This is a genomic window from Nonomuraea sp. KM88 (assembly GCF_052245635.1).
Taxonomy (GTDB): Bacteria; Actinomycetota; Actinomycetes; order Streptosporangiales; family Streptosporangiaceae; genus Nonomuraea.
In genome coordinates, this window is sequence record NZ_JBQQCC010000003.1 from 731,453 (window position 1) to 775,036 (window position 43,584).

The 43,584-nt window shown below is 71.4% G+C and carries 48 protein-coding genes, 1 tRNA gene and 1 pseudogene (1 of these 50 running past the window's edge); 19 read left to right on the forward strand and 31 right to left on the reverse strand.

All coding sequences use genetic code 11. The features are described from left to right. Positions 1-355, forward strand: the 3' portion of a protein-coding gene (locus ACTWPV_RS13045; RefSeq protein ID WP_443151936.1) for an NCS2 family permease. Its footprint begins 1,025 nt before the window's first position; 355 of the gene's 1,380 nt are visible here — the last part of the coding sequence; the start codon falls outside the window, past its left edge; its stop codon occupies positions 353-355. Here the strand turns inward: ACTWPV_RS13045 and ACTWPV_RS13050 are convergent. Next, positions 352-1,287 carry an excalibur calcium-binding domain-containing protein gene (locus tag ACTWPV_RS13050; protein ID WP_443151937.1) on the reverse strand — a complete coding sequence of 312 codons (936 nt, stop codon included), beginning with the start codon at positions 1,285-1,287 and terminating at the stop codon, positions 352-354. The genes ACTWPV_RS13045 and ACTWPV_RS13050 overlap by 4 nt on opposite strands. A 149-nt stretch (positions 1,288-1,436) precedes the next feature. On the opposite strand from ACTWPV_RS13050, the gene ald reads away from it, so the two are divergent. After that, positions 1,437-2,552 carry an alanine dehydrogenase gene (gene ald / locus ACTWPV_RS13055; RefSeq protein ID WP_443151938.1) on the forward strand — a complete coding sequence of 372 codons (1,116 nt, stop codon included), beginning with the start codon at positions 1,437-1,439 and terminating at the stop codon, positions 2,550-2,552. A 6-nt stretch (positions 2,553-2,558) separates the two neighbouring features. Here ald and ACTWPV_RS13060 read toward each other — a convergent pair whose 3' ends face one another. Further along, a complete protein-coding gene (locus tag ACTWPV_RS13060; RefSeq protein ID WP_443151939.1) occupies positions 2,559-3,269 on the reverse strand; it encodes a DUF3105 domain-containing protein in 711 nt (236 codons plus the stop codon). A gap of 121 nt (positions 3,270-3,390) precedes the next feature. Here ACTWPV_RS13060 and ACTWPV_RS13065 point away from each other — a divergent pair, with 121 nt between their 5' ends. Both ACTWPV_RS13065 and ACTWPV_RS13070 read left to right on the forward strand, forming a co-directional pair. After that, complete coding sequence (locus tag ACTWPV_RS13065) at positions 3,391-4,032, forward strand: DUF305 domain-containing protein (protein WP_443151940.1); 642 nt, start codon at positions 3,391-3,393, stop codon at positions 4,030-4,032. Positions 4,033-4,036: 4 nt separating this feature from the next. Continuing rightward, positions 4,037-5,434, forward strand: a complete 1,398-nt coding sequence (locus tag ACTWPV_RS13070; RefSeq protein ID WP_443151941.1) for a phytoene desaturase family protein — start codon at positions 4,037-4,039, stop codon at positions 5,432-5,434. A 73-nt stretch (positions 5,435-5,507) separates the two neighbouring features. On the opposite strand, the gene ACTWPV_RS13075 is transcribed toward ACTWPV_RS13070, so the two are convergent. The 5 genes from ACTWPV_RS13075 to ACTWPV_RS13095 all read right to left on the reverse strand — a co-directional run bounded on the left by ACTWPV_RS13075 (position 5,508) and on the right by ACTWPV_RS13095 (position 12,651). Further along, entirely contained in the window at positions 5,508-6,596 is a 1,089-nt protein-coding gene (locus tag ACTWPV_RS13075; protein WP_443151942.1) for a threonine aldolase family protein, read from the reverse strand. After that, a complete protein-coding gene (locus ACTWPV_RS13080) occupies positions 6,578-7,207 on the reverse strand; it encodes an SDR family NAD(P)-dependent oxidoreductase (RefSeq protein WP_443151943.1) in 630 nt (209 codons plus the stop codon). Before ACTWPV_RS13080 ends, ACTWPV_RS13075 begins: the two co-directional genes overlap by 19 nt. Continuing rightward, the gene (locus ACTWPV_RS13085) at positions 7,204-9,294 is read right to left on the reverse strand and encodes a DUF6421 family protein (RefSeq protein ID WP_443151944.1); all 2,091 of its coding nucleotides are present in this window, start codon (positions 9,292-9,294) and stop codon (positions 7,204-7,206) included. The genes ACTWPV_RS13080 and ACTWPV_RS13085 overlap by 4 nt, the downstream gene beginning before the upstream one ends. Positions 9,295-9,391: 97 nt before the next feature. Continuing rightward, positions 9,392-11,188, reverse strand: coding sequence for a serine/threonine protein kinase (locus ACTWPV_RS13090; protein ID WP_443151945.1), 1,797 nt, complete (start codon positions 11,186-11,188; stop codon positions 9,392-9,394). After that, a complete protein-coding gene (locus ACTWPV_RS13095) occupies positions 11,188-12,651 on the reverse strand; it encodes a hypothetical protein (RefSeq protein ID WP_443151946.1) in 1,464 nt (487 codons plus the stop codon). Before ACTWPV_RS13095 ends, ACTWPV_RS13090 begins: the two co-directional genes overlap by 1 nt. 106 nt (positions 12,652-12,757) lie before the next feature. Here ACTWPV_RS13095 and ACTWPV_RS13100 point away from each other — a divergent pair, with 106 nt between their 5' ends. The 3 genes and pseudogenes from ACTWPV_RS13100 to ACTWPV_RS13110 all read left to right on the forward strand — a co-directional run. Continuing rightward, positions 12,758-13,642 carry a hydantoinase/oxoprolinase N-terminal domain-containing protein gene (locus tag ACTWPV_RS13100; RefSeq protein WP_443151947.1) on the forward strand — a complete coding sequence of 295 codons (885 nt, stop codon included), beginning with the start codon at positions 12,758-12,760 and terminating at the stop codon, positions 13,640-13,642. A 150-nt stretch (positions 13,643-13,792) separates the two neighbouring features. Continuing rightward, positions 13,793-14,977, forward strand: a complete 1,185-nt coding sequence (locus tag ACTWPV_RS13105; RefSeq protein ID WP_443151948.1) for an RNA-guided endonuclease InsQ/TnpB family protein — start codon at positions 13,793-13,795, stop codon at positions 14,975-14,977. A 45-nt stretch (positions 14,978-15,022) separates the two neighbouring features. Continuing rightward, positions 15,023-15,541 (forward strand): annotated as a pseudogene (locus tag ACTWPV_RS13110) (hydantoinase B/oxoprolinase family protein); the annotation flags it as partial. Here the strand turns inward: ACTWPV_RS13110 and ACTWPV_RS13115 are convergent. The 7 genes from ACTWPV_RS13115 to ACTWPV_RS13145 all read right to left on the reverse strand — a co-directional run bounded on the left by ACTWPV_RS13115 (position 15,531) and on the right by ACTWPV_RS13145 (position 20,682). After that, positions 15,531-16,142: a Uma2 family endonuclease gene (locus ACTWPV_RS13115; RefSeq protein WP_443151949.1), complete on the reverse strand. Its 612-nt coding sequence runs from the start codon at positions 16,140-16,142 to the stop codon at positions 15,531-15,533. The pseudogene ACTWPV_RS13110 and the gene ACTWPV_RS13115 overlap by 11 nt on opposite strands. A gap of 63 nt (positions 16,143-16,205) precedes the next feature. Beyond that, the gene (locus ACTWPV_RS13120) at positions 16,206-16,856 is read right to left on the reverse strand and encodes an adenosylcobinamide amidohydrolase (protein ID WP_443151950.1); all 651 of its coding nucleotides are present in this window, start codon (positions 16,854-16,856) and stop codon (positions 16,206-16,208) included. Beyond that, positions 16,853-17,626: an ABC transporter ATP-binding protein gene (locus ACTWPV_RS13125; RefSeq protein WP_443151951.1), complete on the reverse strand. Its 774-nt coding sequence runs from the start codon at positions 17,624-17,626 to the stop codon at positions 16,853-16,855. The genes ACTWPV_RS13120 and ACTWPV_RS13125 overlap by 4 nt, the downstream gene beginning before the upstream one ends. After that, entirely contained in the window at positions 17,623-18,657 is a 1,035-nt protein-coding gene (locus ACTWPV_RS13130; protein WP_347642492.1) for a FecCD family ABC transporter permease, read from the reverse strand. Before ACTWPV_RS13130 ends, ACTWPV_RS13125 begins: the two co-directional genes overlap by 4 nt. Positions 18,658-18,659: 2 nt before the next feature. Beyond that, complete coding sequence (locus ACTWPV_RS13135; RefSeq protein ID WP_443151980.1) at positions 18,660-19,388, reverse strand: ABC transporter substrate-binding protein; 729 nt, start codon at positions 19,386-19,388, stop codon at positions 18,660-18,662. A 12-nt stretch (positions 19,389-19,400) separates the two neighbouring features. After that, on the reverse strand, positions 19,401-19,625 hold the full coding sequence (locus ACTWPV_RS13140; protein WP_443151952.1) for a hypothetical protein: 225 nt from the start codon (positions 19,623-19,625) through the stop codon (positions 19,401-19,403). A 199-nt stretch (positions 19,626-19,824) separates the two neighbouring features. After that, a complete protein-coding gene (locus ACTWPV_RS13145) occupies positions 19,825-20,682 on the reverse strand; it encodes a Gfo/Idh/MocA family protein (protein WP_347642490.1) in 858 nt (285 codons plus the stop codon). 183 nt (positions 20,683-20,865) lie between these two features. Here ACTWPV_RS13145 and ACTWPV_RS13150 point away from each other — a divergent pair, with 183 nt between their 5' ends. After that, on the forward strand, positions 20,866-21,465 hold the full coding sequence (locus tag ACTWPV_RS13150) for a histidine phosphatase family protein (protein ID WP_443151981.1): 600 nt from the start codon (positions 20,866-20,868) through the stop codon (positions 21,463-21,465). Here ACTWPV_RS13150 and ACTWPV_RS13155 read toward each other — a convergent pair. From ACTWPV_RS13155 to ACTWPV_RS13165, 3 genes are all read right to left on the reverse strand, one after another. Beyond that, positions 21,422-21,739 (reverse strand): hypothetical protein, encoded by a 318-nt coding sequence (locus ACTWPV_RS13155; RefSeq protein ID WP_443151953.1) that lies wholly within the window; start codon positions 21,737-21,739, stop codon positions 21,422-21,424. The two genes, ACTWPV_RS13150 and ACTWPV_RS13155, sit on opposite strands and share 44 nt — an antisense overlap. Positions 21,740-21,827: 88 nt before the next feature. Then, positions 21,828-22,064 carry a DUF397 domain-containing protein gene (locus tag ACTWPV_RS13160; RefSeq protein ID WP_347776197.1) on the reverse strand — a complete coding sequence of 79 codons (237 nt, stop codon included), beginning with the start codon at positions 22,062-22,064 and terminating at the stop codon, positions 21,828-21,830. Beyond that, entirely contained in the window at positions 22,065-22,886 is an 822-nt protein-coding gene (locus ACTWPV_RS13165; RefSeq protein WP_443151982.1) for a helix-turn-helix domain-containing protein, read from the reverse strand. A gap of 220 nt (positions 22,887-23,106) precedes the next feature. Here ACTWPV_RS13165 and ACTWPV_RS13170 point away from each other — a divergent pair, with 220 nt between their 5' ends. Further along, positions 23,107-23,610 (forward strand): ATP-binding protein, encoded by a 504-nt coding sequence (locus ACTWPV_RS13170; protein ID WP_132605034.1) that lies wholly within the window; start codon positions 23,107-23,109, stop codon positions 23,608-23,610. 80 nt (positions 23,611-23,690) lie between these two features. Further along, positions 23,691-26,120 (forward strand): helicase-associated domain-containing protein, encoded by a 2,430-nt coding sequence (locus ACTWPV_RS13175; protein WP_443151954.1) that lies wholly within the window; start codon positions 23,691-23,693, stop codon positions 26,118-26,120. A gap of 100 nt (positions 26,121-26,220) precedes the next feature. Here ACTWPV_RS13175 and ACTWPV_RS13180 read toward each other — a convergent pair whose 3' ends face one another. From ACTWPV_RS13180 to ACTWPV_RS13190, 3 genes are read right to left on the reverse strand one after another with little or no spacing between them, the layout of a single operon-like run. Next, a complete protein-coding gene (locus ACTWPV_RS13180; protein WP_443151955.1) occupies positions 26,221-27,021 on the reverse strand; it encodes an ABC transporter ATP-binding protein in 801 nt (266 codons plus the stop codon). Positions 27,022-27,053: 32 nt separating this feature from the next. Beyond that, positions 27,054-28,061 (reverse strand): FecCD family ABC transporter permease, encoded by a 1,008-nt coding sequence (locus ACTWPV_RS13185; protein WP_443151956.1) that lies wholly within the window; start codon positions 28,059-28,061, stop codon positions 27,054-27,056. Beyond that, a complete protein-coding gene (locus ACTWPV_RS13190) occupies positions 28,058-29,131 on the reverse strand; it encodes a FecCD family ABC transporter permease (protein ID WP_443151957.1) in 1,074 nt (357 codons plus the stop codon). Before ACTWPV_RS13190 ends, ACTWPV_RS13185 begins: the two co-directional genes overlap by 4 nt. 87 nt (positions 29,132-29,218) lie before the next feature. Here ACTWPV_RS13190 and ACTWPV_RS13195 point away from each other — a divergent pair, with 87 nt between their 5' ends. Continuing rightward, a complete protein-coding gene (locus tag ACTWPV_RS13195; RefSeq protein WP_443151958.1) occupies positions 29,219-30,226 on the forward strand; it encodes an ABC transporter substrate-binding protein in 1,008 nt (335 codons plus the stop codon). A 12-nt stretch (positions 30,227-30,238) separates the two neighbouring features. On the opposite strand, the gene ACTWPV_RS13200 is transcribed toward ACTWPV_RS13195, so the two are convergent. Continuing rightward, positions 30,239-31,492 carry an ArgE/DapE family deacylase gene (locus ACTWPV_RS13200; RefSeq protein ID WP_443151959.1) on the reverse strand — a complete coding sequence of 418 codons (1,254 nt, stop codon included), beginning with the start codon at positions 31,490-31,492 and terminating at the stop codon, positions 30,239-30,241. A 60-nt stretch (positions 31,493-31,552) separates the two neighbouring features. Then, positions 31,553-32,113, reverse strand: a complete 561-nt coding sequence (locus ACTWPV_RS13205; protein ID WP_443151960.1) for a DUF1349 domain-containing protein — start codon at positions 32,111-32,113, stop codon at positions 31,553-31,555. Positions 32,114-32,214: 101 nt separating this feature from the next. On the opposite strand from ACTWPV_RS13205, the gene ACTWPV_RS13210 reads away from it, so the two are divergent. Next, complete coding sequence (locus ACTWPV_RS13210) at positions 32,215-32,535, forward strand: GroES family chaperonin (RefSeq protein WP_181958388.1); 321 nt, start codon at positions 32,215-32,217, stop codon at positions 32,533-32,535. Here ACTWPV_RS13210 and ACTWPV_RS13215 read toward each other — a convergent pair. Both ACTWPV_RS13215 and ACTWPV_RS13220 read right to left on the reverse strand, forming a co-directional pair. After that, positions 32,530-33,504 carry a TolB family protein gene (locus tag ACTWPV_RS13215; protein WP_443151961.1) on the reverse strand — a complete coding sequence of 325 codons (975 nt, stop codon included), beginning with the start codon at positions 33,502-33,504 and terminating at the stop codon, positions 32,530-32,532. The genes ACTWPV_RS13210 and ACTWPV_RS13215 overlap by 6 nt on opposite strands. A 47-nt stretch (positions 33,505-33,551) precedes the next feature. Continuing rightward, entirely contained in the window at positions 33,552-34,013 is a 462-nt protein-coding gene (locus ACTWPV_RS13220) for a TIGR02611 family protein (RefSeq protein ID WP_443151962.1), read from the reverse strand. A 148-nt stretch (positions 34,014-34,161) separates the two neighbouring features. On the opposite strand from ACTWPV_RS13220, the gene ACTWPV_RS13225 reads away from it, so the two are divergent. Genes ACTWPV_RS13225 through ACTWPV_RS13235 form a run of 3 tightly spaced genes read left to right on the forward strand, consistent with a single transcriptional unit; the run spans position 34,162 to position 36,148 of the window. Next, complete coding sequence (locus ACTWPV_RS13225) at positions 34,162-35,082, forward strand: phosphotriesterase family protein (RefSeq protein WP_443151963.1); 921 nt, start codon at positions 34,162-34,164, stop codon at positions 35,080-35,082. Between the two features lie 34 nt (positions 35,083-35,116). Further along, the gene (locus ACTWPV_RS13230) at positions 35,117-35,512 is read left to right on the forward strand and encodes a PPOX class F420-dependent oxidoreductase (protein WP_347642477.1); all 396 of its coding nucleotides are present in this window, start codon (positions 35,117-35,119) and stop codon (positions 35,510-35,512) included. Between the two features lie 9 nt (positions 35,513-35,521). Then, entirely contained in the window at positions 35,522-36,148 is a 627-nt protein-coding gene (locus ACTWPV_RS13235; protein ID WP_443151964.1) for an AAA family ATPase, read from the forward strand. Here ACTWPV_RS13235 and ACTWPV_RS13240 read toward each other — a convergent pair. Together ACTWPV_RS13240 and ACTWPV_RS13245 are read right to left on the reverse strand one after the other, a co-directional pair. Further along, entirely contained in the window at positions 36,130-36,912 is a 783-nt protein-coding gene (locus tag ACTWPV_RS13240; protein WP_443151965.1) for a putative hydro-lyase, read from the reverse strand. The two genes, ACTWPV_RS13235 and ACTWPV_RS13240, sit on opposite strands and share 19 nt — an antisense overlap. A gap of 109 nt (positions 36,913-37,021) precedes the next feature. Beyond that, the gene (locus ACTWPV_RS13245) at positions 37,022-37,441 is read right to left on the reverse strand and encodes a winged helix-turn-helix transcriptional regulator (RefSeq protein WP_443151966.1); all 420 of its coding nucleotides are present in this window, start codon (positions 37,439-37,441) and stop codon (positions 37,022-37,024) included. Between the two features lie 76 nt (positions 37,442-37,517). On the opposite strand from ACTWPV_RS13245, the gene ACTWPV_RS13250 reads away from it, so the two are divergent. Beyond that, positions 37,518-38,450, forward strand: coding sequence for an NADP-dependent oxidoreductase (locus ACTWPV_RS13250; protein WP_443151983.1), 933 nt, complete (start codon positions 37,518-37,520; stop codon positions 38,448-38,450). 263 nt (positions 38,451-38,713) lie between these two features. Here the strand turns inward: ACTWPV_RS13250 and ACTWPV_RS13255 are convergent, their stop codons facing one another. Next, the gene (locus ACTWPV_RS13255; RefSeq protein ID WP_443151967.1) at positions 38,714-38,950 is read right to left on the reverse strand and encodes a hypothetical protein; all 237 of its coding nucleotides are present in this window, start codon (positions 38,948-38,950) and stop codon (positions 38,714-38,716) included. After that, positions 38,947-39,174, reverse strand: coding sequence for a DUF6158 family protein (locus ACTWPV_RS13260; RefSeq protein ID WP_347642473.1), 228 nt, complete (start codon positions 39,172-39,174; stop codon positions 38,947-38,949). Before ACTWPV_RS13260 ends, ACTWPV_RS13255 begins: the two co-directional genes overlap by 4 nt. A 96-nt stretch (positions 39,175-39,270) precedes the next feature. Between ACTWPV_RS13260 and ACTWPV_RS13265 the strand changes: the two genes are divergently transcribed. Together ACTWPV_RS13265 and ACTWPV_RS13270 are read left to right on the forward strand one after the other, a co-directional pair. Next, positions 39,271-40,203: a LysR family transcriptional regulator gene (locus ACTWPV_RS13265; protein WP_347642472.1), complete on the forward strand. Its 933-nt coding sequence runs from the start codon at positions 39,271-39,273 to the stop codon at positions 40,201-40,203. Positions 40,204-40,287: 84 nt separating this feature from the next. Beyond that, positions 40,288-41,727 (forward strand): S1 family peptidase, encoded by a 1,440-nt coding sequence (locus ACTWPV_RS13270; RefSeq protein ID WP_443151968.1) that lies wholly within the window; start codon positions 40,288-40,290, stop codon positions 41,725-41,727. Positions 41,728-41,858: 131 nt separating this feature from the next. On the opposite strand, the gene ACTWPV_RS13275 is transcribed toward ACTWPV_RS13270, so the two are convergent. Continuing rightward, a complete protein-coding gene (locus ACTWPV_RS13275) occupies positions 41,859-42,383 on the reverse strand; it encodes a histidine phosphatase family protein (protein ID WP_347642470.1) in 525 nt (174 codons plus the stop codon). Positions 42,384-42,642: 259 nt separating this feature from the next. Here ACTWPV_RS13275 and ACTWPV_RS13280 point away from each other — a divergent pair. After that, positions 42,643-42,716: transfer RNA gene (locus tag ACTWPV_RS13280), tRNA-Ile, on the forward strand. A 114-nt stretch (positions 42,717-42,830) separates the two neighbouring features. Here ACTWPV_RS13280 and ACTWPV_RS13285 read toward each other — a convergent pair. Both ACTWPV_RS13285 and ACTWPV_RS13290 read right to left on the reverse strand, forming a co-directional pair. Then, positions 42,831-43,241 carry a group II intron maturase-specific domain-containing protein gene (locus ACTWPV_RS13285; protein ID WP_443151984.1) on the reverse strand — a complete coding sequence of 137 codons (411 nt, stop codon included), beginning with the start codon at positions 43,239-43,241 and terminating at the stop codon, positions 42,831-42,833. Positions 43,242-43,247: 6 nt separating this feature from the next. After that, positions 43,248-43,439 carry a hypothetical protein gene (locus ACTWPV_RS13290; RefSeq protein ID WP_443151969.1) on the reverse strand — a complete coding sequence of 64 codons (192 nt, stop codon included), beginning with the start codon at positions 43,437-43,439 and terminating at the stop codon, positions 43,248-43,250. Between the last annotated feature and the right edge of the window lie 145 nt (positions 43,440-43,584).

The window sequence follows — 43,584 nt, forward strand, 5'->3', positions numbered from 1 at the left end:
CAGCGTGGTGACCGGGGCGCTGCTGGGCGTGACGCTGCTGTTCACGCCGCTGGCCGGGGTGGTGCCCGCCGCGGCGGCCGCACCCGCGCTGGTGCTGGTCGGGGCGCTGATGATGATGCAGAGCAGGAACGTGCCCTGGGACGATCCGGACCTCGCCGTGCCGGCGTTCCTGACGATCGCGCTGATGCCGTTCACCTATTCGATCACGAACGGCGTGGGCGCCGGAGTGATCGTCTACACCCTCATCAAGGCGGCCAGGGGCCGCTTCTCGGAGATCCCGTGGCTGCTCTGGATCGTCTCGCTGGTCTTCCTGGCCTACTTCGCCATCGACGGGCTGGAGCAGCTGTTCACCTAACGGATGTCGGCGCTGTTGCAGGCCACGCCGTTGCGGTCGACGTCGGTGTACCAGCCGTATTCGGCGTGCGTGCCCTGGTAGTAAGGGCCGTCGCCGGCGGCCACGGCCTCCTTGCAGCTCGCGTAGCGGCGGTCGGTGGAGCGCGCTGCGCCGGTCTGCGTCGTGCCGGTGCCGCCGGTCTGGGTCGTCCGCGGAACGCCGGTGGAGGTGGGCCCGGTGGAGGTCGGCCCGGTGGAGGTGGACCCGTTGGAGGTCGGCCCGGTGGAGGTGGGGCCCGTGGACGCGGGGCCGGTCGGAACGGGATCGCTGGAGGCAGGGCCGGACGGGGTCGCGCTCGGCGTGCCGCCCAGCAGGCGCGCCACCAGCGCGTCGGCATCCTCCTTCGTGTATCCCGCGATGCTCATGCTGTCGCCGTCCATGTGCTGCGTGACGATGGGCGCGGCCAGCACGGTCTTGGGCACCTCGGGCTTCTCCGGCGCCAGCACGACGGCGACCTGCCGCTGCTCGGGCACCTGCTCGTCGATGAGCTGGACCAGCCGCTCCTTGAACGCCGGCGCGATCGCGATGCGCACGGAGTACTGGCCGTCCCTCTCGCGCACCGGCTCGATCTTCTGCACGGCGCCGACCGTGACGCCGTCCTCAAGGAGGTAGCAGGTGGTCTGCTCGGCGTCGAGCACGGCGGGGTCGCCGGGGCAGGGGGCGGGCTTGGCCTCCCTGACGGGGGCGAAGTGGATCGGCACGGACAGCCGCGTGGGCGGCGTGCCGCCTAACAGCGGGGTGTCGGGACTGCGGGTCATCAGGACCGCGACCGTGCCGAGCACACCTGCCACGAGCACGACGAGGACGAGCGAGACGATCAGCACGATGGTGGTGAGCCTGCTGGCCTGCGGCTCTCCCGGGTCCGCGGGTGGCGGCTCTTCGGGTTTGTCCATCGATGACGACCTCATCCTGACGTTCGGGATGCGGGTGAGCTTATCGAGGACGGGCGGCACGCAGGTAATCAGCCGAACAATCCTCACTTCTCGCCGCTATAGAAGGAAGACTGAGGGTAAATCACCATATTGGCGAAAAGAGTTGTCTTATGAAGGTCGGTGTACCCCAAGAGGTCAAGAACAGCGAATATCGCCTGGCCCTGACGCCCGCCGGGGTGCACGAGCTCGTCCGTCACGGCCACCAGGTCTACGTCGAGCGCGACGCGGGCGCCGGCTCGTCCATCCCCGACGCCGACTTCGCCGCGGCGGGCGCCGTGCTGGTCCCCGAGGCCGACGAGCTCTGGTCCGCGGCCGACCTGGTCATGAAGGTCAAGGAGCCGATGCCGGAGGAGTACCACCGGCTGCGCAAGGGCCAGGTGCTGTTCACGTACCTGCATCTGGCGGCGAACAAGGAGTGCACGCGAGCCCTGATCGACTCGGGCTGCACCGCGGTCGCCTACGAGACCGTGCAGACGCCCGGCGGCGCGCTGCCGCTGCTCGCGCCCATGTCAGAGGTCGCGGGCCGGCTGGCGCCGCAGGTCGGCGCCTACCATCTGATGCGCTCGGAGGGCGGCAGAGGCGTGCTGATGGGCGGCGTCTCCGGCGTGCGGGCGGCACACGTCGTGGTGCTCGGCGCCGGGGTGTCCGGCATGAACGCCGCCGCCATCGCCCTCGGCATGCAGGCCGAGGTGGTGCTGCTGGACAAGAACATCGACAAGCTGCGCCAGGCCGACCTGATCTATCAGGGCCACTGCCAGACGATCGCCTCCAACACGCTGGAGGTCGAGCGCGCGGTGCTGGAGGCGGACCTCGTCATCGGCGCCGTGCTGGTGCCCGGCGCGAAGGCGCCGACGCTGGTGAGCGACGACCTGGTCAGCCGGATGAAGCCGGGCTCGGTGCTGGTGGACATCTCGATCGACCAGGGCGGCTGCTTCGCCGGCTCCCGCCCGACCACCCACGAGCGGCCCACCTACCGGGTGCACGACTCGATCTTCTACTGCGTGGCCAACATGCCGGGCGCGATGCCGCACACCTCGACGTTCGCGCTCACGAACGTCACGCTGCCGTACGCGCTGGCCGTCGCCGACCGGGGCTGGCAGCGGGCCATGCGCGAGGACCCGGCGCTGGCGCTCGGCCTGAGCACCCACGGGGGCCGGCTGACCAGCCGGCCCGTGGCCGAGGCGCACGCGCTGGAGTGGACGCCGCCGGAGGACGTGCTCGCCTGAGTGCTCCTACTGCTGGGACTCGCCGGGCGCCGGGGAGGTGGTCTCCATCGGCGACTGCTGCTGGCCCGTGGGCTCGGGCGGCAGGGGCGCCTGGTCGGCCGTGGTGGTGACGGCGGCCTCGCCGCCGCAGGTGGCGCCGAGCTCGGGAGTGTCGGGCCCGTTCTGGTATTTCTTGATGAACGCCCCGAGCTTCGGGTCGTTGGCGTCGGTCAGCTTCAGCTGGTGGCCCCACGACGAGACAACGATCGGCGACGGCAGGTTGGGGAACGGGCTCATCAGCATGTAGTCCTGCTGGCCCGTGGAGGAGGCGACCTCCGTCAGCGCGTCGAGCTGCGCCTTCGGCAGGTCGGGCCGGTAGGTGATCCAGATCGCCCCGTGTTCCAGCGAGTGCACCGCGTGCTCGCTGTGGATCGGCTTGTCGTAGATCGCGCACTGCTGCCAGTTGTTGTGGTGCTGGCCGCCCACCGGCGGCGTCTCCTTGTAGGAGACCTTGGCCCACACGTGCTGGCCGCCTTCGTACTTCGCGCTGGTCACCGCGTCGAGCGAGGTCTCACGGGCCTGTTTGACGAGATAGAAGCCCACCACGCCGACGAGCACCACGACGATGAGACCGCCGGTGCCCCACATGAGCAGCGCTGCGCGGCGCTGTTTGCGCCGCTGCTCGGCCCGCATCCTGTCCAGATGCTCGCGCCGTGCCTGCGCCTTCTCCTTGGCCATCGTTCCTCCATCGGCGTACCAAACTCCGGTCACCCTATGCCCTCCGGGCGTATGGGGGTAATAAGAGCCTCACAAGGGTCCGATCACGGGCGCTGCCCCAGGTGGGTACGCTGTACTGACCATGGAAACGCCCGCGCGGAAATCGTTGCTCGCCATCGCCGGCGTGCTGGTGCTGGCCGTGGCGGCGTTCCTGCTGTTCGGCCGCGGCGGCACCCCCGGCGACACCTCCCCTGAGGCCGGTTTCGCCCGCGACATGGCCACCCATCACGCGCAGGCCGTCGACATGGCGTTCAAGATCAGGGACAAGGGCCCCGCCCCCGAGATCGACAGCCTCGCCTTCGACATCATCAACACCCAGGCCAACCAGCGCGGCATGTTCCTGGGGTGGTTGCAGCAGTGGGAGCTCACGCAGTCGACCGACCAGCCCGCGATGACCTGGATGCGCGGTCACGGACACGGCGGCGCGTCACCCGCTCCCGGCGCCCCCGGGACCATGCCCGGCATGGCGAGCCCGCAGGAGCTGACCAAGCTCAGGCAGGCGCAGGGCAAGGACGCCGAGGTGCTCTTCCTGCAGCTGATGATCCGCCACCACGAGGGCGGCGTGGAGATGGCCGAGGGCCTGCTCAAGCTCTCCACGCGGGCCGAGGTGGTCAACATGGCCCAGAAGATCGTCGCCAGCCAGAGCGGTGAGATCGAGCTCATGACCAAGCTGCTCGAGAAGCGGGGCGCGCGGCCCTACCCGTCGATCCTGACCCCCCGATAGGGCCATGAGCCCCGACGTCGCCGTCGTGGGGTCCGGGCCCAACGGGCTCGTCGCCGCCGTCCTGCTGGCCCGCGCCGGGCGCAGGGTGCTGCTGCTCGAAGCCGCCGACCGGTTCGGCGGCGGTCTGCGCTCCGGCGAGCTGACGCTCCCCGGCCGGGTGCACGACCTCGGCGCGACGGTGATGGCCATGACCCTGGCCTCCCCCGCCTTCCGCGAGCTCCGGCTCCAGGGCGTCGAGTTCGCCCATCCACCGGTCGCCGCCGCCCATCCGTTCGACGACCGTCCCGCCGTACTCGTGCACCGCGGCGCCCGCCGCACCGCCGAAGGGCTCGGGCGCGACGCGGGCGCGTGGCTGGCGACCGCGGGGGCGACCGCCAGGGCCGGGCTTCCCCTGGTGGAGCTGCTGCTCAAACCGCTCGGGCCGTGGACGGTCCCGCCGTCCACGTTCGCGCGGGCGGCCAGGTTCGGGACGATGGCGGCGCTGCCCGCGACGACCTTCGCCAGGCGCGCGTTCAGCACCGTGGAAGGACGGGCGGTGATCGCCGGCATGGCCGCCCACTCCGTGCTCGACCTGCGCTCACCCATCACCGCCGGCTACGGCCTGCTGCTGGCGTCCCTGGCCCACCTGGTGGGCTGGCCGCTCGTACGGGGCGGGTCGCAGGTCCTCGCCGACGCCCTCGTCGCCGAGCTGCGCTCCCTCGGCGGGGAGGCCGTCACCGGCCACCGCGTGCACCGGCTCGCGGAGCTGGACGCGCCCGCGATCGTGCTCGACGTGACGCCCCGGCAGCTCATGTCGATGGCCGACCTCCCCGGCGGCTACCTGCGGCGCCTGCGTCGCTTCCGTCACGGGCCCGGGGTGTTCAAGCTGGACTGGGCGCTGGACGGGCCCGTGCCGTGGCGGGATCCCGCGGTGGCGGGCGCGGGCACGGTGCACCTGGGCGGGACGCTGGAGGAGATCGTGCTCAGCGAGGCGGAGACGGCCGCCGGGCGGCACTCGCCGCGGCCGTACGTGCTGCTCGTCCAGCCGTACGCGGCCGACCCCACGCGGGGCGGGCACACGCTGTGGGCCTACTGCCACGTCCCCCACGGCTCGGACGTCGACATGACGGACGCCGTCGAGAGCCAGATCGAACGGTACGCCCCGGGCTTCCGTGACCGCGTCCTCGCCCGCCACGCCATGGGGCCCGCGGCGCTGGAGGCGGCCAACCCCAACCTGGTCGGAGGCGACATCAGCGGCGGCCTGGCGAGCCTGGGGCAGTTCGTCAGGCGCCCGGTCTGGTCGCCCGCGCCCTGGCGTACACCGCTGCCCGGGGTGTTCCTCTGCTCCTCGTCGACGCCGCCGGGGCCGGGCGCGCACGGCATGGGAGGCTGGCAGGCGGCCCGCCTCGCCCTCCGCCCCTGACCTCCGCGCCCGACCGGCGTCGACGTTCCGGACCGGACCCCGCGCGCCGGGGCGGGTCCGGAACGGTGTGGTGTCAGGTGGTGGGCCGGGAGGAGGCGGCGGCGGTCATCTCCTCGGCGACCGCGGCGGCGAAGGCGTCGACGTCCGCCTCCGTCGTGTCGAACGCGCACATCCAGCGCACCTCGCCCACGGCTTCGTTCCACATGTAGAAACGGAACCGCTTCTGCAGCCGCAGGACGACGTCCTTGGGCAGGACGGCGAACACGGCGTTGGCCTCGACGGGGCGCGGCACCCGCACCCCCGGGATGGGGCGCACGGCCTCGGCGAGCCGCCGGCCCATGGCGTTGGCCTGGCGGGCGTTGCGCAGCCACAGGTCGCCGTCCAGCAGCGCCTCGAACTGCGCCGAGACGAACCGCATCTTCGACGACAGCTGCATGAAGGTCTTGCGGATGTAGTCGACGCCCCGCGCCGCGTCGGGGTTGAGCACCACGACCGCCTCGCCGTACAGGAGGCCGATCTTGGTCCCGCCGAACGACAGCACGTCGACCCCGGCGTCCGTGGTGAGGGCCCGCATCGGTACGTCGAGGGCGGCGGCGGCGTTGGTGAGCCGGGAGCCGTCGAGGTGGACGAGCAGGCCGAGGTCGTGGGCGTGGGAGCAGATGGCGGCGATCTCGTCGGGGGTGTAGACGGTGCCGAGCTCCGTGGTGTTGGACAGGGACACGACGCGCGGCTGGGCGCGGTGCACGTCGCCGAACCCCCACGCCTGCCGGTCGATCAGCTCGGGGGTGAGCTTGCCGTCGGGTGTGGGGACGGTCAGCAGCTTGATGCCGCCGGTGACCTCGGGCGCCCCGCCCTCGTCGGTGTTGATGTGGGCGCTCTCGGCGCAGATGACCGCCTCCCAGTGGGCGGTCATGGCGCGCAGGGAGACGACGTTCGCGGCCGTGCCGTTGAACACCGGCCAGGCCTGCGCGCGCTCGCCGAAGTGCCGCCGGAAGGTGTCCTGCAGGGCCTCGGTGTAGACGTCGTCGCCGTAGGAGATCTGGTGCCCGCCGTTGGCCGCCGCGACGGCTTCGAGGATCTCGGGGTGCACGCCGGCGTAGTTGTCGCTGGCGAACGAGATGAGCTGGGGGTCGTGCCGGGGAATCAAGAAGTCAGGTCCCATCGCGTGCCGTTGATCTCCGCCGCGGGCCGGTCGTAGAGGCTGCCGACCGCCGCGGCCAGGTCGTTGACGTCGGTGAAGCCGGCGAACGCGGCGTCCGGCCTGGCCGCGCGCATGGCGTCATTCACCAGGGCTCTGACCACCAGGATGGTGGCCGCGCTCGAGGTGCCGCGGAGCGCGTCGGCCAGGGAGAGCGTCCAGGCCTCCGACGCGGCCTTGGCCGCCGCGTAGGCGGCGCCGCCCGCCTCCGGGTTCTGGGCCGCCTTGGCCGAGACGATCACGAAGCGGCCGTTGTCGCTGCGGCGCAGCAGCGGCTCGAAGGCCAGCGACACGTGCTGGAGCGTGCGGATCAGCAGGTCGTGCAGCACGTCCCAGTCGGCGAGGTCGGTGTCGGCGAACGAGCCGCCCCCGCGCCACCCGCCGACCAGGTGCACCACGCCGTCGACGCGCCCGTGCTCACGGTCGATCCGGCCGGCCAGGTCGTGGACGGCGGCGCGGTCGAGCAGGTCGACGTCCTGCTTGTCCACGCCGATCACGGTGTGCCCATTCTTCCGGAAATATCCGGTAACTGCCTCGCCGGTGGGCCCGCCGGCCCCGGTCACCAGAATGATCATGCTCGGAGTCCCTTAGTCGATTCGACCACGTCGGCCAGCTTACGGCGGAGCGCCTCGTAGAACATGCTCAGGGGGAACTCGTCCGGCAGCACCGCGTCCACCTTGGCCTTCTGCTCCTCGGGCAGCGCCTGGATCCCCTGCGCCCACGTCGAGGCGGGGTGCGGCGGCACGTACGCGCTCACCAGCTCGTACGCCGCCAGCCAGTGCGCCAGCTTGGACCTGTCGATGCTGTCGCGGTACAACTTCTCGACCTCGCCCCGCAGGTCGGCCACGCCGTCGGCGACCCGCTCCCAGTCGATGGTGAGCCGGTTGTCCGTCCACCGCACGATGTCGTTGCGGTGCAGGTACGCGAAGAGCAGCTGCCCGCCGAGCCCGTCGTAGTTCCGCACCCGCTCCCCCGTGATCGGGAACCTGAACAGCCGGTCGAACAGGATCGCGAGCTGCACGTACCGGGCGTACGGAACTCCCCGCGCCTGCAGCTTCACCGCCTCCCCGAACGCGGTCAGGTCGCAGCGCAGCTCCTCCAGCGAGTACAGCCAGTACGGCATCCGCTGCTTGATCATGAACGGGTCGAACGGCAGGTCGCCGTGGCTGTGGGTGCGGTCGTGCACCAGGTCCCACAGCACGAACGTGTCCTGCGCGAGCCGCTGCGACTCCAGCAGCCTGGCAGCGTCGGGCGGCAGGTCCAGCCGGAGCGTCTCGGTCGCGGCCCTGGACACCCGCCGGAACCTGGCGGCCTCCCGGTCGGCGAAGATGCCGCCCCAGGTGAACCGCTCGGGCGCCGTCCGCACCGCGACCGTCTCGGGGAACAGCACGGCGGAGTGGGTGTCGTAGCCGGAGGTGAAGTCCTCGAACGCGATCGGCACGAACATTGGGTTGTCGTAGCCGTCCGCCTCCAGTTCGGCCAGCCAGCCGGGCCAGATCGTGCGGATCCAGACGGCTTCGAGGTTGCGGTTCGGGTTGCCGTTCTGGGTGTACATGGGGAAGACGACGACGTGTTCCAGACCGTCCTCGCGCTGGCGGTCGGGGTGGAACAGGTCGAGCGAGTCGAGGAAGTCGGGCACGCCGAGGCCCTGCTCGGCCCACGTGGCCAGGTCAGCCTGGACGGCCCGCAGGTAGGCGGCGTCATGCGGGAAGTACGGCGAAATCTCGCCCAGGTGCCCCGCGATCGCCTCCACCAGCTCGCCGGCCCTGCCCTTCGACTGCTCCGGCACCGAGCCGTCCTTGACCTGCAGCGGCCTGAGCTCCTCGACGGCCTCCTTGAGCCTGCCGAACACCGCCGCCCTTCCGCCACGGGCCTCCTCACGCGCGGATCCCGCACCGGGAGCCGGGACGCGGGCGGCCCAGGTGACGACGTTCCCCCAGAGCGTGCGGTGGTCGTAGTCGTCGATGGAGTCGTCACCGAACAGGTCGGAGTCGGCGAACACGACGACGCGGCCCTGGCCGTACCGGAGCGCGAGGGCCAGCGGCGCGCCCGCGGGGTCGGCGCTCGGCGAGCTCGCGAACAACACGGTCGCGCCCCCCGCGAGCCCGCCCTCGGCGGTCACGGTGAGCGCGCCGGAACGGTAGAAGCAGGCGGTCCCGACGCCGGCGAGCAGCCCGCCCGAGGTGGCGGGCTCGGCCAGCACCCACGTGGCCACGTCCCGGTGGGCGCGCTTCGGGTCGCGCACGGTGGTGTGCTCGACGCCCACCCCGAACCGTGCGAGCAGCTCGTTCAGGTTGTTGCCGTACTTGTCCTGCTCCTCCTCGGCCAGCACCACCAGGCCGCCGCCCGCCGCGACGAAGGACTGGACGGCGTCCAGCTCGGCGGCGGTGAGGACGGGGCTGCCCTGGCCGGTCGTCCGCTCCCACCGCTCCCCGGACGGGTGCGCGATGACCAGGACGTCCTGGTCCGCCAGCACCTCGGGGCCGAGCGCTCCGGCCGTGTGGGCCGCGACCGTGTGCCCCAGGTGCCGCAGCAGTCCGGCCGCGCGGGCGTAGCTGTTGTCGTCGGGATGGGCCGGGTTGATGGCCTCGGCCACCTCGCGCCGGACGGTCCACGACTCGTTGTGAGCCTCGTCGAACAACACCCGAGGGAACGCATGCATGAAAAATCTCCTGCTTCTACCGCTTTCAGGCGCAAAATATACACACAGATCCGGCATTCTTCGCCAAAGCCTCCCGAATGATGAGACAGGCCGGCCGTCAGGACACGTGGACGCTCTGCCTGATGCGCGCCTGGGTGGCGTCGTCACAGGTGGCCTTGGCGCAGAAGTACATGACGAGCATGGTCTTCGGCTCGCGGTCGATCACGTAGCTGACGAAACCCAGCCTGGTGCCGGTGACCGGGTCGCGCAGCGCGCCGTCGAAGCGGGTCGCGGGGCTGTTGCCGGCCTGGTCCGGCACGGGCCTGCCGACGTCGACCTGGCCGGGCAGCAGGGCGTCCATCTTGGCCTTCATCTGCTCGGAGGTGCCGCCGGCGTCGAGCGTGTCGGAGACCTGGACGTACAGACCGGAGGCGCTCTCGGGCTCATCGGCGACGATCTCCGAGACCGTCGACCAGTCGGCGGCGGGGCCGGCGACGAACAACTTCTCGAACTCGGTGGCATGCGGCGAGGCCACCGCGAACAGGTCCTGATGGGTGCGTACGGCCCAGTCGCCGGGGTACTCGAACGTGAGCGGCGCGGCGGAGCTGGTCTTGTAACGGGACCAGGTCTCCCCCTGGTGGTTCACGACGATCATCACGACCAGGGCGAGCGCCGCGGCGGCGGCGACCAGCGTGGCCACCACGATCGGGACGCGTCCGGGACGCCTCGGCGCGGACGGCTGCGTGGGCGCGGCACCGCCCGGAGAACCCGCGAACGCGAGCCCGGCGTGAGACCCGGCGTGCGAACCGGAGTAGGAATCCGCCTGCGGCCCGGAGCGGAGGTCCGCGGGCGAACCGGAGTAGGGATCCACCGGCGAACCAGAACGAGGGCCCCCAGGCGAACCGGAGCGGGGATCCCCGTGCGGTCCAGGGTCGGAGTCGGCGTGCGAACCGGACTGCTGGCCCGGGTGGGCGGCGTGCCGCCCTGGCCGGAGTACGGGGTGCGGGCCCGAGCCCGGTGTGGGGCGGGGCACGAGATGCGGCCCCGAGGACCCTCCCGGCGAAGGCTCCCCCTGGCGCCCGCTCATCGCCTCGCGCAGCGCGGTCACGAACTCCGCGCAGGTCGCGTAGCGCTGCTCGGGCGCCTTGGCCAGCGCCCGCATCATCACGGCGTCGACCTGCGGCGGCAGGTCGGGCCTGAGCTGCGACAGCGGCGTCGGCTGCTCGGCCAGGTGGGCCCAGAGCAGCGCGATGTCGTTCTCACGCTGGAACGGCAGCCGCGCCGACAGCGCCTCGTAGACGACGCAGGCCAGCGCGTACTGGTCGCAGCGGCCGTCGATGGTCTCCTTGTTGATCTGCTCGGGCGACATGTAGCGGGGCGTGCCGATGAACTGGTCGGTCTGGGTCAGCCCGGAGATCGACGAGCGGTGCTTGGTGATGCCGAAGTCGGTGAGGTAGACGTGGTCGCCGGCCAGCAGGATGTTGGCCGGCTTGACGTCGCGGTGGATCAGGTCGTGCGCGTGGGCGGCGTCGAGCGCGGCGGCGACCTGGGCGAAGATGTGGTTGGCCGGGCCGAGCGGCAGCGGCCCGCGGTCGTAGATGAGGCGGCGCAGGTCGAGGCCGTCGACGTAGCGCATGGCGATGTAGAGCACGCCGTCGGCGTCGGCGTTGGCCTCGTAGATCGGGATGATGTTGGGGTGCTCGATGCTGGCGACCGTCCTGGACTCCAGGATGAACCGCTGCCTGAACCGGTCGTCGACGCTGAGCACCGGGTTGAGGATCTTCAGCGCCACGCGGCGGCTCAACCGGGGGTCTAGCGCCAGGTAGACGACGGCCATGCCGCCCTTGCCGACGATGTCCTCGATGTAATATCCGGCCACCTCCTGGCCGATGAGCGATCTTTCGTTCACGTGCATCACGTCTCGATGGGGTGGCCGCAGTAGCCGCAGAAACGATGCGCGGGGCCGAGCTTCATACCGCACGAGGTGCAGTACGTGATCGCCGGGTCCGGCGCGGTCATCACCTGCTGCTGCCGCGGGGCCACGTGGAACGGCTGGGAGCGCCGTACGACCACGGTCTGGTGGGCGCCGTCGTCGGGCGGTGGACCGGCCGCGAGCGGCTGCGCCGGTGTGGTCGGTTCTTCGGGAGCGCGGCGGCGCCACAGCAGATAGGCTCCGCCGCCCGCGGCCAGGAAGAGGATCCCCGCCGCCAGGAGGAACGGCCACAGCGGTGTGGAGCCGGCCGGTTCGGCCGCCGCCTGCCGCGTGCCCTGGTCCTCGGGGCCGCCCCGCTTGGCCAGCGAGGTCTTGAGCAGTTCCGCGGCCACCACGTTGCCCGGGTAGAGCTCGAGCACCCGCTGGAAGCCCGGCGCCGCCTCGGTGAAGTATTTCGTGTGGTAGCGGGTCAGCGCCGCCTCGAACGCCGTGTCGATCGCGCCCCTGCGCGGCTCCACGCCGGCCTCCGTGAGGGTCTTGGTGATCTCCCTGACGCCGATCATCCTGGCGTCGTCGCCGCCGCCGACGAGCAGGCCGATGACGTGGCCGTCCTTGTCGCCGATGACCGGCGCGCCGATCATGCCCCTGTCGGCCAGGCCGCCGAGCTTCACCGGCTCGTTCACCTTCTTGTCGGGGTCGGTGAAGGGCCTGCCGGCGTCGCCCGACGTGCCGCCCCGGCCCAGGTGGGCGATCTCGACCGTGTGGGTGGTCTTCGGTCCGGGACGGCCCAGGAATCCGGCCACGCTGGTGGGCGCGCCCTGCTGGTCGGGCACCTTGTCCGCGAGCGGCGCGGTGGGCATGCCGACGCTTCCCGCCACGGGGTCGAGCGGCACCAGCACGGCGGGGCTGTCGGCCTTCCCGCCCGCCTTGGCGAGCTTGAGCTGGTAGCCGTCGGCGCTGGCCGGCGACACGTTGGGGAAGGCGGTGATCTCCGTGGTCACGTTGATGATGCAGGTGGCCGTGTCGCTCCTGGGCGGGTAGCAGTCCTGCAGGTGCCGGTCGAGCAGCTCGTTCGGGAGCTCGTGCTTCTTGTCGTCGGCCGGGATCTCGACGTCGTGGTGCTCGGCGAAGATCTTGTTCGCGGCGCGTACGGCGACGTCGTCGTCGTTCACCGCCAGGCGGCGGAGCGCGACGACGCTCCCGTCGGGGTTGACGACGGTCCCCGTTCCCTCGGCGAACGGGAAGTCGTAGGACCGCTCCACATGTTTGAGCCGGCCGACGTGGTCGAGCAGGGTGATCTCCACGTGGGACACGGCCTCCAGCCGTACCACGGCGGGGCTCACCAGGTCGGTGATCCCGCTCGGATGCTCGTGTGCGGCGACCGGCATCGCGACCAGCACGAGCGCCGCCGCGACGCCACTGGCAAGTGCTCTGAGGCGCGCCATCTCTCCGCTCCCAAAGGCTGGATTAAGACCAGGGTCCCAATCGGGTGCCGTAAGTCAATAGACGACTACGTAGACAAGCGCTTGCTAGGGGACGTAACGTACGCGGATGGGGTTCGTGATCGGCGTCGATGTCGGTGGCACCTTCACCGACGTGGTCCTTCGCGCCAAGGAGACCCGGCGCGGCACGCTGGCCGTGGCCAAAGTATTGAGCACCCACTACGACCCCATCGCGGGAATCCTCGCCGGCGTTACGCGCGCGCTCGGCGACCGCGACCCCGCCCAGGTCGAACGGGTGGTGCACGCCACCACGCTGGCGACCAACGCGGTGCTCGAACGCACAGGCGTACGGGTGGCTCTCGTCACCACCCAGGGCTTTCGCGCCACCGTCCCGCTCGGCCGGTACGCCCGGGTCGAGGAGGACCGCTACGACCTCCGCTTCACGCCGCCTCCCCCGCCGGTGGCCCCGGGCGACTGTTTCGAGGTGGTGGAGCGCATGTCCGCGCGCGGCGCCGTGCTGACGCCGCTGGACCCGGAGTCCGTACGAGCGGCCGCCGCCGGGATCGTCCGGCGCGGCATCGGGTCGGCGGCGGTGTGCCTGCTGCATGCGTACGCCAATCCTGCGCACGAGCGGCAGGTGGCGGCGATCCTGCGCGAATCGGTGCAGAACGTGGTGACGTCCTCGGACGTCTGGCCGGAGATCCGGGAGTACGAGCGCGCCACCACCACCATCATGTCCGCTTATATCGGCCCATTGATGGCCTCCTACCTTTCGCGGCTCCGCGAACGGCTGGCCGGGATCGGCATCGACGCGCCCATCCACGTCATGGAGTCGAGCGGCGGTGTCATCTCCGCCGAGCTGGCCGCCCGGCGGGCGGTGGCCACGATCGAGTCGGGCCCCGCCGCGGGAGTGCTGGCCGCGGCGGGCACCGGGCGGGCACCGGGCGGGCACCGGCGTGCCCATCAGAGTCTCCCGAGGGGACCGTCGCCTTGAGGCGACGGGTGAATCGGTAGCGGGAGGGCCGTCAAGGCCCGAGCGTGCCCTGACCTGTCAGGTCCGCGCATCACGGATGTCCTTCCTGATTTTGTCGGCGCCAGCCGATATTGTGGTGGTGTCATTACCGAGCGTAATGGGGGGTGGGGTGTGCGCAGGTCGTTCCGATTCCTGCTGCGCCCCACCGCCCGGCAGGCGGCGGCGCTCGCGGCGTGCCTGGAGGACCACCGCCAGCTCTACAACGCCGCCTTGGAGCACCGCCGCACCGCCTACGCCAGGGCGGGGGTGAGCGTCCGGTACGGCGATCAGTCGGCCGAGTTGAAACACATCCGGGGTGATGACCCGGACGGGCAGGGGTGTTGGTCGTTCTCCTCGCAGCAGGCCACCCTGCGACGGCTCGACAAGGCGTTCACCGCGTTCTTCAAGCGGGTCCGCGCGGGTCGCACCCCGGGCTTCCCCCGGTTCAAGGGGCGCGGCCGGTTCGACACGGTCGAGTGGCCGAAGGACGGCGACGGCTGCCGGTGGAACTCCCAGCCCGAGCACCCCACAGCCACCTACGTGCGGCTCCAGGGCATCGGGCACGTCCGCGTCCACCGGCACCGGCCCGTGCGCGGCCAGGTGAAGACGATCAGCGTCAAGCGCGAGGGCTTTCGCTGGTTCGTGGTCCTGTCGTGCGACGAGGTGCCCGCCGAGTCCTTCCCCGTCACCGGCGCGGTCGCGGGGATCGACATGGGTGTGGCGTCGCTCGTCACGACCAGCGACGGACAGCATCTGATCAACCCCCGCCACCTGGCCGCGTCCGCCGGCCGGCTGGCCGCCGCGCAGCGGGCTCTGGCCCGCAAGAGTCGGGGCTCCGTGCGGCGGCGCAAGGCGGTGGCCCGCGTGGCCGCGCTGCACGCCAGGGTGCGCAGGCAACGTCTGGACGGCGCGCACAAGGCCGCGCTCGCCCTGGTCCGCACCTATGACGTGATCGTGCACGAGGACCTGCGGATCGCGAACATGACCCGCTCGGCGTCCGGCACGATCCAAACCCCCGGCCGCAACGTCGCCGCCAAGTCCGCCCTCAACCGGAGCATCGCCGACGCGGGCTGGGGGGTGTTCCTGACGATCCTCGCGCACAAGGCTGAAAGCGCCGGTCGCAAGCTGATCGCGGTGAACCCCGCCGGCACCTCCCGCACCTGCTCGCACTGCGGGCACAGCGCACGGGAGAACCGCGCCACCCAGGCCGACTTCGCCTGCACGGCGTGCGGGCATGCCGCGCACGCCGACGTCAACGCGGCGATCAACATCCTCAGGGCAGGGCTTGCCCTTCGCCAGGCTGCGCAAGCGGCTTAGCGAGAAGCCGCTCCCTTCAGGGAGCGGAGGAGTCACCTCTCGTACGACTTCGGCGAGCGAGGCGTGGGCGCCCGGCGGGGCCTGGACGGGCCGGACGCGACGGGCGTGCACTTCGGGATCGGCCGCAACTCGGTGCCGCAGGCGGAGCCGGTGGAGAGCCGCTGCCCGCTGATCGTCGAGTCGGTCGAGACGATCCCCGACTCGGGTGGCCCGGGACGCCACAGGGGCGGACTGGGATCGCGGACCGTCTACCGCTTCCTGGCCGAGTGCCACGTCACCACCCGCGGCGACCGGCTCCGGCTGCCGCCGCCGGGCCGCGACGGCGGCCTGCCGGGGCGGCTGGGCGGGTTCTTCAAGCGTCATCCGGACGGGACCGTGGAGCGCCTGGCGTCGAAGGTCAACAACGTGCGGTTCGCGGCGGGCGAGGCGTTCATCGTGGAGACCACGGGCGGGGGCGGCATCGGCCCGCCGGGCGAGCGGGACAGGGAGGCGATCCTGGCCGACCTCGACGAGAGGCGCGTCACCCCTCGAGGAGCGGCCGAGGACTACGGGTTCACCCTCTGAGGCGCATCAACTGGGCGGGATCGAAGGTCACGGAGAAGGGCGCCGACAGGGTGACCAGGTTTCCCGCCTTGTGCACGGCGGGTCCCGCGTAGGTGCGACCGTCGAGTTCGTAGACGTAGATTCTCGGCCCTTCCATGGGCTCGATCCGCCAGTAGAGGGGAATGCCCGCTTCCGCGTACGCCTCCACCTTGGCCGCTCTGTCGACGGACTTGCTGCTCGGGCTGACCACCTCGACCGCGAGGAGCAGATCGCCGGGAGAGTACATCAGGTCCACCCCGTCGGACACTTCCTCGGGGACGACGACGAGGTCGGGTATGTAGAAGTTGTCGCTGCTGTGGCCAACGTTGACCGTGGTCAGGCACTCCAGTTCGGGCGGGGCCGCGCTCTGGAGGATGATCATCAGCCGGGTGATCACACGCTGGTGCAGGGGGGTGGGGGCAGGGCTCACTAGTAGGCTCCCGTTGAAGAGCTCGTATCGGTTCCCGTCGTCGGGGAACTCGAGCAGGTCGTCGACGGTGAACGGCGGCGCACCCGGGAGAACCGTGCGCCTCGTGGTCGGCTCCTGCGCGGCCGTTCCGCTCTTCGGTTCGATCGTCGCCATTGCGGTCACCCACCCAGTATCGGGAGTCACGCCCTCGCCCACATGCTACTTCCCCGGAGAACATCACTTTGAGTGATGGCGGCACCACGCTTCGGCGCCGCTCAGGACCGCCTGGTGCACCGCGCGCGCCACGCGCGCCCCCCACTCCGAGCGCGGCCCGCCGAACACCTCGCGCGGCCCGCCGGCGGGCACATCGGCGGGCACCACCACGCAGACCGCGTCGGAGGCCGTGCCCGTGCAGGGGAACCCGGCCTCGATGAGCGCCTGCGTCTTCGCCTCGGTGACCGTCATGACCGTGTTGACCAGCGCGGCGTCCGTCATCGCCACCGGCAGCACGGTGACGATGTTGACCGTGCCCACCCGCATGGGCGCGAGCTCGGGATCCTCGGTGCCTTCCGGCGCGGCGGCCCACGTGGGCACCCGCAGCCCGACGGTGGCCACCGCCTCCACTCCACCGTCCGCGGCGCGCGTGTAGCGGTCGACGGACGCGGCGGTCATCATCCCGACCCCGTCACCCGGGGGGCCTAACGACCGCAGGTGCTCGGCGGGGTCCATCCGCGCGTAGCCGGCCACGACCTGCGCGTTCAGCACCCACGCGCGGGTCCCGATCCCGCCGCCCAGCATCGCGGAGGAGATCATCCGCCACCCGGGCCCGAACTCCCACAGCAGCGACCCGAGCCGGGCGTCCTCCTCCACGCGGTACGTCAGCTTCACGGTCCTCCCCTGACCAGATGCACGACGGGCTGCCCGTCGGGCCCGGGCTCGATCTTGACCTGGGCGTCGAAGTGCCGTCCCACCAGCGCCTCGGTCAGCACCTGGGCGGGCTTGCCCGCGGCCACCGCGCGGCCCCCGGCCATGAGGAGCAGGGAGTCGGCGTAGAGCCCCGCCACGGTCAGGTCGTGCAGGGTGGTGACGACGGTCAGCCCGTCGGCCCTGCGCAGGCGGTCGACCAGCTCCAGCACCTGCTGCTGGTGCCCGAGGTCGAGCGCCGTCGTCGGCTCGTCGAGCAGCAGCACGGGCGCCTCCTGGGCGAGCGCCCTGGCCAGCACGACGCGCTGCCGCTCCCCGCCGGACAGCTCGCCGACGCGGCGGGTGGCCAGCCCCGTCAGGTCGAGCCGGTCGAGCACGGAGGTGGTGACCCGCCGGTCGTGCCCGCTCTCCCTCCCGAGGTAGGGGATGTACGGGGTGCGCCCGAGCAGCGCGTAGTCGAAGACCGACATGTCGGGCGGCAGGGCCGGCGACTGCGGCGCGTACGCCACCAGCCTGGCCCGCGCGCGGGGCTTGAGCGCGGCGGCCGGCCGGGAGTCGATCGTGACCTCGCCCCGGTGCGCGACCAGTCCCATGACCGCTTTGAGCAGCGTGGACTTGCCGGCGCCGTTGGGCCCGATGATGGCCAGCCATTCGCCGCGGCGCACGTCGAGGCCGACGTCCGCGACGACGTCGCGCCCGCCGAGCAGCACGGAGACGGCGCTGACCCCGATCATGTGGCCGCCCGCCTGGTCACGCGCAGGATGCCGACGAAGAACGGCGCTCCCACGAACATGGTCACCACGCCGATCGGCAGCTCGGCGGGCGCCAGCACTGTGCGCGCGACCAGGTCGGCCAGCACCAGGAAGGCCGCGCCGCCGATCAGCGAGAGCGGCAGCACGCTCCGGTACGAGCCGCCCGCCAGCCGTCTCACGACGTGCGGGACGACGATGCCCACGAACCCGATCAGCCCGCTCACCGCCACGGCCGATGCGGTGGCCAGCGACGCCGCCAGCAACACCGTGAAACGCACCCTCGCCGCGCGCACCCCGAGGCTGGTGGCCTCCTCGTCGCCCACGGACAACACGTCGAGCATCCTCCCGTGCAGCAGGAGCAGGACGGCGGAGACGGCGCCGTACGGCAGGACCAGCCAGAGCTGGTCCCACCCGCCGCCGACGTCGCCGAGGATCCAGGAGTAGATGCGCTGCAGCTCCTCGACATTGAGCTGCTGGACGAACGTCTGGATCGCGGTCAGGAACGACGTGACCGCCACTCCGGCCAGCACCAGCGTGGCGGTGCCGCCCGCGCGCCCGGCGGCGTTGCCGAGCGTGTACGCCAGGAAGACGCCGCCCACGGCCCCGGCGAAGGCCGCGATCGGCACGCTGCCCTCCGCGGCGGGCAGCAGCACGATGGCCGCGGTCGCCGCGAGCCCCGCGCCGGCGGCCGCGCCCAGCAGGTAGGGGTCCGCGAGCGGGTTGCGGAACACGCCCTGGTACCCCGCCCCCGCCATGGCCAGCAGCCCGCCGACCACGGCGGCGACCAGGACCCGGGGCAGCCGCAGCTCGAACAGCAGCCCCTGCTCGACGGGGGCGAGCCCGGAGTCGACGCGGACGAGCGGCAGCCAGTCCGCGACCTGCAGCACGACCTGCCACGGCGAGATGTCGGCGGCACCGTCGAGCAGCCCGGCGACCATGGTGGCGGCCAGCACGCCCAGGGCGCTCGCCACCCAGGCGGGTCTGGCCCTGGACGGGCGGGCCTGCGTGGTCACGGTCAGCTCGTGCCGTTCCCCGCGCCCGCTTCGGTCACGGCTGCGCCGATCGCCTCGGCCAGGTCGACGACGCGTGGCCCCCAGCGGGAGGCGATGTCGTCGTCGAGCTGGATCACCTGGTCGTTCTTGAGCGCCGCCAGGTTCTTCCATCCGGGCCGCTTGGCCAGCGTCTCCTTGCTCTGCCCGCAACACTTGACGTCCGCCAGGAAGATCAGGTCAGGATCGGCCTGGGCGACGAACTCGGCGGAGAGCTTGGGGTAGCCGCCCGCGGACGCGGGCGCCTTGTCGGCGATGTTGGTGAGGCCGAAGATGCCGTAGATCTGGCCGATGAACGTCTTCGACGTCGCGGCGTACGGCGTCTGGTCCAGCTCGTGGTAGTAGGTGAGCTTCGTGTCCTTCGGCGCCTCGGCGGCCAGCTTGTCCATGGCCGTCTTCATGCCGGAGACGACCTCCTCGGCCTTGGCCTTGTTGCCGGTGGCGGCGCCGAGCTCGAGGATCTCCTCGTACGTGTCGTCGAGCTTGGTGGCCGCGGGCTGCACCAGGACGGGCACGTTCACCTTGCCCAGCTCGGCGACGATCTTGTTGAGGTCGTCGGAGACGACGACCAGGTCGGGCTTCTCGGCCACGATGGCCTCGACGTTGGGCTCGAAGCCCGACAGGTCGGTCTTGGGGGCCTCCGGCGGGTAGTTCGACTGGTTGTCCACGGCGACGACCTGGGGGCCCGCGCCGATGGCGAAGAGCGTCTAGGTGTGGGTGGCCGACAGCGAGACGATGCGCTCCGGCTTCTTGCCGATGGTGACCTGGCCGTTGCCGGCCTCGATCGTGACGGGGAACTCTCCCGAGGGGGCGGCGGGGGCCGAGGACGCGGGGGCGGAGGAGGGGGTGGCTGTCGTGCCGGCCTGGCCGCAGCCGGCCAGGACGAGCGTTCCCAGCAGCGCGCCCGCGAAGGCCGTTCGTACGGGCCTCACGAGTAGTCCTTTCACACTGTCGGAACCGAGAGACCCGCATGGAGCGACGGATCACCCTTTTCCACGAGGGCTGATGACGTCGGCGCAGCGGCAGGCGACCTGGCTATGACAGTTGCGGGACAGCGCCGGATTCGCACCGGACTTCGCTGCAACGCTGCGCGTCGGACAAACGCTATCAATCCCCCGATGGCGCCGGGCGTCAAGGGGCCAGTTGGGCCTCCGCCTCGGCGATGATCCGCTGGAGCCGGAGCCCGTGGGCGGCGTCGAGCGGGTGCCCGCCGCCGTCGCGCACGGTCTCCGCGAACTCCGCGGCCACGTTCTCGAGGGGGTCGTCGTCGAACGGCAGCAGCACGGCGTTGCCGGTGCGGCCGTACACGGCGAACGACGACGGGGGCAGGTCGCCGACGGCGGTCATGCACAGGGACGCCTCGCTGACGGCGCCGTTCTCGTGCTCCAGCAGCAGCCCGGTCCAGCCGAGGGGGTGGCCGTGCGCGCGCACGCCGGTCACCCGGCCGAGCGCGGCGTCCAGCAGGTCGATGACGTGCGGACCGACGTCCAGGAGCGCGCCGCGTTCGAGCCGCCACGGGGTGGCGAAGTGGTGGTCGCCGAGGAGGGCGCCGGAGATGTTGGCGGCGTGGCCGCCGAACGCCTCGATCTCGGCGCACCGGGCGAGGAAGATGCGGGTCTGGGTGGCGTACCGCATGGTGAGCACCATCTGGGAGGCGACGCCCGCCTCCGCCACGGCGCCGGCCAGACGCTCGGCGGCTTCGAGCGAGTCGGCCAGCGGCTTCTCCAGCAGCAGCGCCTTGCCCGCGCGGGCCGCGCGGACGCCGATCTCGGCTTGGACGGCGGGCGGCACGCAGAACGCGACGGCCTCGCAGGCGTCGAACAGGTCCTCCACCCGCTCGAACACCGGCGCGCCGAACCTGGCCGCCGCTTCCGGCCTGCGGGCCCACACCCCGGCCAGCCGCGTGTGCGGCCCTCTGGCCAGCATCGGCGCGTGCGCCAGCTCCGCCCACGGCCCCGCTCCGACCAGCCCGACCGCCACCGGCTCCATGCGCCCCTCCTCGACCTATACAAAACCCGCGATATTGGACATTTAACCCTCCAGTAGCGTTCTTACGCTCCCATATCACCCTGAAAACGACGCGCGCCGCTATATCCGGACGTCACAACCGTGCCTGCGCGCGCTCGCCACCTGGCGCCGGGCCGCGACAAGCCGTACCGGATGATGGACAGCATGGACGAGATGTTGCTGCTCCGGCACGGCGCGACAGAGTGGAGCCAGGCAGGCAAGCACACCGGCCGCACCGACCTGCCGCTGACCGGCGACGGCGAGGAGCAGGCCAGGGCGCTGGCGCCGCTGGTCAAGGGGCGCGAGTTCGGCCTCGTGCTGGTCTCGCCCGCCCAGCGCGCGCGGCGCACGGCGGACCTGGCCGGGCTCGACGGCTACCGGGTGGACGCCGACCTGTGGGAGTGGGACTACGGCGGCTACGAGGGCATCACCACGCCCGAGATCCGCGAGAGCCGCCCCGGGTGGTACCTGTGGCGCGACGGCGTGATCCCCGGCGACGCCGAGCACCCGGGGGAGAGCGCCGCGGAGGTCGCCGCCCGCGCCGACCGGGTGATCGAACGGGCGCGCGCCGCGCGGGGACGGGTGGCGCTGGTGGCGCACGGCCACTTCCTGCGCGTCCTGGCCGCCCGCTGGCTGGGGCTCGGCCCCGCGGAGGGGCGGCTGTTCAGGCTCGACACGGGCACGTACTCGCGGCTCGGCTTCGAGCACGCCGAGCCGGTGCTCATGACGTGGAACGCCCCGGCCGGCTGCCTCCCGGCGTCCTGACCGCGCCCGGCTCGCCGTCGGCCGGCTCCGGGGAAGGTCGCGGGCCGCGCCCGGTGAGCCACTCCAGGACCCTGCGGTGCCCGGCGGCGGCGTCCTCGAAATGGCCCCAGTGCCAGTACCGCGGCTGGTCGCGGATGCCGGTCACCCAGGTCCGGTAGGAGACGGAGGCGCCCGCGGTGGCGGGAGCCACGCCGTAGGTGCGGATCACGACCTTGCCGCCCGGCGCGAACAACACGTCGTCGGCGATCGGGTACCACGTCATCTGGTCGAGCATGACCCCGATCCTCACCCCGGCGGGAGGCGGGGCGGTTACACCTCCGGCTCGCCCCCGTTAAGCGGGCGAGCCGCAGGTGAACACGGTGTTACACGAGCAGTCCGTCGAACTCTCCGTCCTTCACCCCGAGCACCAGGGCCCGGATCTCGTCGCGGGTATAGATGAGGGCAGGGCCGTCGGGGAAACGCGAGTTGCGCACCGCGATCCCTCCGTCGGGAAGCTCCGCGAGCTCCACGCAGTTGCCCTGCGAGTTGCTGTAGTGGCTCTTGCGCCAGGCGACCTGGGTCAGGTCCGCCGCGGGCATGCCGTTGTAGGTCTGGTTCATCTACATCTTTCTGAGAAGACCGCCGATGAGCTCGACGGTGCCCCCTGGCGTGGTGCTCTCCACGCACAGTTGCTCCATTGCCGTGAGATACGGATCGATGTCCTCACGCTTGTCCAGGTACAGGGCACCCCAGAGCTGCTCGACGTAGACAACGTCCGACAAGTCGGACTCGGGAAACCGCAAGATGCTGAACGCGCCCCCTTCAGCGGCATGTTTGCCGAACCTGAAGGGCATCACCTGAAGGGTGATGTTGGGAAGGGCAGCGACTTCCAGCAGATGCTGGAGCTGCTCGGCCATGACCTCCCGCCCGCCGATGGTCCTCTTGAGCGCCGCTTCGTCGACGACGGCCCACAGCCGGGGCCCGTCCTTCTGCGTGAAGCGCTCCTGGCGTTGCATGCGCATGTGCACGCGGCGCTCGATTCTCTCCAGACTCGCATCGGGGTTGCCGAGCTGGAAGACCGAACGCGCGTACGCGGCCGTCTGCAGCAGGCCCGGCACGAACTGCACCTCATAAGTGCGGATCACGCTGGCGGCCTCCTCCAAGCCCACGTACGTGGTGAACCACGTCGGCAACTCCGCCGAGTACTTGTGCCACCACCCGGGGGTGTTGGCCTCGCGAACCATTTCCAGTAGGGCACGGCGCTCGGCATCGTCGACGACGCCGTACAGGGTGAGCAGGTCTTCCACGTCACGTGTCTTGAAGCCGACGCGCCCGAGCTCCATGCGGCTGATCTTGGACTCGGACGCCCGGATGTGAAATCCGGCCTGAGCACGGTCCAGGCCGCTGGTTTCACGCAGGCGCCTGAGACTCGCCCCCAGCATGATGCGCCGAACGGTCGAGCCGGAACCGGGCGGATCAATGGACACGTGCCGCTCCTTGGTCGTTTCCTTGCGACTCAGTCTGTCACTTCACAGCCCAAAGATCATGGGCCGCGGACAAGATCCCCTTTCCCCCATATTGACCTTTTGGGAAACCGTAGCGCGTGCACGCGTAGTCTGCACGTGCATTCGCTCTTGCAGTTGCACGAGAGTTTGACGCAGAATGATCTACGTGCAATCCACCACGGCGCCCGGCCAGTGGACGACGTTCGATTGGTGGCCTCCGGTCGGCTGGTGGCCGGAGGCGGCCCGCGATCTGCTGGCCCCTGGCCCGTCGACGAGCGCCACGTTCGTGCTGCCGCCCACCGCCTCCTCGGTCCACTCGGCCCGCAGCTTCGGCGCCGGCGTCCTGACCGGCTGGGGGCTGACCGAACTCATCGAGAACATGGAACTGGTGGTCTCCGAGCTGGCCACCAACGCCCTCCGCCACGGCCTCTGCCTCGACGACCCACGCCGCGAACGCGCCGTCCACATGTCCCTGGTGCGCCGCGGGCCGCTCGTGACCAGCGCGTTCACCGATCCAGGGTCATCGGTGCCGGTGCTGCGATACCCTGGCCCCCTTGACACCGGTGGCCTCGGACTCCACATCGTCGAATCACTCAGCCTCCGCTGGGGCTGGTCCGCACTCGCACCTCACGGAAAGATCGTCTGGGCAGTCCTCTCCTGACCGGGGGTGATCTGCATTACCGTGGATGGTCATGGCTCACGGTGAGTCCCTTGCGCGCGACCCCATGAGAGTGCTGACAGATGGAAGATCACCTGCTCGGCTGGCTGCGAACACTAGAGGAAGACCGGCTCGGCCGCGTCCTGGCCAACAGGCCTGACGCCATCGCCGCGCCCTGGCCCCGGCGGCTCGACACCCTGGCCCAGCGACTGGGCAACGGCTTCGCCGTCATGGAGACCCTGCGAAGGCTCCCGCTCCCCTGCCTGCAACTGGCCGAGGTGGCCCTGGCCATGAGCCGTCCCACGGCCGACCGGCTGGCGACATTCGTCGACGCCCGGGTCGACGACGTGACCCCCTGGCTCGAACACCTCTACGACCACGCGCTGGCCTGGCCCGGCGACGACGGCGTGATCCATCTGGCCGAGGGCGTGACGCGCTGGTGGTCGGCGCCGCTGAGCCTGGGCGAGCCGCTCGACCACTACCTCAACTCCTGGACGATCAGCAACGACGCGCTGCACGCGCTGGCCCGCAACCTCGGCCTGCCCGCGCAGGGCAACAAACGCCGCGCGATCGCCCGCGTCACCGAGGCGCTCGGCGACGGCGAGCGGGTGCGGGCGATGTTGCCCGAGGCCCCCAAGGGCACCGTCCCGCTGCTCGACCGGTTCGCGTGGGAGGGCCCCACGCTCAACGTCGACGGAGGCCGCTTCGTCATCCCCGGCACGCCGGAGAAGTGGTGCGCCGACCACGGCTTGTTGTTCCGGCCGAGCTGGCACGTCGCCGAGATCCCCCGCGAGGTGGCGATCTGCCTGCGCGGCCCTGGCTACCACCCGCCCTACATGCCCGAGTCGCCCGAGGTGGCCACCATCCCGGTCGACCCCGAAGAGGTCGACCACCTGATGACGCTGGCCGCGCCGCACGTGGTGGAGCGGTGCGCGGCCCTGCTGGACAACACCGCGAAGACGCCGCTGCCGCTGCTCAAGACCGGCGGCGTGGGCGTGCGCGAGGTGCGCAGGATCGCCAAGGAGACCGGCTGCGACGAGGACGAGACGCGGCTGCTGCTGGAGATCTGCGCGGTCGCCAGGCTGCTGGCCTGGGACGAGCAGTCCGGCGGCATGATCCCCACCGAACGCTACGACCGGTGGCGGCTCGACGAGGGCTCGGCCAGGCTCAGGGTGCTGCTGTCGGCGTGGTGGCGCATGGAGCGCTCGTCGCTGCGCAGGGTCGACGGCAAGTACGGCACCGTGCTCGGCGACGACCCCACCGGCAGCGCGGTGGCCAGGGTTCGCCGGGCCGTGCTGTCGGTGCTGGCCCATCTGCCCGCCGGCACGGCGTTCGCCGGCCGCGACAGCCTCATGGGCAGCGTGCACTGGCACGCGCCGCTGATCGATTTGGAGTTGCTGCGGGAGTGCGCCCCCGCCGTGCTCGACGAGGCCAGGCTGCTGGGGCTGCTGGCCAACAACGCGCTCACCGACCTGGGCCGCGCGCTGGCGGGCCTGACCGCCAGGCCGGGCGACGAGAACGACGCCGCCGTGCCCATGGTCGAGCACGACCCGGTGCTGTCCGAGGCGGCCACGAGGGCGCTGGCGAGCGTCCGCAGGAGCGCCCTGTTCGGCCCCGACCTCACCGCGGTCGTGACCGGCCCGCCGTCGGCCGAGCTGGCGGAGCTGCTCGACCGGACCGCCGAGCGCGAGTCGCGGGGCGCCGCCTCGGTGTGGCGGTTCACCACGGAGAGCGTGCGCCGCGCGCTCGACCGCGGCCACGAGCCCGACGAGCTGCTCGACGAGCTGGCCGGGGTCGGCACCATCCCCCAGCCGCTGGAATACCTCGTGCGCGACACCGCGCGCCGGCACGGCGAGGTGACGGTCACCACGGTCGGCTGCGTCGTCCAGGCCGCCGACCCGACGCTGCTGGCCGAGATCGCCGCCCACCGGCGGCTGGGCAAGCTGGGCCTGCGGCTGCTCGCCCCCACGGTGCTCGTCAGCGCCGCGCCCGCCGAGCGCACCCTCGCCGCGCTGCGCGAGGTCGGCTACTCCCCCGTGCCCGTGGCCGACACCGGCGAGATCACCATCCACCGGGCCGGGTCCACCCACCTGGACGAGCCGCACAACGGCAAGCTGATCCTGCTGCCCGGCGGCCAGGTGGCCGAGCTGTCCGACTTCACCGGCATCACCGAACTCGAAGCGCCCCCCTACATGCTGGCCGAGCCGCCGCCCGACCCCTTCGAGCACGCCCGCCGCCTGATCGTCGCCAGCCGGGCCGACGGCGGCTCGAGCGGCCGCACCTGGGCGGTCATCGGCCGGATGGCCACCAGGCTGCCGACGGCCCAGCAGTCGTTGCTCGGCTTCGTGGTCGACCGCGGCGTGCGCGCCGGCATCACCCTCACCGACGGGCTGACCGCCACGATCAGCCACGGCGAGCTCAAGGGCGGCGCGCTCGACGCGTGGTGCGAGGAGGCGGGCGACTACCTGGAGTTCCCCCTTGCCGAGATCGTCGAGGTCAGAGGCGCGCACTGACGGTGCGCGCCCTGCGGCCGCAGGCGCGCCGGGCAGAGGCGGTGCAGAGGCGGTGGCGAAAGGCGGCGCGCCTGGTGGAGGCGGCGGCCGATGGCGCCTGTCAGGCGGAGGCGGTGACGCGGCGGCGGGCCTCCGGGACGATCAGCGGCGTGGCCGTCTGCGGGTCCTGGATGATCTCGCAGCGCAGGTCGAACACCTGCCGCACCAGCTCCGGCGTGACGACGTCGCCCGGCTCCCCCTCGGCGACGATCTCGCCGCCGCGCATCACGATCAGGTGGGTCGCGTAGCGGCAGGCCTGGTTCAGGTCGTGCAGCACGGCCACCATGGTCCGCCCGGCCTCGTGCAGGTCGGCGCAGAGGTCGAGCACCTCGATCTGGTGGGAGATGTCCAGGAACGTGGTCGGCTCGTCCAGCAGCAGGATCGGCGTCTCCTGCGCCAGCGCCATGGCCAGCCACACCCGCTGCCGCTGGCCTCCCGACAGCTCGTCCACGATCCGGTCGCCTAGCTCGGTCACGTCTGTGGCGCGCATGGCCTCGGTCACCGCCCTCTCGTCGGCCTTCGACCACTGCCGCATGAGCCCCTGGTGCGGGTAGCGGCCGCGGGCCACCAGGTCGGCCACGGTGATGCCGTCGGGCACGATCGAGGTCTGCGGCAGCAGGCCGAGCCGCCTGGCCACCTCCTTCGACGGCAGAGAGGTGATGACGCTCCCGTCGAGGTGCACGGCGCCCGTCCTGGGCTTGAGCATCCTGGCCAGCGCCCGTAGCAGGGTGGACTTGCCGCAGGCGTTCGGACCGATGATCACGGTGAAGGACTCGTCGGGGATCGACACGTTCAGGCCCGTGGCCACGACGCGCTGGTCGTACGCGAGGGTGAGGCTGGTGCCGGACAGGCGGGAGGCCATCAGCGGAGATCCTTTCGCCGGGGCGGTGGCCATCAGTGGCGGTCCTTTCGCAGGAGCAGGACGAGGTAGGTGCCGCCGATGGCGGCGGTCAGCACGCCGACGGGCAGCTGCGTGGGCGCCAGCAGCCGCTGCGCGGCCAGGTCGGCGGCGGTCAGCAGGACGGCGCCGGTCAGCGCCGAGGTGCCCATCGTCACGCCCGGCGAGCGGGTGAGCCGCCGGGCGAGCTGGGGCGCGGCGAGCGCGACGAAGATGACGGGGCCCGCCGCGGCCGTGGCCACCCCGGACAGCAGCACCCCCGCGGCGATGGCCACCGCGCGCACGGCCTCGACCCTGATCCCCATGGCCCTGGCCGCGTCGTCACCCATCTCGATCATCCGCATGGGCCGCGACACGTACGCGCTCACGGGCAGCAGCACGGCCAGCGCCAGCGCCACGGGCCCCGCGTGGTCCCAGCCGCGCCCGCTCAGGCTGCCCGTCAGCCAGGCGCCCGCGGTGGCGGCGTCGTTGATGTTCGCCCGGGTCAGCAGGTACGAGTTGACCGCGAGCAGCAACGCGTTCGCCCCGATGCCGACCAGCACCAGCCGGTAGCCCTGCACGCCGCCCCGGTAGGCCAGCGCGTAGACCAGCACGGCGGTGACCACGCACCCCGCCAGGGCGCCGCCGGCGATCGTCATGGCGGAGCCGCCGGCGACCACCGCGATGATGCCGCCGGTCGACGCCCCGGCCGTGAAGCCGATGAAGTCGGGGCTGCCCAGCGGGTTCCTGGTGAGGCTCTGGAAGATCGCGCCGCTCAGCCCGAACGCCGCCCCCACCAGCAGCCCCGTCACCACCCGCGGGGCGCGGAGCTTGCCGACGATCAGCTCGGCGACGGGCGTGCCCTGGCCGAAGACCGCGGTGACGATTTCCGGTACGGGCACCGTGTACTCGCCCGTCGCCAGGGCCGCCACGCTCACCGCGCAGGCGAGCACGACCAGCGCGGCGCCGACGAGCAGGGCGCGGGGCGCGAGCCGTACGGACCAGGATCCGACGCGGATGGTCACAGCGCCGCCACCCGCCTCCGCCTGGCCAGCATGATGAAGATCGGCGCGCCGATCACCGCCCACACGATGCCCACCTGGACCTCTCCCGGCCGCGCGATGAGCCGGCCCGCCACGTCGGCGGCCAGCAGCAGCACGGGCGCGGCCAGCGCCGAGTACGGCAGCACCCACCGCTGGTCGGGCCCCACCACCGCGCGCACGGCGTGCGGCACGATCAGCCCGACGAACCACAGCGGCCCCGCGGCGGCGGTGGCCGCGCCGCACAGCAGCGTGACGGCGACCCCGGTGAGGATCCTGGTGCGGTTGACGGCGACGCCGAGCGCCCTGCCCGCGTCGTCGCCGAGGGCGAGCGTGTTGAGCGGCCGGGCCAGCATCAGGCCGAGCACCAGGCCGGCGGCCATGAACGGCGCCAGCCGCGCCAGCGTGTCGGCCGTCTGCCCGGCCAGCGAGCCGGTCAGCCAGAACCGCATGCGGTCGAAGGTCTGGGAGTCCATGCGCAGGATGGCCGAGGCGATCGCCGTGCACACCATGCCGAACGCGACGCCCGCGAGCGTCAGGCGTACCGGGCTGGAGCCCGAGCGGCCGGAGGAGGCGAGGGCGTAGACGGCGGCGGAGGCCAGCGCCGCCCCGCCGAACGCGAACCACACGTAGACGGCGGGGTCGGAGAGCCCGAACAGGCCGAGCGCCAGCGTGACGCCGAGCGCGGCGCCTTCGTTGATGCCCAGGAGCCCGGGGTCGGCGAGCGGGTTGCGGGTCAGGCTCTGCATGAGCGCGCCCGCCAGCCCCAGGGTGGCGCCCACGCCGATGCCGAGCAGCGTGCGCGGGACGCGCAGCTCGCGGATGACCGTGTGGTCGTTGGAACCGTCGGGGGCCAGGAAGGCGTCGATCACGGTGCCGAACGACACGCCGCGCGCTCCCAGCGCCACGCTGGCCATCGCCATCAGTGCGAGCACCCCCACCGCGACGACCAGCCCGGTGGCCAGGATCGCGGGCCGCCCTTTGCGGTCGCGGGCGGCGCTCGCCTCCTCACCGGCCCCGGCGACCGGTACGGCCGTGTCTTCAGCCGGACGCACCCGGCCCCCTCTCGTAGCAGTCAAACTTAGGCAAGGCTAATCTAATGGCCTGTAAACAAGGCAAGCCCAACCACGGAGGAGATGCAGATGTCGGGACCCGTACTGCCGCGCAGGGGTTTCCTGTCGGCCACGGCAGGCCTCGCGGCGGCCCTGACACTCGCGGCGTGCGGAGGCGGCACGGAGACGGCCCCCACCGCGGCGGGCTCCTCCGCGCCGGCCGGCCAGGGCTGGTCGTTCACCGACGACCGCGGCAAGAAGCTGAAGCTGGCCCGGCCACCTGCCAGGATCGTCGCCCAGGTGGGCTCGGCCGCGGCTCTGTGGGACTTCGGCGTGCGCCCTATCGCCGTCTTCGGCCCGCACAAGCTCAAGGACGGCACCAAGGACCCGCAGGTCGGCAACGTCGACATCACCAAGGTCGAGGGCCTGGGCAACGTGTGGGACGAGTTCAACGTCGAGAAGTACATCTCCCTCCAGCCCGAACTCCTGGTCAGCAGCATGTACGTCAAGGGCACCCTCTGGTACGTGCCCGAGAAGTCCAAGGACACCGTCGAGCAGGTCGCCCCGACCGCGGGCATCATGCTCACCGGCAGGAGCGCCACCGAGGTGATCGGCACGTACGAGGAGCTGGCCACGTCGCTCGGCGCGGACATGTCGGGCGTGCCCGAGGCCAAGGCCCGCATGGAGGCCGCCACCGAGGAGCTCGCGCGGTCCAAGGAACTCAAGATCCTCATGATGTCCGGCGGCCCCGACCAGATGTGGGTGGTCAACCCGCCCGAATATCCGGACATCGTGCACCTCACTGCGGCCGGGCTCGACGTCGTCACGCCGTCGAAGGTGGACGACGGCGGCTTCTTCCAGACCTTGAGCTGGGAGAACGCCGACACCTACGACGCCGACGTGATCCTCTACGACACGCGCACCCAGTCGCTCAAGCCGGAGGAGATGCTGAAGAAGCCCACCTTCGCCAAGCTGCCCGCGGTCGAGGCTGGCCAGTTCTACCCGTGGCGCGCGGAGGTGCCCTTCAGCTACCAGGGCTATGCGGCGTTCCTCGAGGAGCTGGTGGCCAACCTGAAGAAGGCCCGCCCGCTCGGCTAGCCCCGCCGGGGGTCAGCGCGCTCCGCAGCGGCGCACCGCGAGCAGGGCCAGCGCGCGCGTGACGTCCAGCAGCTCGCCCAGCGCGACCTGCTCCCTGGGGGCGTGCGCGAACCGCACGTCTCCGGGTCCGTAGTGCAGCGTCGGGATGCCGCCCGCCGCGTAGAGACGCAGGTCGCTGCCGTACGGCGCCGCCGACTCCACCGGCACGGCGCCCGTCGTGTCGGCGACCGCCCGGCTCACCTCGCCGAGCAGCTCGTGCCCCGCGGGCAGCCGGCCGCTGGCGAACTGCCCGCCCGGCCACGTCACCACCGGCGGGTTGGCCCGCAGCCAGGGGTGCGCGACCTGCGCGACCGTCTCCTCGAACACCGCCCGCGCCGCGGCCGGGTCCTCGTCCAGCCGCACCCCGAGCCGCCCCTCCGCGACCAGCAGGTCGGGCACGGTGCTGGCCCAGTCTCCCGCGCGCACGGTGCCGATCTCGATCGGGTACGGCAGCGCGGTGCCGCGGAACAGCCCGGGCACGTCGTTGTTGCGCGCCGCCTCCAGCCGCCTGATCGCCTCGAACACCGGCCAGAACACCTCGACCGCGTTGACGCCCTCCTGGCGGGTGGCGCCGTGGGCGGCCAGCCCGGCGATCTCCAGCCGGAACGTCAGCGCGCCCGCGTTGGCGGTGATGACCGCGCCGCTGGTCGGCTCGCTGATGACCGCGGCCTCGGCCGTGTGACCCCTGGCCAGGGTGGCGAACGCGCCCAGCCCGCCGTCCTCCTCGCTGATCACGCAGTGCACGGCCAGCGGCCTGACCAGCCGGATCCCGGCCCGGTGGATCGCCCTGGCCACGGCCAGGTTGGCGACGAGCCCGGCCTTCATGTCGCACGCGCCCCTGCCGTGCAGCACGTCACCGCTGATCCTGGCGGCGAACGGGTCGCTGCCCTCCCACTTGGCGAGGTCGCCGGTGGGGACCACGTCGACGTGACCTTGGAGCGCCAGCGCGGGGACGCCCTCCCCCTCGGTCACGGCCACGACGCCGTACCCCTCGGTTCGCGGGGCCTCGGTGCCGGGGAAACCGGGGCGGTCGCCGAGCTCGGCGAGGTCCAGCTTCCACACGTCCACGTCCATGCCCGTGCCGGCGAGCAGGCGGGCGTAGTGGTGCTGCAGGTCGGACTCGGCGTCGGTGCCGGTGACGCTGGGGACCCTGACGGCTTCCGCCAGCAGGTTGACCGTCTCCGCCGTGTCGATGGCGTCGAGTACGCGGGCTTCTACGTCGTGCACGCTGCATTGTCGCATGCCGCCCGTGTTGCCTCGTTCGGGGTGTTCGTCCGCGGGCGGCGTTCAGCAGCCCTCGGCCCGCACGTCGCTGAAGCGCACGGCGAAGCCCTTGCCCGCGGGGGCGGCGGCCATGGCGCCGGCCATCGCGGGCCGGCCCGGCGGGAAGTGCGCCAGGCGGAGCATGGTCTCCGGCGGGTCGCCGTCGAGACCGTAACGCACGGTGACCGCGTCGCCTGCGCGCTCGAGCGTGACCGTCACCCGCTGCGCCGCGCGTCCGAGCGGGAGCACCGACCAGTCGGAGAACTCCCTGGTCACGACCGTGCTGAGGTGGAAGCCGCCGTCGACGTATTCCACGCCGGCCTTGATCCAGTGCTGCTCGTCGATCCGCAGCACGGCGCCCGCCTGGTCGTACTGCTCGGCGTAGTCACCGGTGAACGTGACGGAGAGCAGCAGGTCGCCGGGCAGGGTGCGGCCGAACATGTGGGCGCTGTCGTAGGTGTAGCCGTAGTGGGTCCGGCGCCACATGTCGGTGGCGGGATCGCAGAAGAGCCTCAAGCCGTCGTCGGCGGTCCATTCGCGGGGAGGGTTGAGCCATTGCCAACCGGTCCCGAAGGCCATGATCATGACGTGATCCTGCCACGATCCGGGCGCCCCGGTAAGCGCCCCCGTGGCGGGCGGCGGCCGACCTGGAAATCGGGCGTCCGGCGGATCGTAAACTTGGGCCTGTGGAAGAGCCCAAGTTCGAGATTCAGATGCTGCACGACCGGGTCATGATCAGCATGGAGCAGGAGGCCGGGGAGCGGCGCAGCGGCTCCGGGATCGTCATCCCCGCGACGGTCAAGATGGCCAACCGCCTGGCCTGGGGCGAGGTCTGCGGCGTCGGCACGAACGTGCGCTCGGTCAAGGTCGGCGACAAGGTACTGTTCAACCCGGAGGACCAGTCCGAGGTCGAGGTGCACGCGCGGGTCTACCTGGTGATGCGCGAGCGCGACCTGCACGCGGTGGCCACCCAGGAGACCGACCACGGCACCGGCCTCTATCTATGACGCCGGCGACGTCCTGACGAAGGAGAGCCAGAGGTCGGCGTCCCACGTCCTCGCGGGCACGTCGGCCAGCACGCGGGTGACCTTGCCCTTGAGGTCGAGCACCGCCAGGCGATAGGCGTCCTCGTGCGCGAGGACGCCGATGACGTGCTCGTCGTCCCACCAGCCCCACACCGCGCGCGGCGCCGCGCCGACCCGTGCGGCGACCTTTCCCGTGGCGGAGTCGATCAGGCAGAGCTGCTCCCGGAAACGCTCGGGGCACCACGTGGCCAGCCGCTTGCCGGATGGGGAGAAGGCGTCCTCAGGGCCGGTCGGCGGGCCCGCGTCCGCGTACGTGCGCATGACCGCGCCGTCGGACGCCCGATAGACGCGCAGGCCGGCGCCGTGCCTGGACACGAGCCGGCCGTCGGGGCTCCACCAGAAGCCGGCGTTCGCGCTCAGGCCCGCGATCCTGACCGTGCGGGCGGTCTTGGCGGCCACGTCCACGACCGCGAAGCCGAGCACCCGCCACGTGCCGCTCACCTTCTGCTCGACCGTGAGCGCGACCTTCCTGCCGTCGCGGGACCAGGAGGCGTAGGAGGCGGTCATGGGTTTCTTGACCGTGCGGATCGTGGTGGTCTCGCCGGTGGCGCGGTCGGTGACGAGGAGCGCGTCGTGGCCGGATCGGTACGCCCTGGGCACCCCCGCCGCCAGCCGTCCGCCGGGCGAGACCGACACCTCGGAGAGGGTCTTCTGCCGGGCGAAGGCGTTGCCGGTGGCGGATCTCAGATAGGTGTCCCGGGTGCCGAGGCCGTAGGCCGTGAGCCGTACGGGATCGCCCGCTTTTTCGCGATATTTCATGCCGCCTGTGCCGGGAAGCTCCAGGTCTGCCCGTACGGCTGCCGGTGCGGGCAGGGACGCGGCCGGCGTGGGCGACGCCGCGATGGGGGTGGGAAACGTCAGGGACAGCGCGATGGCGATGGTGGCGATCACGCCCGCAGAATAGGCACGAATCCGCGGGTTTTCCGGCGTGATGCCGACTAGGTATGCACGTAGTTCAGCGCGAACCCGATGACGTCGAAGCCGACCGTGCGCAGGCCGAGATAGACGATCAGACCCGCTGCGGCCAGGGTCACGGCGAGCACCACGATGCGCACCGTCCAGCCCTGCCGTTTGTACCACTCCGTCCAGGCGTGCAACACGCGCTTGCCGAACTCCAGCAGCTTGTGCGCCCAGTGGAACTCCGTGGCCAGCACCGCCAGCCCGGCGAAAACGACCAGCCACCCCGGCCCGGGGAACGGCACCATGATCAGCCCTCCGACCACCATGACCGTCCCGATCACGCCGACCACGATCTTCAGCGTCAGCGCGCCCGTACGGGTCGAGCGGATGCCGTCCAGCCAGCCGTGGATCCCCCTGCGCCGACCAGGCATGCCGGACCGATCGGCGGCCCCCCGCTTGATCACGTCGGCGTCGCCGGTGTCGGAGCTCTGAATCGTCACATTTCCCCCCGGCAGTCGGTGTGCCCCCCAGGATACGGTGCTGCCCTCAGCCACACTTGCAGACGGCTAGCAAATCACCAAACCCGCAAACGGGTAAAATCTCCTGCTAGAGCAGGCTCTCACCGGCAAATATCGGTTAATGTCTGCTATGCCCGACGTATTGCTCCGCACTGTCACCGGCCCTGTACGCGCGGCCTCCATCGAGGGCGCCGTGCTCCCCCATGAACACCTGCGCACCGACATGCGCTGGGCGGTCGGCATCGACTCCGACCCGCACCGGTGGCTCGACGAGGAGCCCTCCGTCACCGCGGAGCTGCGCGAGCTGCGGCAGTCCGGCGGGCTCTCCCTGGCGGTCGACCTGACGTGCCTGGGCATGGGCCGCGACGCCGGCACCCTGGCCAGGGTCGCGGCGGGCAGCCGGGTGGCCGTGATCGCCTCGACCGGCCTGTTCGCCGAGCCGTACACGACCGTCGGCGACGCCGACGTGGACGCGCTCACCGGCCTGCTCATGGAGGAGATCTCCAGCGGCGTGGACGGCACGGGCGTCTTCCCCGGCGTGATCGGCGAGGTCGGCTGCTGGGGCGCCGAACCCACCCCCCGGGAGGAACGGTTCCTGGTCGCCGCGGCCCGCGCCTCGCTCCGCTCGCGCCTGCCGGTCGCCACGCACGGCAGGAACGCCCTGTCGGTGCTGGAGATCCTGCTCGGCCAGAACCTGCCGGGTTCCCGGGTCGCCGTCGGTTATGCGGGCGCCGAGCCGGCCGCCGCCAGGAAGATCGCCGAAGCGGGCGCGTACGTGAGCCTCGGCACTCTCGGGCTCGCCCGGCGGCACGGCCCCGACCAGGCGGCCAGGATCGCGCTCGGCCTGATCGAGGACGGGCTCGCGGACCGCCTCCTCCTCAGCACCGGGCTGAGCCGGGTGGCGCAGACGCGCAAGTACGGCGGGCCCGGCTACGCCCACCTCTTCCACGACCTGCTGCCGCGCCTGCGCGACGCGGGCACCGGCGAGGACACCCTCCGCCTGATCACCCACGACAACCCGCTGCGCTGGCTGACCTCTGGGCTTACTTGACCTCCACCTATGTCAAGGTTGCAGACTGATGTGCATGATCTTCACGCAAGCGGAACTCGACTACCTGTCCACCCAGCACCTCGGCCGCCTGGCCACGGTCGCGCCCGACGGGCAGGTGCAGAACAGCCCGACCGGGTTCTTCGTCGACGCGGCCACCGGAACGATCACCATCGGCGGGCACGCCCTCGGGAAGTCGAAGAAGTTCAGGAACATCCAGGCGGGCAGCACGGTCGCGTTCGTCGTGGACGACCTGGCCACGGTGGATCCCTGGGTGCCGCGGGGCATCGAGATCCGCGGCACCGCCGAGGCCCTGACGGACCACGAGCCCCCCGTGGCGTTCTTCTCGAGGGAGATCATCCGGATCACTCCCACCAAGATCATCTCGTGGGGTGTGGACGGGGCGCGGAAGAGCCGTACGGTGCGCCCCTAAGCTGATCGTATGGCTTCGGTGTGGGTGGTCAGCGGGCCGCCGGGCGCGGGCAAGTCCTCGGTGGCCGCCGCGCTGCTCGCCCGGCTCGACCCGGTGCCCGCCCTGCTCGACAAGGACACCGTCTACGGTGACTTCGTGGCGCGGGTCCTGCGCGGCCACGGCAGGCCCGACGGCGAGCGCGAGGGCCCCTGGTACGACGAGAACGTCAAGCGCTTCGAATACGCCGGCCTGACCAGGACCGCCAGGCAGATCCGCGGTCACGGCTGCCCGGTGCTGCTCGACGGCCCGTTCACCACGCAGGTGCACGACGCGGCGCGGTGGGCGGAGTGGGTGGCGGAGCTGGGCGGGCCGCCGGTGCGGCTGCTGTGGGTCCGGTCCGACGGCGCGACGCTGCGCGAGCGCCTCACGGCCCGGGGGTTCGCGCGCGACGCGGGCAAGCTGGCGGCGTTCGACGCCTACCTGCGCGACATCCGGGTGGACGAGCCGCCCGTCGTGCCCCACCTGGAGATCGACAACCGCCGGGGCGCGCCGCCGATCGCCGAACAGCTCGCGGCGGCGGGGATATCGGCCTCGCGTTCCGGAGATCACGGGGTCACCCGATGGCGGACGGAGGGAAATCAGGAGGCGACCCGATAGTCGTCGTCCCGCGCGTCCATGATCGCCATGTGCCCCGGCAGGTGGCCGATCGCGTACTCGACCCCGCTGGCCATCACCGCCGCCTGGGGCGTCACGCCGCACGCCCAGAACACCGGCGTCTCCCCCGCCCGCACCTCCACGGGGTCGCCGAAGTCGGGGCTGGCCAGGTCGCCGATCCCGAGCGCCGCGGGATCGCCCACGTGCACGGGCCCGCCGTGCACCATCGGATAGCGGCCGCTCACCTCGACGGCGGTCCTCACCCGTTCCTCCGGCACCGGACGCATCGAGACGACCAGCGGCCCGGACAGGCTGCCGACGGCCTGGCAGGGGATGCCGGTGACGTACATCGGCACGTTCGTCCCCAGCTCCAGGTGCCGCACCGGCACCCCGGCGGCCAGCAGCGCCCGTTCGAAGGTGAAGCTGCAGCCGATGAGGAACGGCACCAGGTCGTCGCGCCACTCGGCCACCACGTCGTCGAGGTCGGCGACCGCCGCGCCGTCGCGGTAGAGCCGGTAGCCGGGCAGGTCGGTACGCAGGTCCCCGGGGAACAGGCGGGTGGACCAGGCCCCCGGCTCACCCACGTCGAGGACCGGGCACGCCTGCGGGTTGAGGTGGGCGAACAGCAGCAGGTCGTAGCCCAGCCGCTCGGGCACGGCGATGAGGTTGGCCTGCGTCCAGCCCCGGCACCAGCCCGCGGTGGGCACCCGCTCGCCGGCGCGGAAGCGCTCTCGCGCCTGCTCGGGACTCAGGTCGGCGACGTCCACCTCTTGACGTTATGACCCCCGCGCACCTCGGTCCATCACCGCGCTCGCCACGTGATGTGGTGAGTTCCGGGGTGGCGGGTGGCGGTGCGGCTAGTGTGAACCTCCTCGGCTACGCTCCGCTCGCCGCCTCGACCGGCTCCTTGGCCCGCTCGTCGTAGGCCTCGCGGGCGGCGAGCACCTGGTCGGCGTGCTCGCCGGCCCACACGCCGATGGCCCGCAGGACGTCGACGGCGCTGCGGCCCAGGGCGGTGAGCTCGTAGTCGACCCGGGGCGGGATCGTCGGGTAGACGGTGCGGGTGACCAGGCCGTCGCGTTCGAGGGTGCGCAACGTCTGGGACAACATCTTCTGCGTGATGCCGTCGAGCATTCTGCGCAACTCGCTGAACCGCCTCGGGCCGTCGAGCAGCGCGCCCATGACGAGCCCCGCCCACTTGCCGGTGAAGATGTCGAGCACCGTGCGGGGCTTGCACGCCTGGAGGAACGCGTCAGCGCCGCCGAACCGCCGGAGGTCAGGGAACCTGGTATCCATGAGGTACCTCAATACCAAACAGGTGCCTTCTTCACAAGGGATACCGTGGGCGACCAGCATTACCGCTGTGACAGACATGCATGCGATCGTTTATCGCTCATTCGGCGAGCCCGAGGTGCTGGAGCTCGCACAAGTTCCCCGGCCGGTCCCCTTGCGGCATGAGGTGCTGGTCAGGGTCCGTGCGGCGGGCGTCAACCCGCCGGACTGGAAGCTGCGCCGCAATCCGTACCCGCCGGACTACGCCGAGCTTCCGCTGACTCCCGGCTGGGACGTTTCGGGCGTGGTCGAGGAGACCGGCGAGTACGTCGGCCGGTTCAAGCCGGGCGACGAGGTGTTCGGCATGCTCAACTTCCCCTCCTACGCCGGGGCGTACGCCGAGTACGTGGTCGCCAGGCCCCGGCAGTTCGCCAGGAAACCGGCCGAGATCGACCACGTCCAGGCCGCGGCCCTGCCGATGGCGGCGCTGACCGCCTGGCAGGCGTTCGAGGACATCGCGGAGGTGTCGCCCGGGCAGCGGGTGCTCGTCCACGCCGCGGCGGGCGGGGTCGGGCACCTGGCCGTCCAGCTCGCCAAGCTGCGGGGCGCGTACGTGATCGGCACCACCCGCGGCGCGAAGCACGCGTTCGCGCGCGGGCTCGGGGCCGACGAGCTGATCGACTACACCGCCGTGGACTTCGCCGAAGCCGTCTCGGACGTGGACGTCGTGCTGGACATGGTGGGCGGGGACTACCCGGCCCGTTCGCTGCCGGTGCTGCGTCCCGGGGGCGCGTTCATCGGCGGGGCGGGGATGACCACGTCCGACATGGAGGCGTACGCGCGCGCCGGGCTGCGGTTCGGCAAGTTCAGTGTGGAGCCCGACCACGCGGCGCTGGGAGCGATCGCCGCCCTCGCGGCCGACGGCCGGCTGGCCGCGCACGTGGACCGGGTGTTCTCCCTGGCGGAGGCCGCCAAGGCACACGCGCTGATGGAGAGCGGCGACTTCACCGGCAAGCTCGTGCTCGAGATCTGACAGCCCACCTCCCGAAAGACGCATCAACTTAAGGTGACGCCAAGAGGCTTTCGGTGAACGCGTTGTCCGTCGCGGTGGCGGCGAACCTCCCGGTGATCCTGCAGGGTCGCCGGGAAGCGGAGAGATCTCCGCGGTGCTCGCGCTCGGAGAGCGACTCGGGCCGCCGGTGGAGGTCGTGGTGGGCTCGATCAGAGAGCCGGGCGACTTCGCCGGGCTGCCGGCTCGTCCGGCTCGTCCGGCTCTGAGGAGGATGTGGGGGCCTGTCAGTACTCGACCTCGAACGTGTGCGGGCCCAGCGCGTACCCTTCGCCCTTGGGCACCACGTGACCGTGTTCGATCAGCGTGGTCAGGCTCTCCCGCACGTCGTCCTCGTCCAGGCCCGTCGCCCGTACCAGCCTGGCGAGCCCCGCGCCTCCGTGCTCCACCGCCTCGGAGGCCACCGCCTCGTACACGTGGATGTCCACGTCCGACAGGGACTGGACATCGTGGCCTTCTGTCATGATCGCTGCCTCGCTCCCTCCCTCAGCCGCATCGGATCGATCTCGCGCTCGGGGTAACGGCGGAGGTATTCGGTCTCCAGCTCGTCGGTACGCGACGTGTGCGTCGCGAGAGCGTCGTCCGACCCGTGGAAGAACGTCTCACTCCGGGTGGCGTGCAGTTGCCGCAGCTCACGAAGCAGATCGTCGTCGCTGAGCTCGCCCGCGTCTATTCCCATCGTCGTCATGGGCTCCCTCTACCCCGGAAGACCAGCAACAATATCTGTCACATTTCCTGACATTTAGGCATTGTTTGTAAGACATCGCCGCCTTACCTTCCCGTTATGGACCTCGAGCTCAGGCACCTCAGGATCGTCCGCGCGGTCGCGGACGCGGGAAGTGTGAGCAAGGCCGCGTCCCTGCTCGGGCTGGCACAACCGGCCCTCACCGCCCAGCTCAAGCGCATCGAGAGGGTGCTCGGCGGCGCCCTGTTCGAGCGCGACCGCCGCGGCGCCCGGCCCACCCGGCTCGGCGAGCTGGTGCTCGCCAGGGCGCGCGTGCTGCTACCCGCAGCCAAGGAACTCCAGGACGAAGCGCTGCGTTTCGCCCAGGCTCCCTCCCCCGGCTTCCGCATCGGCTCCACCAACGGCCCCATACTCGGCGGCCTGGTCGACCGCCTCGCCGCGGAGCGCACGATCAGCACGTTCACCTCCTGGTCGGCGCACGAGCTGAACAGCATGGCCGAGCTCGGCCGCCTCGACTACGTGCTGACCGGCGCCTGCGGCGACTCCGGCACCCCCACCGGCTCGCTGCTGTGGGAGACGATCAGCGTCGACCCCGTCTTCTGCCTGGTGGCCGAGAACCATCCCGCCGCCAAGGAGAAAGAGATCGAGCTGGCCGAGCTCGCCGAGGAGCAGTGGGCGGTCACGCCGGGAGACGGCTGCTTCGCCGACTGCTTCGCGATGGCCTGCGCCAGGGCCGGTTTCACGCCCGGCACGATCTACGAGACGGACGTGCCGACGTGCACGCACCTCGCGCAGGTCGGCCGCGCCGCGGTGTTGTGCCAGGCCACCCACCAGCCCGCCCAGGGCCTGGTCATGGTGCCGCTGGCCGGCGCGCCGCTGCGCTGGCGGCAACTCCTCGGCCGCCACCCCACCGCCCCCGACGCCGCCTGGGTGGCGGCGCAGGCGAAACAGGCCCACATGGACGCCGTACGCAAGAGCCCGGTCTACAACGACTGGCTCGTACGTAACCCGGGATATGGAACAGCTCCATAACGTCGCGATAGGGGCAAGCTAGTACTCCTCCGCTTCTGAGTTCGCCGTTACCTTTACGGCACCCCCAGCAGCAAGGAGATCCCCATGCTCCGAGCCCCCGCGCTGATCGCCGTCGCGATCGGCGCCTTGGTCGTGACCGCGACCCCAGCGGCAGCGGCGAAACCCCCCTCCGGCGTGGTCGACGCCATCCAGCGTGACCTCGGCATCACCAAGGAACAGGCGATCAACCGCCTCGCCAACGAGTCCCGCGGCAATGCCGCGACGCCCACCCTGCGCAAGAGGCTCGGCGACGACTACGCCGGCATCTGGTACGAAGGGGCCGAAAGCGCCCTCGTCGTCGCCAGCGTCGACCCCTCCGACACCGCCGAAATCACCCGCGCGGGCGCGCGAGCACGCATCGTGACCCGTACGTTCGCCCAGCTCACCCAGGCCAAGGAGAGCCTCGACAAGGCCGCACCGCCCGCCACCGTGCACAGCTGGGCCGTCTCGCCCCAGGACAACGCGGTCGTCGTCCAGACCAGCGACGAAGCGGCGGCGCGATCGTGGATCGCCTCCAGCGGCGTGGACGCGGAAACCGTGAAGTTCGAACGGTCCACCGAACGCCCGCGCCCGTTCTACGACATCCGCGGCGGCGACGCGTACTACACCTCGGAAGGCTACCGGTGCTCGATCGGCTTCGCGGCCAGGCGCGGCAGCCAGCTCGGCTTCACCACGGCCGGCCACTGCGGCGGCACCGGCGTCACCACCACCGGGTACAACCGGGTCGCGCAGGGAACCTTCCAGATCTCGTCGTTCCCGGGCAACGACTACGCCTGGGTGGCGACGAACTCCAACTGGACCGCGCCCGGCGTGGTCAACGGCTACAGTGCCGGCACCATCCCCGTACGCGGCTCGACCGTCACCCAGCCCCAAGGCTCCGTGTGCCGCTCCGGCTCCACCACCCAGTGGCACTGCGGCACCGTCACCGCGCTGAACGCCACCGTCAACTACCCGGAGGGCACCGTGTCCGGACTGACCCGGACGAACGTGTGCGCCGAAGGCGGCGACTCGGGCGGCTCGTTCATCTCCGGCGACCAGGCCCAGGGCATGACCTCAGGCGGCTCCGGGAACTGCAGCTTCGGCGGCACCACGTACTTCCAGCCCCTCGGCGAACTTCTCTCCGTGGGCGGCCTCACCCTGATCACGTCCGGCGGCGACCCGGACCCGCCGGAGGGCTGCCAGAGCTACGAGGACACCTACACGGGATCGCTGAGCGGGAACCAGAGCGCGTACCAGCCGAACGGCTCCTACTACCAGGCCACGACCTCCGGCACCCACGCCGCCTGCCTGGACGCGCCGGACGGCACGGACTTCGACGTGTACCTGCAGAAGTGGAACGGCTTCTCCTGGACCGTGGTGGCCAGCGGCGACAGCCCGAACGCCGACGAGACCATCACCTACAACGGGACCGCGGGCTACTACCGGTACCGCGTGCACGCCTACAGCGGGTCCGGCGCGTACACGCTGGGCCTGAACCGGCCGTGAGCACCACCCCCGAGGCCGCGGGCCGGCGAGCGCCGGACACCGACACCTGAGACCCGAGGGCCGGCGAGTGCCGAGCAGCACCCGACATTCGCCGGCCCTCCCCCTCTCCCCGGCGCTCGGGCGCGAACGTTCTAGGCCAGCTCGAACTCCCACCCCGGCCGCCACTCGAAAGAGCCGACCAGATCCTCCAGCGACGTGCCGTGCAGCAGGTTCCGCAACGCCCAGAGATTCGCGGTGTGCGCCACCACCAGCACCGTCCGCCCCTGCCACTCCGCCATCACGTCCCGCAGGAACGCCGCCGTCTCGGCGACCACCTGCCGGTAGCTCTGCCCGCCGGGCCACGGGGTGTCGATGTGCCTGCTCCGCAACGCCGCCACCTCGTTCACCGGCCGCCCGTTGTAGATCCCGTAGTCGCATTCCCTGAGCCGCCGGTCGAGCCTGAGCTCCTTGCCGTCCCCGAAGGCGATCTCCGCCGTCTGCACGGACCGCCGCAGGTCAGACGAGTAGACGACGTCGACCTTCCGCCGCCGCGCCCCCAGCTCCACCGCCTGAGCACGCCCGAGCGCCGACAGCTCACCCGGCAACCATCCGGTGGCGATGCCCGTCTCGTTGTCCACGGTGGTGGAGTGGGTCTCGTAGATCAGTCTGACAACCACGCCCAGACCGTACCGGGCTTACCTGCGTACCTGCTGGGAATGCCCGCCCGGCCCGCGGTCGCGGTGCTGGAGGGCCCGGCCGGGACCCGAATATGATCGCCTCAGGCTCCACCGACACGTCCGGGCGTGGAATGATGTGTGCGGGGATGTCTCCCGTCCGGCCGGGCACCACAAGCGGTTCCCATGCTCTAGCCTTAGCATGCGCGAGGCGGCGGCATGATCCTCTCGGCGCCCACCGCACGTCACACAACTGAATCCAGGGGCGGTAGCTCAGCCGGTCAGAGCATCGGACTCATAATCCGTGGGTCGTGGGTTCAAGTCCCACCCGCCCTACTCACCAATACCGCGTTTAGCGAGTAGCCGGGAGGAATCTAGCCCCCCCGGCTCTCTCAGAACCGTGCTTGATCGTCTCCGATCACACGGCTCCCATCATCCAGCCGTTCACGGTTACGGCTTGATAAGCCTCCAGTGAGCGAAGAGCCCGGGATACAGCCTGGCGTGGCTGCCCAGCGCGCCGCGCGCCTTGGCTCGTTTGCGCCGAAACCGCTTGTACTTCTGCACGAGCCACCGCACCATATAGTCGTTGATGCGGTTGAGGCTGAAGTCCAACGCGGACGAATAAAACCGTCCGTAGTAGTTGATCCAGCCCCGCACGACCGGGTTGATCTCCCGGGCGAGCTGCTCCAGGGTCGCTCCACTGCGCAGGTTGCAGCCGCCATGAGCGGATCTGCGCCCGGATCTGTTTGGCGGCCTCGTCGCTGACAGCCGGATTGAAGCCGAAGAAGTAGCTCCCCCGCTTCGTCCGGACCTTTCGCACCCGAAACCCGTACCCCAGGAACGGAACCTGTCAAACCGGATGAGACGTCAGACTACTTGTGTGGTTTGTGGTGGAGTGTCGTTCTGCAGCGTGGTGGGTGGCTGGTTGATCCACACCTTGGCCGGTAGTGCCGGCGGGTAGGGGCGTCGGCCGCGGAACCGGTCGGGATGGGCCAGGAAGGCCGCGTGGAGAGTCGCGATCCGCCGGGCCTGGATGTCGGCGGCGGTGCCGTCATGCACGACGCGGGCGTGTGCATCGCAAGGCCGTTGCGTTCTCGGCTGATGAGACTGCTGCACCCCTGGGTCGAGTGGCCGAGTAGGAGCGCCCCGGTGCGGAGATGACAAACGCGACCCCTGATGATCGTCGGTGTCTAGCCAGTCGATC

What these genes read in the sequence shown, in the direction of transcription:
- ACTWPV_RS13050 (WP_443151937.1), bottom strand. Translation starts at nt 1,287, where the DNA reads ATGGACAAACCCGAAGAGCCGCCACCCGCGGACCCGGGAGAGCCGCAG.
- ald (WP_443151938.1), top strand. Translation starts at nt 1,437, where the DNA reads ATGAAGGTCGGTGTACCCCAAGAGGTCAAGAACAGCGAATATCGCCTG.
- ACTWPV_RS13060 (WP_443151939.1), bottom strand. Translation starts at nt 3,269, where the DNA reads ATGGCCAAGGAGAAGGCGCAGGCACGGCGCGAGCATCTGGACAGGATG.
- ACTWPV_RS13065 (WP_443151940.1), top strand. Translation starts at nt 3,391, where the DNA reads ATGGAAACGCCCGCGCGGAAATCGTTGCTCGCCATCGCCGGCGTGCTG.
- ACTWPV_RS13070 (WP_443151941.1), top strand. Translation starts at nt 4,037, where the DNA reads ATGAGCCCCGACGTCGCCGTCGTGGGGTCCGGGCCCAACGGGCTCGTC.
- ACTWPV_RS13075 (WP_443151942.1), bottom strand. Translation starts at nt 6,596, where the DNA reads ATGGGACCTGACTTCTTGATTCCCCGGCACGACCCCCAGCTCATCTCG.
- ACTWPV_RS13080 (WP_443151943.1), bottom strand. Translation starts at nt 7,207, where the DNA reads ATGATCATTCTGGTGACCGGGGCCGGCGGGCCCACCGGCGAGGCAGTT.
- ACTWPV_RS13085 (WP_443151944.1), bottom strand. Translation starts at nt 9,294, where the DNA reads ATGCATGCGTTCCCTCGGGTGTTGTTCGACGAGGCTCACAACGAGTCG.
- ACTWPV_RS13090 (WP_443151945.1), bottom strand. Translation starts at nt 11,188, where the DNA reads ATGCACGTGAACGAAAGATCGCTCATCGGCCAGGAGGTGGCCGGATAT.
- ACTWPV_RS13095 (WP_443151946.1), bottom strand. Translation starts at nt 12,651, where the DNA reads ATGGCGCGCCTCAGAGCACTTGCCAGTGGCGTCGCGGCGGCGCTCGTG.
- ACTWPV_RS13100 (WP_443151947.1), top strand. Translation starts at nt 12,758, where the DNA reads ATGGGGTTCGTGATCGGCGTCGATGTCGGTGGCACCTTCACCGACGTG.
- ACTWPV_RS13115 (WP_443151949.1), bottom strand. Translation starts at nt 16,142, where the DNA reads ATGGCGACGATCGAACCGAAGAGCGGAACGGCCGCGCAGGAGCCGACC.
- ACTWPV_RS13125 (WP_443151951.1), bottom strand. Translation starts at nt 17,626, where the DNA reads ATGATCGGGGTCAGCGCCGTCTCCGTGCTGCTCGGCGGGCGCGACGTC.
- ACTWPV_RS13145 (WP_347642490.1), bottom strand. Translation starts at nt 20,682, where the DNA reads ATGGAGCCGGTGGCGGTCGGGCTGGTCGGAGCGGGGCCGTGGGCGGAG.
- ACTWPV_RS13150 (WP_443151981.1), top strand. Translation starts at nt 20,866, where the DNA reads ATGGACGAGATGTTGCTGCTCCGGCACGGCGCGACAGAGTGGAGCCAG.
- ACTWPV_RS13155 (WP_443151953.1), bottom strand. Translation starts at nt 21,739, where the DNA reads ATGCTCGACCAGATGACGTGGTACCCGATCGCCGACGACGTGTTGTTC.
- ACTWPV_RS13160 (WP_347776197.1), bottom strand. Translation starts at nt 22,064, where the DNA reads ATGAACCAGACCTACAACGGCATGCCCGCGGCGGACCTGACCCAGGTC.
- ACTWPV_RS13165 (WP_443151982.1), bottom strand. Translation starts at nt 22,886, where the DNA reads ATGCTGGGGGCGAGTCTCAGGCGCCTGCGTGAAACCAGCGGCCTGGAC.
- ACTWPV_RS13170 (WP_132605034.1), top strand. Translation starts at nt 23,107, where the DNA reads ATGATCTACGTGCAATCCACCACGGCGCCCGGCCAGTGGACGACGTTC.
- ACTWPV_RS13175 (WP_443151954.1), top strand. Translation starts at nt 23,691, where the DNA reads ATGGAAGATCACCTGCTCGGCTGGCTGCGAACACTAGAGGAAGACCGG.
- ACTWPV_RS13180 (WP_443151955.1), bottom strand. Translation starts at nt 27,021, where the DNA reads ATGGCCTCCCGCCTGTCCGGCACCAGCCTCACCCTCGCGTACGACCAG.
- ACTWPV_RS13195 (WP_443151958.1), top strand. Translation starts at nt 29,219, where the DNA reads ATGTCGGGACCCGTACTGCCGCGCAGGGGTTTCCTGTCGGCCACGGCA.
- ACTWPV_RS13205 (WP_443151960.1), bottom strand. Translation starts at nt 32,113, where the DNA reads ATGATCATGGCCTTCGGGACCGGTTGGCAATGGCTCAACCCTCCCCGC.
- ACTWPV_RS13225 (WP_443151963.1), top strand. Translation starts at nt 34,162, where the DNA reads ATGCCCGACGTATTGCTCCGCACTGTCACCGGCCCTGTACGCGCGGCC.
- ACTWPV_RS13230 (WP_347642477.1), top strand. Translation starts at nt 35,117, where the DNA reads ATGATCTTCACGCAAGCGGAACTCGACTACCTGTCCACCCAGCACCTC.
- ACTWPV_RS13235 (WP_443151964.1), top strand. Translation starts at nt 35,522, where the DNA reads ATGGCTTCGGTGTGGGTGGTCAGCGGGCCGCCGGGCGCGGGCAAGTCC.
- ACTWPV_RS13245 (WP_443151966.1), bottom strand. Translation starts at nt 37,441, where the DNA reads ATGGATACCAGGTTCCCTGACCTCCGGCGGTTCGGCGGCGCTGACGCG.
- ACTWPV_RS13250 (WP_443151983.1), top strand. Translation starts at nt 37,518, where the DNA reads ATGCATGCGATCGTTTATCGCTCATTCGGCGAGCCCGAGGTGCTGGAG.
- ACTWPV_RS13255 (WP_443151967.1), bottom strand. Translation starts at nt 38,950, where the DNA reads ATGACAGAAGGCCACGATGTCCAGTCCCTGTCGGACGTGGACATCCAC.
- ACTWPV_RS13260 (WP_347642473.1), bottom strand. Translation starts at nt 39,174, where the DNA reads ATGACGACGATGGGAATAGACGCGGGCGAGCTCAGCGACGACGATCTG.
- ACTWPV_RS13265 (WP_347642472.1), top strand. Translation starts at nt 39,271, where the DNA reads ATGGACCTCGAGCTCAGGCACCTCAGGATCGTCCGCGCGGTCGCGGAC.
- ACTWPV_RS13270 (WP_443151968.1), top strand. Translation starts at nt 40,288, where the DNA reads ATGCTCCGAGCCCCCGCGCTGATCGCCGTCGCGATCGGCGCCTTGGTC.